Origin of the sequence: Hymenobacter sp. (assembly GCF_036388155.1) — a bacterium.
Lineage (GTDB): Bacteria > Bacteroidota > Bacteroidia > Cytophagales > Hymenobacteraceae > Hymenobacter.
Map to the genome: position 1 here is coordinate 1 of NZ_DASVSI010000155.1, position 48,544 is coordinate 48,544.

The following is a 48,544-nucleotide window of genomic DNA, read 5'->3' on the forward strand; positions in this document are numbered from 1 at the left end:
CCGCAGTAGTAATCAGTTACTCTCGCAGTAGAGATGCTTCGGCTGCGCTCAGCATGACGGTCTTAGTGTTATTTTTTCTTTATAATCTAAGCCGTTGCATTCCGCACGGGCGCAGGCTTTTTCAAATACGAAAACATGATGGGCACGAAAAAGAGCGTGGTCACGGTGGCCAGCATCAGTCCACCAATCACGGCGCGGCCCAACGGGGCGTTCTGCTCCCCGCCTTCGCCCATGCCCAACGACATAGGCAGCAGGCCAATTATCATGGCCAGGGCCGTCATCAGCACGGGGCGCAGGCGAGTGAAACCAGCGTCCAACGCCGCGTCGAGGGGGGAAAGGTCGGGCTCTTCTTCCCGGCGCTCGTTGGCGAACGTGACCAGCAGAATGCTGTTGGCTGTGGCCACCCCAATACACATGATGGCGCCCATCAGCGCGGGCACGCTCAGCGTGGTCTGGGTCACGAATAGCATCCACAGGATGCCCGCCAGCGCCCCCGGTAGGGCCATGATGATGATGAGCGGGTCAATCCAGCTCTGGAAATTGACGACCATGAGCAGGTACACCAGCACAATGGCGCCGGCCAAGCCCAGGCCCAGGCCCGCGAAGGAAGTGCGCATGGAGTCGGCCTGCCCGCGCAGGGCCAGCGTGGTGCCTTTGGGGAGGGTCTTTTCGGTTTCGGCCAGAATCTGGCGCACGTCCTTGGCCACGCCGCCCAGGTCGCGGCCGCTCACGCTGGCGTAGAGGTCCACGGTGCGCTGGATGTTGTAGTCCGACGCCACGGCCGTGGTTTGGGTGCGGCGCACGGTGGCGAAGTTGCTCAGCAGTTGCGCCTGGCCTTGGGTGGGGCTGGTCAGGCCGATGTTGCCGACTTCATCGAGCGTGGACAGGGCCCGGGGCGGCGTTTGCACGGCCACGGTATAGTTCACGCCGGTGGTGGGATTCAGCCACTGGTTGGGACTGGTTTGGGTGCTCGACGACAGGCTCACCAGCACGTTGTTGGCAATGTCGCGCTGGGCCAGGCCCGCTTGCTGAGCCCGCACCCGGTCGATGTCGACGCGCAGCTGCGGTTGGTCGAAGGCCTGGTAGATGAAGGCATCGACCACGCCCGGCACCTTGTTGATTTTGGCGCGCAACTCGCCGGCAATGCGCTGGTTGGCGGCCTTGTCGCGGCCAATGACTTGGATGTCGATAGGAGCGGGGAGACCGAAGTTCAGGGTTTGGTTCACGATGTCGGCCGGCTGGAAGAACACCGTCAGGTCGGGCTGCTCCTTGTGCAGGCGGCGGCGGATTTCGTTCATGTATTCCGCCGTGGGGCCGTGTTCCTCCTTCATGCTCACCAGGATTTCGCCGTCGCCGGCCCCGATGGTGGGGTTGTCGCTCAGCAGCAGGTTGATGGGAATCACGGGCAGCCCGATGTTGTCCAGCACCAGGTCCAGTTCCTCGGCCGGAATTACGCTGCGAATCACCTTCTCCACTTCCCGGAAGCGGACTTCCGTTTCCTCCACCCGCGTGCCGGTGGGCACCCGCACGTGCAGGCGCAGCAGGCCGGCGTCCACGGTGGGGAAGAAGTTCTGGCCGATGAGCGGGAACAGGCCCAGCGACCCCACGAACAGCACCGAGAAGGCCACCACCACCTTGGGCCGGTTGCCCAGCGCCCAGGCCAGGGCCCGGCCGTAGCCGGCCCGGAATTTTTCGAAGTGGTGCTCAAAACCCTTGTGCACCTTCCACACCCAGCTTCGAGTGATGCCTTCGGCCGACTTTCGTTCCTCGTCGGTTATTTCGTCTTCGGCCTCTTCTTCGGGCGAGCCGCTGGGGTGAGCTTTCTCGAATTGCTCGCGCCGAATACGCTCCAGGTCGCGCTCCACTTGGCTCACGGGCTGGCCGTTGCGCACGTGCTGGCTGGGCAGGTCTGGCTCTTCCTGGGCATGGTAAATAGGCAACTCCTTGCGCAGCAGGTACATCACCAGGGTGGGCACCAGCGTCCGGCTCAGAATGTAGGAAGCCAGCATAGCGAATATTACGGCCGTGGCCAGCGGCGCGAAAATGGCCGACGCCACCCCGCCCAGAAAAAACACCGGCACAAATACGATGCAAATGGCCAGCGTGGCCACCAAGGCCGGCGTGGCAATCTGCTGCGCACCGTCCAGAATGCTGCGTTTGAGCAGCTTCTTCATGCCCATGTTCCGGTGAATGTTCTCAATTTCCACCGTAGCATCGTCCACCAGAATGCCCACCGCGAGCGAGAGCCCGCCCAGGGTCATGATGTTCAGGGTTTGGCCCAGCATGTTCATCACAATGATGCTGACCAGAATGGACAACGGAATGCTGGTCGCGATGATGAGCGTGGACCGCCACGACCCCAAAAACAGCAGAATCATGAGCGCCGTGAGGGCCGCCGCGATGCAGGCTTCAATGATGACGCCTTTGATGCTGGCGCGTACAAAGAACGACTGGTCGAACAACAGCTTAATATCTAGGCCGGGCGGCGCGTTGGCTTGAATGTTGGGCAGCGCCTGCTTGATTTTGTCGATGACGTCGAGCGTGCTGGCCGCGCCGCTTTTCAGGATGGGGATGATGGCGGTGCGGCGGCCGTTCTGGCGCACAATGTTGGTTTGCACGGCCGCGCCTTCGTGCACAAACGCCACGTCGCGGATGTACACCGCTGTTCCGTCCACCGTCTTGATGGGCAAGTCGTTGAGCGTGGCAATGGCCTCGGGGCTGGAGTTGAGCTTTACGTCGTATTCCCGGTCGCCAATCTTGGCCGAGCCGGCCGGAATGATGACGTTCTGGGCTAGCAGGGCAGCCACCACGTCGTTGCCGCTCAGGCCCTTGCCGGCCAGCTTGTCGGGGTCGAGGTCCACCATAATCTGCTTGGGCTTGCCGCCATTCGGCAGCAGCACCGACGCGCCCTGCACCACCGCCAGGCCCGGCCGGATGAAGGCATTGGCCGCGTCAAACAAGTCCGACTCGCCCAGCGTCTCGCTGCTGAGCGAGGTTTGGGCAATGGGCACGTTGGAGGCCGAGTACCGGATGATGAGCGGTGGCGTGATGCCCGGCGGCAGCACCCGCAGCAGCGTCTGGGTGATGGCCGTGAGCTGGGCCACGCCGGCGTCGGGGTTGGTGCCGGGCTGGAAAAACACCTTAATCAGGCCCACGCCCTTCAGGCTTTGACTTTCCTGGTGCTCCACGTTGTTCACGGTGGTGGTAATGGCCCGCTCCACCGGGATGATGATGCGCTGGTTCATCTCCTCGGGCGAGATGCCGGAGTAGCCCCACACCACGCCCACCACCGGAATAGGAATCTCGGGAAAAATGTCCACCGCCATCCGCTGAATGGTGAGCCCTCCTCCCACCAAAATGAGCAAGGCCATCACCACGAAGGTGTACGGCCTTGCCAATGCTAGTCTAACTATCCACATGATAAACGCTCTGTAGGTACGCTACCGCACGGTCCTGCTCCGTTCCAAGCGGCCTAAACTCCCCAGGTATGGGAAAAGTTGGGAATATGTCCTCAAAGTAAGCCCGTGCAGAAACCCTGGCCGTGTTTCATCGACCGAAGAGGGCCATTTCATCGACCAAGATAAGGCATTCCCGGATGCCGCAACTAGACTAATTGAGACGCTTAAACAGCAGAATTCCGGCATCGATTGTTGTTAAAGACAGCGTCGTATCGGGGTAGATTGAGGTGGTCGGGGAAATCTGGACAGAATAGGGTCTTATCTTTCGAATGTCATGAAAGACAGCCCCCAACCCGCCAACCGTCGGCGTTATGACGCCGCCTTCCGCGCCGAAGCGTTGCGCCTGTCCAGCGAAAGCCGCTCGACCCAAGCGGCCGCTCGCGCGTTGAATATCAGCCCCAAGTTGCTCTACAAGTGGCAAAAGGAAGCGCTCACGCCCGTCGCGGCGGCCCGCGGGGCGGAGCTGGACCCGGCGACAGCGGCCGAGTTGCGTCAGCTGCGGGCCTTGGCGCGGCGGCAGGCGCAAGAGCTGGACATTTTAAAAAAAGCCATTGCCATCTTCTCAGCGACCGACCCCCCACGAGCCGCCATCGTTTTATCGAAGCGCAGCGGGGCCAGCACCCGGTGCGCCTGCTTTGCCAGGTGTTAGGCGTGCCAACCAGTGGGCACTACGCCTGGCAACAGGCTCAACAGCAAGTTGTAGCGCAAGGCGAGCCCGCTTGGGAAGCCGCGCTGGTGAACGTTTTCGGCCGCCATCAACGCCGCTATGGCACCCGCCGGCTGCCCTGCGCCGTAAGGGCCACCGCGTTGGTCGTCAGCGCCTGCGCGTGGCCATGCGCCGTCGGGGCCTGCACGCGCTCCAACCCAAGGCCTTTACGCCCCGCACGACTGACTCCGCCCACGAACTGCGTTGCGCCCCGAACCGACTGCTCAACCAGCCCAAGCCGACGCAGGCGAACCAAGTTTGGGCCAGCGACATCGCCTACTTACCGCTGGCCAACGGCGAATGGGCTTACCCGTGCGCGTACCAGGATATGGTCAGCAAGCAGGTAGTGGGCTGGCACGTAATGGCCACGATGCCCGAAAAGCTGATTGCTACCGCCTTGCAACGCGCTTTTTTGGCGCAATCGCCGACACCCGGCCTGGTAATCCACTCCGACCGCGGCGGGCAGTATTGCGGCAATGCCTACCGCCAACTGCTCCACGACCACCACGCCGTGCGCTCGCAGAGCCGACGTGGCGACGGCTACGACAATGCTCAAGCCGAGAGCCTGTGCTCACGCCTGAAAACAGAGGTGCTCGAACTCCGCGAGCGGCCCGTTTTTGCCGACCTGACCGACGCGCAGACGCGCGTCGCGGACTATGTTGACTACTATAATCACGAGCGCCTGCACTCCAGCATCAGTTATCAAACTCCTTATCACACTCACCAACAACTTCTTCAACTTAATGCCCTAAACTGTCCAGCGTAATTAGACCACCTCACCTTTACCCAAGTTGCGAAGTACCTTGGCCAGCCCCAGGGGGCGGCATGTCGGTAGACCATCCGGCAGTCAAGCACGGCAGAGCCCCAGGGGGGCGACATTCGTTCGCGCAAGTGTCGCCCCCCTGGGGCTTTATCAACCCAACCCGTTACGGCCTCTTCTACCCACATGCCGCCCCCCTGGGGCTCACCAAACTACTTCGCAACTTGGGCTAATTATGAAAAAGATACCAACAAAAAAACCGGCAGCAAGCCACTCCAGTTGGAACGGCCAGCCGCCGGGAATCAGGCGTCTCAAATGACAATGGCGCTGCTGGCTACTTCAGGTCTTGCGTCAGCTGGTTGATGATGTAGCCGTACTCGGGAGGGAAAAACTGGGGCTTCAGCGGGATACTTTCGCCGTTGACTTCCAGCGTGTAGTCCTCCGGGGCAATGTATATGGCCGCGTAGTCGCCCATGTCGGAATTACCGTGCGCTTTCAGCTCTGTGATAAGCGCTTCCAGCTCGGCCTGGCCCAGGTCGGCCTGCGTGCGGGCGTGGAGCTCGCGGCCGGTTTCGGGCTCGCGCTTGGTCAAAGAAAATGTGACTTGGGGCATGATGGCTGCGGGTGGGTGAAGGACTTATACGTTCCAGATGCGGCGGTAGTACGCGTCGTCCTCCGTCAGGTACTCGGCCAGGCGGGCGGCAATGGGCTGGCCGGTGTGGGCTTCGTAGTACGTGTAGCCGGGGCACGGATTTACTTCGAAGCAGTACACGTCCCCATTCGGCGCAAAGCGCAGGTCGATGCCCGAGAAGTCGAGCTCCAGGGCCTGCGACAACGCCACGCAGTTGGCGGCCACTTCGGGGTCAAGGTCGTAGGCGGTGAGCGTGGCCGCGGCGCCGGTTTGCTGCATGGCGTAGCGGTAGTCGGTGGCGTCGGCCGCAATGCGGATGGCCAATGTCAACTCACCAATGACGTGGACCCGCACGTCAAACCCCGGCACCTGCTCCTGAAACTGGGTGGGGCAGTGGCGAATGCGCCCCAGGTTGGCCAGGTCGGCGGCCGGGTCCCAGGCCTGCACAATGGAGCGCACCCCACTAATGGACTTGTAGATGACGCGGCCCGCGTGGTGCTCGCAAAACGTCGTGGCCGCGTCCGGGTCGTTGGTGATAAGCGTTTCCGGGGTCAGAAAACCGTGCCGTTGGATGAACTGCGCCTGGTAGGGCTTGGAGTTGTTCGAGGCCATGGCGGCCAGCCGGTTCACGGTGCGCGCCCCCGACCATTCGGCCCACAAGCTCAGGTGTTGGATGAGCTGCCGGGCGTGGGCCCGCAGCGGGTCGTGGGGGGCCAGGCGTTGGAATTCGGGCAGCACCTCGTCGTCGACCAGCCGCACGTACAAGCCGTGCATGTCGGCCAGCGGGTAGGGGCGCTGCTGGTAGGTGAGCGTGCCGCCCAGCACGCCCTCCGGCCCCAGCGTCAAGGTCAGGTCGGTTTCGGCAAAGTGCCGCTGGTTTACGGCCACGTAGGGCGCCCCCAGGCTATCCAACTCCTCCAGCAAGCGCTGCACGGGCGACTCGCTGGGTATTCCCCATATCAGGACCATCGGCGGGTAGTGGTAAAGTGGTGGAAACCGATAAGAAGTGGCGAACCAGCGCGTCGCCGTAGCAGTGCAGAGCGGCCAGCGTGGTCGCGCCCACCACCACATACTCCGCGCCCTGCCGCGTGAAGTGCAGCTCCAGCAGCCGCACGTCGGCTTGCCGGGCCAGCTCCCGGCAGGCTTCGGGGGCAATGCCGGCGGGCACCGTTCCCAACAATTCGTCGTCAAGCACCAGCACCCGGGCCTCCGGTGGCGCGGGCACTTGGTCGGGGGGCGGGGGCCAGCCGGCGGCGATGGACAGCCCCACCCGCGCCGCCAGCAGCTGCCATTCGGCGGGGGCCAAGGTGCGCCCGCCCAAGGCCACGGCGGTGGGCGGGTTATACAGCCGCTCGGCGGGCAGGGAGTGCAGTATGCTCAGGTACAGGGCATTCAGCTCCTGCATTACGTACTGGTACTGCTTGGCGTCGCGCTGCTGCCAGAGGACCGGGTCCAGGTAACACAGGCGGTTGATGAGCACCGTTACATCCTTGCCCGCCACGTGCTGGCCGTTTTGCAGCGTGAGGGCGAAGCTGGCCGGCGCGCGGCCCAAGGTGTGCCGCACGCCGCGGGCATACAGCAGCTCTTCGGCGCTCACCAGCCGGACTTCGGTGGCCGGCGCAAGCTGCCGCAGGCGTTGGCACAACCAGGCCGCCTCGGCGTCGTGCAGATGGCAAAGAATCAGAATCATACCCAAGCCGGGGCCGCCGTTAGCGGGCCGAGTTGTCGTAGTTCATCTTGTTCATCATGGCGTCGTTGGCCTCCTTGGTGAGCTGCTCGGCCACGTCCTGGCCGGCTTGCAGGTCGCCTTCGTTGGCCAGCGCCCCCTCGCTTAGGTCCGGTCGCATCTCGGGGCTGATGAACGTGGCCAGCGACTCCACGTAGGCCTCTAGGCTCGCCAGGCGGGTTTCTAAGTCATAGCCGCCCGCGCCCATGCCGCCCTGCCCCAGGCTGATGGGTTGGCGAATGGGCCCCGGAATGGGAATGGGTAGCTCCCGCGGCTTTTGCACGTTGTCGCGAATGTCCTTAATGCCCTTGCCTTCCGGGATTTCGTTCTTCTCCTTCACCTCCAGCTTCTCCTGCTTGCGTTCCTTTATCTCGACTTTCTCGGCTTTTAGCTCTTTTACTTCAATTTTCTCCAGCTTGCCGTCCTTCAGGTCTTTGATTTTAATCACGCCCACGAGGCGGTCGTACGCCCGCTTGCCCCCGATGATGCCGGCTCCGGAGTGCTGGTCCCAGCCCGGCACGCCAATGTTCTTGGCCGTGGCAATGAGGGCGGCCTTGATGCTGTTGTGGGTGGCCGCGGGCTTGGCTTGCTTCAGCAGGGCGCACACGCCAGCCGCGATGGGCGTGGCCGCCGAGGTGCCGCTGTCGGAATTGAAATAGCCCGTGAAGTGCGTGATGCTGCAGAAGTCCGGCTTGTGCGGGTCGAGCGCGGCGGGGCCCTGGCTGCTGTAGCCCACAAACTGCTCGTCCTTGTTCACGGCGCCCACGGTTATCACGCGGGGGTGGCCGTTGGCGCCCCAAATGCTCTGGCCCGGTCCGCTGGTGGTGCAGCGGTTGTCGGGGCAGGTGTCGCCGCAGTTGCCGGCTGCAAACAGCACAATGATGCCCTCGTCGATGGCTTCCACCACTTTGCGGGTGAACGGGTGGTTGGGGTTGCTCACGTAGTCGGCGGCCCCGGCGGCGTTGAAAATGCCCCAGCTGTTGGTCAGGATGTGGGGCGTGCCGTTGGCGTTGTGCTGGTCGATGGCCCACTGAAAGGCCGCCAAGGCATTGGAGAGCAGCCCGCCGTTGGAGTTGGGGTCCGAAATGCGCAGGTCGTAAATGCGGCAGTTGGGGGCCATGCCCAGCACGTCGGTCGAGCACATGTTGCCGTGGTAGCCCCACGACTTGCCGCGGGTGCCCCAGGTGGCCGTGGGCCAGCCCCCAATCACGTTGCCGATGGTGCGGGCCGGCGCCTCGCCCGTGGCCAGGGCCCGGCCCGTGGCCGTAATGCCGCCGTCGACCACGCCCACCACGATGCTTTCGCCGCGCTTGCCCTTGGCCCAAATTTGGTTCACGCCGAGGTAGTTGGCCACGTCGGCCATGGTGCCTTTGGGCGTGCTGGGGCTGCAGTCGCAGGGCGGAATGGGACAGGCGATGGGCTCAATGACGGGGTCCGACCAAATTTCGATGACATCGGGGTTGGCTTTGGCCGCGGCGAGCTGCCGGTCAGTGAGCGTGGTGCGCACCACCACGTGTTGGTTGTCTTCGCTGGCGGCCAGCATGGCCATGCGCTGCGTGTTGGAAGGCCGCACCGGGATGGGCACAAAGGTGGGGTCAATTTCAAAACCCTCAGCTAAGGCCACGGAGCTGGCCCGCAGCGTCGCGCCCATCATGGGCTCGGTGTTCGGCGCTTTCATTTCGATTAGAAAGCTCTGCCCGGAGGCTGAGGCCGCGTCTGGTGTTTTGGGGGAATTTGGCTTTTTCATAGGTTGGTAGGTGTGGGGTTGGGGGTGAATGTGGCACAATGAGCGGGGGCCAGCGGCGGCAAAAAGCCAAGTGGCCCGGGCGGCGGAAGCAGCGCCTGGAGCGGCGACTGCGGAAGTTGACCGGCGATGTAGCAGGGGAGTGTCGCCGCCTCAGCAGCCTCGACCCTGATAGAAATTGTGACGTTAATCCAACCCCAAGCCCACCCGCAGCTGAGGCAGAATGGTTGGGGCGACCAGGAGCAAACCAGCGGTTAGTAGACCAAATGTATTGATAAAATATATAAATTCAATTTATTGAATATTAATCTTTGAAATAAGCGGTTGAAAATGCCCATACCGTTGACTGTGTGGCATTATGAAGCCAGGATAGTAGCGTTATACTTCCAAGTAAACAGAAGACTCAAATGCGAAAAGCCGGTTGGCAGCGACAGAAGCAGTAGTGCCTCCGTCGCCGCCAACCGGCTTGCCTATTTTCACCTGTACCCAAGTCTAAACCAGGGTTAGCTACGCTGGTCTGTCAAGGAAGTAGCTTTCCTTAATTACCAAACCGTTTCAATTTTCAGAAATCAGTACCGAGGCACGCCAATTCGGAAACGCTAGAGCATCCATTGCCCGGCACCGACTGGTCAACGCCACAGGTTATTCTTCCGTGACCGCCGCTGGCGTGGCCCGCATGAGCGGCCCAAAGAAAATGCTGTTCAAAAACAGCTTGTTGGTGCCGTACCAGAAGGCCCGGAAGTTGGGGTTGTCGACCATGGAAATGATGCGTCCGGCGCCGACATCGGCCACGTCGACGGCAGCCGTGCCGCGCAGCTTAAGCTCGTTAGGCTTGGAGATGAAGCCGCTGGCCAGCGGCCGGGGCGTGTACATCAGCGGGTTGGCGTAGGGGCTGGCCGAGCGCTCCATGAACACCGTGTGGTCGCGGAACAGGAACACGTCAGGGTTGTCGTAGCCGTAGCCCAATGGATGCGTGAGGTCGAGGCGAGCGTGGAAGATGGCACCGGTGATTTCTTGGGCGCTGGCCGTGTTGCGCATTCCCACGTAGGGCCGTTGGGGCAGCGGGCCTGTGCGAGGCGCAGCCGGAGTCACCACGCCGGGCCGGCGCGAACGAGCCGTGGGCGCTGCCACCGGAGCCGGCGCTACCGTCGGTGCCGCGGCCGGGGTAGCGCCCGGTGCGGTGGCAGTTTCGGGGGCGGTGGGAGTGGGGCCGCTGGCTTTGAATTTGGCGGTCGAGAGCCCGTTATCGGCCAGCCACTTGGTGGCTTTGCCCAGGGCCAGCAGGGTGTTGCCACGCTGTACCCAGGCCCGCAGTTTCTCACGGGCGGAGGAGGAGATGCCATTGTAGCTGCCATCCGAAGCCACGATAACGGTGTAGCGGTCCAGGTTCACGCGGTCCAGGGTTTCGGGCGCCACCAAGCTGGGCGTCATGCCGAAGCGTTGGTCGAGCAGGTGCCACGACTCGCCCACGTCGGTGGGGCTCACGCCGGTGCCGGCCAGCAGCATGATTTCCGGCTTCTTCAGGTTCACGAAATTCACGCTGCCCAGCTTCAGACCGCGCGGCGACAGCCCGGTGCTGATGCCCACCACGTCGAGTCCGTTGGCGGCGGCCACACGCTGCATGAGGGCATAAACGGTGTCGGCCGGCACGGTTTGCACGCCCACCGGCACCAAAATGCTGCCGTAGTCCATCTGCCGCTCCCCGATGTAGAAGGGTTCGGTGGCCACCTTCACCACCAGCTTGCGGGCCAGCAGGGCGTTCAAAGCCCTCGGCGCATAATAGCCGTGCCAGCTAAAGGCGTAAGCGTACGACGTTTTATCGCCTGATACTTTGCCGACGGGAAAGCTCACGCTGTCGACGCGCTGGCCCAGCAGGCCGCCGGCTGGCGCTTTGGTCACGGTGGCCATGTCGAGGCCAAAAGCGCGGGGCAGGGTCCAGGCCGAGATGTCGTAGAAAATGCTGTCCTTGAAGGTGCTGCGTTCCTCAAACATGGCTTGAATGAGGCGGAACTGGGGCTGGTCGGTGGGCACCACGTAGGTGTCGGCGGGGGCGAAGGTGCGCCCGTCAAGCTTGAGGGCGCTTTTGGGCCGGTACACCGCAATCTGGTGCTGGCGGATGATGCGGGCCAACTCGTAGGAACGGGCCGGGTCTTGCGCGGCCCCAAACACATAGGCGCGCACGTTCTGGTCCTTGGCTTCGCGGGCCGCTTTCTGGTAAAACTCGCGCTGGTAGTTCAGCATGTTCACCCGCAAGGCCTGCACGGCTTCAATGGACGACAGCGTGGTGGTAACTTGGTTGCGGATGGTGAACGGGAAGCGCACCACGCCGTTCGGGCTTTCCTGGGCGTGGCCGCGCGAGCTGGCCTGCTCAAACAGGATGCCCACGGCTCCGTTCACGTCGGGGTAGGTCGAGCCCTTTCCGTAGTAAAAGTCGTCGTAATTCTCCTCCGTGAAATAGAGCGAGCCAATCTTATCCAGGGCTTTGGCGTGGTAAGCGCCGATTTTTTGGGTCAGCTCGAAGTTGCGCTCCGGCGTGAGCGGGTGCTTGCGCGAGGGCACGCCGGGCTGGAAAAAGAACGTCGAGTTGGTGCCCATCTCGTGGTGGTCAGTCAGCAGGTTGGGCTTCCAGTCGTGGAATTGCTTGAGGCGCCCGCGCGACTCGGGGTGCTGCAGCGGCAGCCAGTCGCGGTTCAGGTCGAACCAGTAGTGGTTGAAGCGGCCGCCGGGCCAAGCCTCGTTTTGCTCCACATTGGCGGGGTCGGTCACCAGGTTGGTGCTGCGGCGCGAATTCACCCAGCCCGAAAAGCGCGTCATGCCGTCGGGGTTGATGCTCGGGTCCACCAATATCACGGTGTTGCGCAGTACCTCGTCGATGGCCGGGCCCTGGGCGGCGGCCAGGTAATACACGGCCAGCAGCGAGGCGTTGGTGCCGCTGGGCTCGTTGCCGTGCACGCTGTAGCCCATCCAGAACACGGCCGGCATCTTGCTCACGTCCATCTGGCCCGATACAGCCGGGTCGGTGAGCTTGTGGTGGTCGGCCTTGATTTGAACGATGTTGCGTTGGTTTTCCGGCGAGGTAATGGTGAGCAGCAGCAGGGGCCGGTGCTCGTGCGTGCGGGCATATTCCGTGACGGTCACGCGGTCGGAAGCGGCGTCCACGGCCCGCATGTACATCACCAACTGGTCGTGGCTGGCGTGCCATTCGCCCACCTCAAAACCCAGCACCGAAGCGGGCGTCGGAATGGCCGGGTTGTAGGTCACCGTTTGCGGGAGGTAGTAGGCCAGGTTGGACTTGGTTTGGGCGTGACCGGAAATAGCTGCCAGTAAAGTCAGCAGCATGGCGTAGTATTTCAGCATGTTGGCGGGTAAGTGTGGAGTGCCCGAATGCAGCAGCAGGAATAAACGGGCCGCTGCATTCTTTCTGCAACTTAGCACTATTCAGAGCAGAATGTTCACGAAAACCACGGCGTGCCCCTTGCCCTTAGAAACCATACCAGTAGCAGAAGTAAATGGCGCTTTACGAAGTGGGCTAATTGTGCGAAGGCGCTCGGCAATTGCTAAATCGCGCAACGACCTGCAAGCGGCAGGCCGTGAGATTCAGAGCTTTTACGAAAAAAAAGATTAATTGCAAACCACTGTACCGCGTTTGTCGCAAAAACACTAGCTTGCAATCCGCTTAACATTAAGGTAATATGGGAGTCCAGACGCTTAAGTATCCAGCCATCCAAAACTACGTTGCGGGCAAATCGCTAGACGAAGCCAGCCCGGCGACGATGGAAGTGTTCAGCCCCCTCACCGGAGCCGTGATTTCTGCCGTCCCCTTGAGCAACGCCGCCGCTCTGGACGCCACTGTGCAGGCCGCGAAAGCCGCCTTTCCCGACTGGTCGACCACGCCCATCAAAGAGCGGGTGCAAATCTTCTACCGCTACAAAACCTTGCTGGAGCGCGACATGAAAGCCCTGGCCGACCTAGTGCGCGAAGAGAACGGCAAGACCCTGGACGAAGCCCGCGCCGAAGTCGAAAAAGCCATCGAGCTGACCGAGTTTGCCTGCTCCATGCCGCAGCTCATCCAGGGCGAATTTCTGGAAGTGAGCAAGGGCGTGGAAGCTCGGGCCGAGCGCAAGCCGCTGGGCGTGGTGGCCAGCATCGCCCCGTTCAACTTCCCCAACATGGTGCCCCATTGGACCATCCCAAACGCCATCGTGCTGGGCAACACCATGATTCTGAAGCCCTCGGAGCAAGTGCCCCTGAGCGCCATAAAAATCGCCGAACTACTGAAGGAAGCCGGCCTGCCCGACGGCGTGCTGAACGTGGTGAACGGCGACCGCGAAATCGTGGAAGCCATCTGCGACCACCCCGATATCCAGGCCGTGAGCTTCGTGGGTTCGACCAAAATTGCCAAAGTCGTTTACATCCGCGCCACCAGCAACCTGAAGCGCTGCGTGGCCCTGGGCGGTGCCAAAAACCACCTCATGGTACTGCCCGACGCCCACCCCGAAATGACGGCCTCGAATGTGGCCGCCAGCATGTCGGGCTGCGCGGGGCAGCGCTGCATGGCCGGCTCCACCATGGTCGGTGTGGGCCCGGTTGATGGCATTGTGGCCAAAATCGTGGAAGAGGCGCGCAAGATTGTTGCCGGCCAGAACCTCGGCTCCGTCATCAGCAAAGAAGCCAAGGAGCGCATTGAAAAGCACATTACTGAGGCCGAAGCCGCTGGTGCCAAAGTCTTGCTCGACGGCCGCAACGCCGTGGTGCCCGGCCACGAAGACGGCTACTACGTGGGCGCCACCGTCATCGACTACGTGACGCCCGACATGCGCATCGCCCAGGAAGAAGTCTTCGGCCCGGTGCTCGCCATCATGCGCACCAACACCCTGGACGAGGCCCTGGCCATCGAAAACGCCAACCCCTACGGCAACGCGGCGGCCGTCTTCACCAGCAGCGGCAGCAGCGCCCGCTACGTCATGGACCACGCCAACGCCGGCATGATAGGCGTAAACATCGGCGTGCCTGTGCCTCGCGAGCCCTTCTCCTTTGGCGGCTGGAATGAGTCGAAATTTGGCGCCTGCGACATCACCGGCAAAAGCTCGATTGAATTCTGGACGCAACTCAAGAAGACCACCACGAAGTGGAACCCTGAGTCCCGCGTGAACTGGATGAGCTAGGAGACAGTCAGTAAGAAAGCCGTCATGCCGAGCGCAGCCGAGGCATCTCGCGTGTGGCAGTAATTCCAATCGTTCAACGAGGCGAGCGAGATGCCTCGGCTGCGCTCGGCATGACGTTCAAATATGAGTTTCTACGTTTACATTCTCACCAACCCAACCCGAACAGTACTATACACTGGCGTTACTAACAATCTAGAATGCCGACTTTATGAGCATAGCAAGGGACTGGGCCAAGCGGGAAATTTCAGTGGCCGCTATCAATGCAATCTGCTAGTCTATTTCGAAACTAGTCCCGATGCGAAGCAGGCAATTGCCAGGGAAAAGCAAATCAAAAACTGGGCTCGCCCCAAAAAAGAATTTCTTATTAACACGCTTACTCCTAGCTGGCACCCAATAGATTTACAAAACTGGAGCGGTCAGTGATGCCCTTGATGACAGCGAGCAATCTGCCTCGGCTATGCTCAGCATGACGTTCAAACAGAACCAACGATATGGAAACCACCTTCGACCTCGACAAAGACCAAATCCTGCACGACAACCTTGACCACACGCTCTTTTCGTGGTCGAAGCAAACGGGCCTGAACCCCATCAACGCGGAGCGGGCTGAAGGTGTGTACCTGTGGGACCGGGACGGCAAGCGCTACATCGACTTCTCGTCGCAGCTGATGAACGTGAACATCGGACACGGCGACCAGCGTGTGACCGAAGCCGTGGCCGCCCAAATGCGCGAGCTGAGCTACGTGTACCCCGGCATGATTACCAAGGCCCGCGGCGACTTGGGTAAGAAGCTGGCCGAAATCACCGCCCCGAACCTCACTAAAGCCTTCTTCACGTTGGGCGGGGCCGAGGCAATTGAAAATGCCATCAAGCTGGCGCGGGTGTACACCGGCCGCCACAAGATTGTAACGCTGTACCAGTCGTTTCACGGGGCCAGCTACGGCGCCATGAGCGCCGGCGGCGACCCTCGCCGCTTTGCCGTGGATAGTCAGGCCATGCCCAACGTGGTGCACGTCGAGAACCCGTACTTCTACCGCTGCCCCTGGTACTCCGAGACACCCGAGCAGTGTGCCCAGCGCGCCGCCGACGCTATGGAGCGCATCATCGGTTACGAAAACCCTGGCAGCGTGGCGGCCATTATTATGGAAGGGGAGTCGGGCACGTCGGGCTGCATCAAGTACCCGCCTGGCTACTGGGCGCGCATCCGCGAAATCTGCGACAAACACGGCATCCTGCTGGTGGCCGACGAAGTGATGAGTGGCTTCGGCCGCACCGGCAAGTGGTTTGGCTCCGACCACCACGGCGTGAAAGTCGACATCATGTGCATGGCCAAGGGCATCACCGCCGGCTACCTGCCGCTGGGCGCCGTGATGGTGGACGAAAAAATCGCCAAGTCATTCGACGACAAGCCCCTGCCATTGGGCCTGACTTACTCGGCGCACCCGGTGTCCTGTGCCGCCGCCGTGGCCGTGCTCGACATTTACGAGGAAGACAACCTGCTCCAAAACACGGTGGAAATGGGCAAGTACATGGACGCCCGCATTTGCGACCTTATGGGCGAGCACCCTAGCATCGGCGACTGGCGCAACACCGGCCTCTTCGGCTGCCTGGAGCTCGTGAAGAACCGTGACACCAAAGAGCCCATGGCCCCCTGGAACGCCACCAACGACCAAATGGCCGTGATGAACCAAGTAGCTGCCAAAATCCGCGAGTTGGGCATGTACACCTTCGTGCGCTGGAGCTACATTTTCATCTGCCCGCCGCTGAACATCACGAAGGACGAAATCGATGAGGGACTGGCCATCATTTCGGAGGCCATCAGCATCGCCGATAAGCACGTGTACTAAACAGTAGCGCGGACTTTTAGTCCGCGACAGACGCAAATCGAACCGCTACTAATTGTGTAGGGACGCGGACTGAAAGTCCGCGCTACTTTCTTTATATGCCTATTCTTCTCAAAAACGGCCGCGTCGTCACCGCCGACTCGGACGCCATCTGTGATATCCTGATTGAGGGCGAAGCCATCGCGTCCATCGGCCGCAATTTGTCGGCGGAAGGAGCGGAGGTGATTGACTGCACCGGCAAAATTGTGGTGCCCGGCGGCATCGACCCGCACGTGCATTTGGAAATGCCTTTTATGGGCACGTTCAGCTCCGATACTTATGAAACCGGTACCCGCGCCGCGCTGCATGGCGGAACTACTATGGTCATCGATTTCATTCTGCAAAAGCAGGGGAATTCATTGCGCGCCGCCTTTGAAGAATGGAGGGGCCGCGCCACCGGCAACGCCGTGGGCGACTACAGCTTCCACATGGCCGTGACGGATTTCAACCCTAGCACCAAGGAGGAAATCAAGGAGATGATTGCCGAGGGCATTACCTCCTTCAAAACCTTCATGGCCTACAAAGGCGCGCTCATGATTGACGACGCGGAAATGGTGGGCCTGATGCAGGAAGTGAAGCAGCACGGCGGCCTCGTGACGGCCCACGCTACCAACGGCGACATGATTGATACGCTCATTGCCCAGCACCGGGCTCAGGGTAAGCTCACGCCGCTTTACCACTACCTCTCCCAGCCGGAAGTGACCGAAGCCGAAGCCTCTGGCCGCTTCGCTGACATTGCCAACTACACGGGCGTGAATGCCTACATCGTGCACCTCACCTGCGAGGGCGCGCTCAACCAAGTGCGCCGAGCCACCGAGCGCAACCAGCGCGTGCTGGTCGAGACCTGCATTCAATACTTGCTGCTGGACGCCTCGCTGTACGAGGACGAGGCCAACGGGGCCAAAGTGGTAATGTCGCCGCCGCTGCGCCAGAAGAAAGACCAAGCCACGCTGTGGGCCGGTCTCAACCAAGGGCTGGTGAACGTGGTGGGCACCGACCATTGCCCCTTCATGTGGGAGCAGAAGCTGATGGGCAAGGACGACTTTTCGAAGATTCCCAACGGCCACCCCGCCATCGAGCACCGCATGGAGCTGTTGTTTTCGGAGGGCGTGAACAAGGGCAAAATCACGCTCCAAAAATTCGTGGAGGTGACGTCGACCAACGCGGCCAAAATCTTCGGCATGTTCCCTCGCAAAGGCACCATCGGCATTGGCGCCGACGCGGATTTGGCGGTATTTGACCCAAATAAACAGCACACCATTTCGGCCAACACCCACCACATGAACGTCGACTATTCGGCCTACGAAGGCTGGGAGCTGACCGGCAAGATTGACACGGTGCTGCTGCGCGGAAAAGTGGCCGTGGACGCCGGCGAAACCAAAGTCGCCAAAGGCTACGGCCAGTTCATCAAGCGCGGCAAAACGAATTACTAACGTCTGTCATTGCGAGTGAAGCGAAGCAATCCGTCCTGTTCTCAGCGACCAGTCTAATAATATAATAAGCCCTTTTTCTCGCTGAGTAAGTTAAATTCAGCACATCTTAAAGCTTCGCGCTGAGACCGGGACGGATTGCTTCGTCGTGCCTCCTCGCAATGACAAATTTTAACTTCCACCACCCCAACCGCATGTCCAGAATTATCAAATCCGGCTTGATTCAGATGAGCCTGCCGATGACCGAAGGCGAAGGCACGATTGCCGAAATCAAGGAGGCCATGGTGCAGAAGCACATTCCGCTGATTGAGGAGGCCGGCCGCCAGGGCGTGCAAATCCTGTGCTTGCAGGAAATCTTCAACACCCCGTATTTCTGTCCCGGCCAAGACAAAGACTGGTACGCCTCGGCCGAATCGGTGCCCGGCCCCACCACCGACCGCATGGCCGAATACGCCAAGAAGTATAACATGGTGATGATTGTGCCGGTGTACGAGCGCGAAGCCGCCGGCTTCCTCTACAACACCGCCGCCGTGATTGACGCCGACGGCACCTACCTCGGCAAGTACCGCAAAAACCACATTCCCCACACCTCCGGCTTCTGGGAGAAGTTCTTCTTCAAGCCCGGCAACCTGGGCTACCCGGTGTTCCAGACCAAGTACGCCAAAGTAGGCGTGTACATCTGCTACGACCGCCACTTCCCCGACGGCGCCCGCATCCTAGGCCTCAACGGGGCCGAAATCGTGTACAACCCCTCGGCCACCGTGGCCGGCCTCTCGCAGTACCTCTGGAAACTGGAGCAGCCCGCGCACGCCGCAGCCAACGGCTATTTCATGGGTTGCATCAACCGTGTTGGCACCGAGAAACCCTGGAACCTGGGCAAGTTCTACGGCACCAGCTACTTCGTGGACCCGCGCGGCCAAATCTTCGCTCAAGCCAGCGAAGACAACGACGAACTGCTGGTTTCGGAATTCGACCTCGACATGATTGACGAGGTGCGTTCCACCTGGCAGTTCTTCCGCGACCGTCGCCCGGAGACCTACGAGAAGCTGGTGGAGCTGTAGCTCCTGTTTTTCAGGTCTCCATCAGAACGGTCATGCTGAGCGCAGCCGAAGCATCTCTACCGTGATGGTAATAAATACTTCAGCGGTAGAGATGCTTCGGCTGCGCTCAGCATGACGGGCTTTCTTTTTCTAAAAGTTAGAACACCCTGCCCAACATGGCTGAATATTCCACCCCCACGACTGAGCAAGAATTCCAGCTGAACTTTGCGCAGCTCAAGCCGCACATGAACCGGACGGAGGCGCTGTACGAAAGCTCGCGCTGCCTGTTCTGCTTCGACGCGCCCTGCATCAAAGCCTGCCCGTCGGGCATTGACATTCCGCAGTTTATTCGGCAGATTAATTCGGGGAACGAAACCGGGGCCGCCCGCACCATTTACGAGGCCAATTACTTCGGAAATGCCTGCGGCAAAGTTTGCCCAACCGAGGTGCTGTGCGAAGGCGCATGCGTGTACAACCTGCAGGATGTGAAGCCCATCGAAATTGGTCGCCTCCAGAGTTATGCCACCACCAAGGTGATTGAGAGTGGCAAAAAGCTCTTTGGCCCTGGAGCAGCCAATGGCAAAAGCGTGGCCGTAATTGGTGCTGGGCCGGCGGGTATTTCGGCCGCCTGCGAGTTGCGGGCGCTGGGCTACGGCGTCGATGTTTTTGAAGCGAAAGCACAGCCTTCGGGCCTCACCGTGTACGGCGTGGCCCCTTATAAAATCACCAACGAGGAAACGCTGGCGGAGATGGACTATCTGCAAGCGCAGTTCGGGTACAACGTGCATTTCAACTCGCCCATTTCCTCCCGCGAAGAATTGGTGGCATTGGAAGAGGAATACGACGCCATTTTCCTCGGCATCGGCCTGGGCAAAACCAACGCGTTGGGCTTGCCCGGCGAAGACAAGATTAATTGCATCGGAGCGGTGGAATTCATTGCCGAACTGCGCCAGCACCACCACGAAGTGGCCGTGGGCCGCAAGGTGATTGTGCTGGGCGGTGGCAACACTGCCATGGACGCCGCCTCCGAATCGGCCCGCCTTGGGGCGGAAAACGTGGTGCTGGCCTACCGCCGCGGCAAGGAGGCAATGGGCGCCTACGAGTTCGAATACGACCTGGCCAAAGGAGTAGGGGTGAAGGGGTTGTTCAACGTGGCTCCGGTGGAAATACTGGGCAATGGCTACGTGTCGGGCGTGAAATTCATTCGCACCGAAACGAAGGATGGCAAAGTGTCGGAAGTGGCCGGCTCCGAGTTTGTGGAGCCTTGCGATATGGTCATCAAAGCCACGGGACAAGCCAAAAAAGCCGACTTCCTAAGCCTAATTCCGGGCCTGAAGCTAGACGGCAAAGGCCGCATCATCGCCGATGCCCATACCGGTCAAACCACCAACCCCAAATACTTCGCATCCGGCGATGCCTGGAACGGCGGCGCCGAAGTAGTGAACGCCGCCGCCGAAGCCAAACTGACGGCGCGCGGCATCCACGCTTATTTGAGCAAGTAGCGCGGACTTTTAGTCCGCGAGGACTGCCGCAGCCCAGTCTAACAAAACGACTTTCATCTAAACGCGGACTAAAAGTCCGCGCTACTGATATGCCTGACTTATCTATCAACTTCGCCGGCATCAAATCGCCGAACCCGTTTTGGCTGGCTTCGGCGCCGCCTACCAATTCCGGCTATCAGGTAATGAAAGCCTTCGACGCCGGCTGGGGCGGCGCGGTGTGGAAGACGTTGGGCGTGCCGGTCGTGAACGTGTCGAGCCGCTACGGCGGGGTGAACTACCGCGACAAGCGGCTAGTGGGCTTTAACAACATCGAGCTGATTTCGGACCGGCCGCTGGCCGACAACCTGCGCGAGATTGAGGAGGTGAAGAAGCGCTTTCCTAACCACGCCGTCATTGCCTCGCTCATGGTGCAGAGCCGTCAGGAGTGGCACGACATCGTGCGCCAGAGCCAGGACGCGGGCGCCGACGGCTTTGAGCTAAACTTCGGCTGCCCGCACGGTATGTGCGAGCGCGGCATGGGCTCGGCGGTAGGGCAGGAGCCCAAGATTCTGCAGATGATAGTAGAGTGGGTGATGGAAGTGGCCCAAAAGCCCGTCATCGTGAAGCTCACGCCGAATATCTCCGACATCACCGAGCCCGCCATGGCGGCCCGCGGCGGCGGTGCCGATGCCATTTCGCTTATTAACACCATACAGAGCATTGTTGGTGTTGACATTGACCAGTTTGCGCCGTACCCCATCGTGGACGGCAAGGGTACCAACGGCGGCTACTGCGGCCCGGCCGTGAAGCCCATCGCCCTGAACATGGTGAAAAACTGCGCCCAGCACCCCGACGTGCGGCTGCCCATCTCGGGCATTGGCGGCATAGAGAACTGGCGCGACGCAGTGGAGCACATTCTGCTGGGCGCGAGCAGCGTGCAGGTGTGCACGGCGGCCATGCACTTTGGCTTCGGCATCATTCGCGAAATGACGTCCGGCTTAGAGCAATATATGGTCGAGAAGGGCTTCAACACCATCTACGACTTCGTGGGCAAGGCCCTCCCAAATGTGGTGCCTTGGGAACAACTCAATATGAAGTACAAGGTGACGGCCAACATCCACGAGGAGAAGTGTATCGGCTGCCAGCTGTGCTACACCGCCTGCGAAGACGGCGCCCACCAAGCCATCAAACTCAACGCTGTCACGCGCGTGCCCGAAATCATTGAGGAAAACTGCGTGGGCTGCAACTTGTGCTCGCTGGTGTGCCCGGTGGAGCAGTGCATCACCATGGAACGCACCGATGCCGGGACCGAGCACGTGACCTGGAAAGAGCGCACCGAAGCCGGTGACATTCCGGTGGCCTTCAACGACGAAAAGGCTGGCGGCCGCCACCATTGGGTGCCCGAACCGGCCGCGGCCCTGGGCAAGGAGCGCCACAAAACGCTGCCCGGCAAAGCCCGCGTGCTAAACGGTGAAACCGTTGCTCCTGCCGAGGTATAGATAGGACAGCGAAGGGCCAAAGCAAGGGGGCAAACCTGCGTTTTCAAGGTGCGTAAACACATAACAGGATGCTTGTTATCCTTGGTAGCAGGCAATTATTCTGGCGCATTCTTTGTTAAATCAGAAACATTCACTTGTTAATGATGCGTCTCGGCGCATTCGGCCATGAAAACGAAATCCTTGTTAGTTGCCTTTGGTTTTTGCGTGCTTTTGTTGAGCGGCTGCGTCGCCAGTGTTGGCGCCGGAACGGACTACGGCTATTACCCGCCGGTGGCCCAGCCCTACTACGGCCCCGTGCGGCCATACCCCTATCATTACTACCCGCGTCGCCCGATTGTGGTGGTGCCGCGCCCGTATTACCGCCAGCCTTATCGGGCGCCCCACCGCGCGTACCGGCACGATGGCGGCGCCAGCTACCGCCGCCCAGACGGCGGGTATCGGAGCAACTATGGCCAGGGCACCCAGCAGCGGCCCAGCCGTGCCCGCGTTCAGTAATTACCTTTGGAATTAATGCCCAAAAGAAAAGCTGCTTCCCCATTGAGGGGAGCAGCTTTTCTTTTGTTGAATACTGCATCGGATGTTGAAGTACCCCCTTGCATAATTGGTTTCGTGGCTCAATCAGACCACATCCTGTGCCGTTAGTTCTGGCGCGTGTACGGTGCCTGCTCGCTCGCGCAGTGGCCGGCCGTTACGTTGATGGCGCTTGGCTTGGATTTCGGCCACGATAGCCAAAGCAATTTCCTCGGGCGTTTCGCTGCCCAGGTCTAGTCCGATGGGGCTGTGAAGCCGGCTGTTGAGCAATTCAGCCGATTCCTCCGTGGTCAAGCCCAACTCTTCTTCGGCCAACAGCCGCGCGGCTTTGTTGCGCGGGCCCAGCAAGCCGATGTAGGGAGCAGGGCCAGGAATATGCAGGGCCAATGCCGCTAAGTCGTAGGCGTAGTTGTGGCTCAGAAGCACGGCGTATGCGTCGCCAGGACTCTCCTGGGCAATGGCTGCCACGGGCACTATGCGTACTTCAGCTGCTTCAGGGAAACGGGCCGCGGTAGCCAGATTGGGCCGGCCATCGAGCACGGTGACGTGCCAGCCCAGCGACGCTGCCAAGCGCACCAGCGGTTGCGCGTCGTTGCCGGCCCCGTAAATAATGAGCCGCAGGGGTGGGGTGAGCAGTTCGAGCAAGGCCCGCACGGGGCCAGCATCGGTGGCAATGTCCAGTATCTGCGAACTGCCCTGCGCAAGGGTTGCCCGGGCGGCCTCGGCCAGTGGAAAAGCCAAGGCGGGGGCACCCCGCACGGCCCCAGCTGCCGTGAGCAGCACGCGCTGGCCCACGCCCGCGCGCATGCCCGCGGCGGCATCGGTGCTGAACACCGTGGCCAGCACCGCGGGCTCGGGGTAGCTGGCAAAGCTGCGCAACAGTTCGATGGGATTATCGGGAGCGGCAAAGTCCAAGGGCTCTAGTAGGATGCGAACCACGCCCTGGCAGCCGGGACCCAGACCGTGGCGTGGGTCGTCCTCGTCGCGGGTGTCATAAGTCACCAGCGCGGGCTCGCCCCGGAAAATGGCTTGGCGGGCGCGTTGGCGGGCGTCGCCTTCCAAGCAACCGCCGCTGATGGCGCCCGTCAACTGCCCATCGTCGGTGACCAGCATGCGGGCGCCGGGCCGGCGGTAAGCCGAGCCCAGCACTTCCACCACCGTAGCCAAAGCGCAGGGCCGGCCAGCGGCGCGGTGCTGGTCATAAGCGAAGAGCAGGCGTTGGAGTTCGGTCATGTAGGCAGAAGATACGAATACAAAAGGCCGTCAATGCTCAGCGCAGCCGAAGCATCTCGCTCGGGTCACTAAACCTGTCGATTGGTTTACTACCATACGCGAGATGCTTCGGCTGCGCTCAGCATGACGTTTTTTCTCTTAAGTATGTCAAGTCAAAGCAGTTTATCCAGGCTCACGGGCAGGTTGCGCACGCGCTTGCCGGTGGCGTTAAACACGGCGTTGGCAATGGCGGCGGCTACGCCCAGAAAACCTACTTCCCCAATGCCTTTCACGCCCAAGGGGTTCACCTTGTCGTCGTCCTCTTCCACAAAAATCACGTCGATGTCGTGAATGTCGGCGCTTACCGGGATGTGGTATTCGGAGAGGTTGTGGTTCATATAGCGGCCGAAGCCGTGGTCCATCACGCTGTGTTCCATCAGGGCCATGCTGATGCCCCACACCACGGAACCAAGTACTTGGCTGCGGGCAGTTTTGGGGTTGAGGATGCGGCCCGCGGCCACGGCGTTAACCACGCGGGTAACATGGATGCTGCCCAAGTCCTCGTCCACGCACACTTCCACGAACACGGCGTTGTGGGCGTGCAGCGAGTTTTTGAGTTGGGTAACGGGGTTGGGCTGGGTGGAGGTTTCGGCTTCTACTTTCTCCTCGCCGGTAGCCTGCAGCACGTCTCGGATGACGACCGACTGGGTGATGTCCTCGTTCAACCGAATCTGGCCATCCACGAACTGCACGTCTTCAAAGGATGCACCTTTTAATGGCGAATTGGCCATTTTCTGAGCCAGCTTCAGTACTTTCTCGCCCACGGCCCGGCACGCGGCCTGCACGGCCGTGCCCACCGAAGCTGCCGTCCAGGAGCCGCCTTGTACGGGTGCTTCCGGCAGGGTGGTGTCGCCGAGCACGAACGTGACGGCCCCAATGGGCAGGCCCAGGGTTTCGGCCGCAATCTGCGTCATGATGGTGTAGGTGCCGGTGCCAATGTCGTTGGTGGCACTGCTCACCGTCAGGCGGCCGTCGGCCGTGAGGCTGGCGCGGGCAGCAGCTTTCTGCTGGGCGGCATCCCACACGCCGGTGGCCACGCCGTAGCCGATGAGCATGTGCCCGTCGCGCATGGAGCGGGGCTTGGGGTTGCGCTTGCTCCACCCAAACTTGGCCGCGCCCTGGTGGTAGCATTCGCGCAGCTTCTTGCTGGTAAAGTCCCGCTTGAGGTTCTGGTCGCGGTCGGCGTAGTTCCGCAGGCGGAATTCCAGCGGGTCGATGCCGGCTTTGTAGGCCAGCTCGTCCATGGCCGACTCCAGCGCAAACGTGCTGCTGGCCGCGCCCGGCGCGCGCATGTCGATGGGCGTATGCACGTCAATCTGAGCCAACTGATAATCCAGCTTTACGTTGTCGCATTGATAGGTCATGCCCGACCAGTTCACCACGTTTTCGGTGAAGTCCTCGAAGCGCGACGTTTCGCCCAGCGCGGCGTGGTGCAGGGCCGTGAGGGCGCCGGTTTCGTCGGCTCCCAGCTTGAGGTATTGCAGCGTGTGAGGCCGGTGGCCGAAGCTGAACATCTGCTGCCGGGTGAGGGACACGCGCACCGAGCGTTTGAGCTCTAGCGCCGCCAGCACCGCCATAAACAGCTGGTGCTGCGGCCGTAGCCCCGAGCCAAACCCGCCGCCGGTGTACTTCGAAATCACGTGGGCCTCGTCCTTGCTCAGCCCAAATACCTTGGCGATGTACTGCTGGCTGTTGTAGGCCCCCTGGGTTTTGTCGTACACGCGCAGCTTCTTGCCGTCGCCGAGAAATTCCACCGTCGTGGCGAACATCTCCATCGGGTTGTTGTGCTGCGCCAGGTGGATGTACTCGGCCTCGTGCTGGAATGGCGCTTTGCGGTATTCCTCCTTGGGGTTGCCGCGGGGCGGGGGCGGGGGCACCCAGCCGGTTTTGCCCCGGCCCGGCTTGTAGCCGTCGTCCCGCTTCTTTTCGAGGTCGGTTTCGTGGTCGACCTGCTCGTAGCTTATCTCCAAAATGGAAGCGCCGTAGCGAGCCAACTCGAACGTCTCGGCAACCACCAGGGCCACGGGCTGCATGTTGAACAGGATGTCGTCGCCGTGCAGCGGCCGGAAGGGCGAGCCGCCGGGGGCCACGTCGTCCTTGTAGTTGCGGTCGAAGAACGCCAGGTTGGGCACGTTTTCGTGCGAGTACACCTGCACCACACCCGGCAGCGCCAGCACCGCCGCCGCGTTGATGTTGGTGATGCGGCCCCTGGTAATGGGGCTGTTCACCACCACGCCGTACAGCAGGTCGGGTACATTGAATTCGGCGGCGTACTTGGCCGCGCCGGTCACCTTGGCCGGGCCATCGACGCGGCTTACGGGCTTGCCGATGTATTCCGTGCCCAGGTGGATGCTGGGCGGGGTTGCGATGGTCTGGCTCATGGGTTGGTGTTCAGAAAAGCGTTGGAGTCCAGTGCATAGGTCATTTCGGTGGCTTGCTTCAGGGCCCGGACCACGGCGCGCTTAGCCAACTCAATCTTGAAGTGGTTGTGGGCATGGCCCCAAGCCCCCTGCACAATGCGGCCCGCCGCTTGGCGGAAAGTATCGGCCGAGGCGGGCTTGCCAATTAGTAGGGCTTCGGCTTCGCGCACGCGCCAGGGTTTGTGGGCCACCCCGCCCAGCGCAATGCGCGCATCGGTAATGGTGTCACCATCAAGCTCCAGGGCTGCGGCTACCGATACCAGCGCGAAGGCGTAGCTGGTGCGGTCGCGCAGCTTGAGGTAGGTGAAATTCTTCGCAAAGCCCTTGTTGGGTAAGTCAATGGCCGTAATCAGTTCGCCCGGCTCCAGGGTGTTGTCGCGCTCGGGATGGTCGCCGGGCAAGCGGTGAAAGTCGTCGAACTTGATGACCCGCTCGCCGTTGGGGCCGCTCACGCGCACGGTGGCTTCCAGGGCTGCCAGGGCAATGCACATGTCCGAGGGGTGCGTGGCGATGCAGCTTTCGCTGGCCCCCAGAATGGCGTGAATCCGGTTGTAGCCCCCAATGGCCGAACAGCCCGAGCCGGGCTCGCGCTTGTTGCAGGGCGTGCTGAGGTCGTAGAAATAGTAGCAGCGGGTGCGCTGCAGCAGGTTGCCGCCGTCGGTGGCCATGTTGCGCAGTTGGGCCGAGGCCCCCGCCAAAATGGCCTGGCTGAGCAGCGGGTAGCGTTCGGCCACGGCGGGATGGTAGGCGGTGTCGGCGTTGGTAGCCAGCGCGCCCAGGCGCAAGCCCCCGTCGGGCAGGTTCTCGATTTGGGCTAGGGGCAGGTGCTTGAGGCCAATGAGGTGCGTGGGCCGGGCCACGTTCTCCTTCATCAGGTCAATGAGGTTGGTGCCGCCGCCGATGTAAGCCGCGTCGTCGTGTGCCGTTTTTTCGCGCACGGCCGCTTCAACAGCCGTGGCGCTGGAGTAGGTGAAACTGTTCATCGGCCTAGGCTTTTTGGGCGCTGATGACTTCCATTACGGCCGTCAGGATATTAGAATACGCGCCACAGCGGCACAAATTGCCGCTCATCAGCTCCCGCACTTCGGCTTCGGTGTGGGCGTGCCCTTCGTTTATCAGGCCCTGAGCCGAGCAGATTTGGCCCGGCGTGCAGTAGCCGCACTGAAAAGCGTCGTGGTCGATGAAAGCCTGCTGCAGCGGGTGCAGGTTCTCTTCCGTCCCTAGTCCCTCAATGGTGGTGATGTCGGAGCCCTCGTGCATCACCGCCAGCGAAAGGCAGGAGTTGATGCGCTTGCCATCCACCAGCACCGTGCAGGCCCCGCACTGGCCGTGGTCGCAGCCTTTTTTGGTGCCGGTCAGGTCCAGGTACTCGCGCAGGGCGTCGAGCAGGGTGGTCCAGGGCGCAATTTGGAGGGTGTGGTCTTCGCCGTTGATGTGCAACCTGACGGGCTGCGTAGGCGCCAGAGGAACGGTGATGCGCCCCAGGGGCGCTTGGGTTAGTTGACTCATAAGCAGCGAGAAAGGAAGGGGCAGGGCGGCAGCTTGCTCTGTGAATTTTTCTATACGTGCCCGAAGAGCACCAGTGTTGCCAAAGCCATATTTTTTGTCGCCGACTCCCAAGACCGCCACACAAAAGCCTCAAGCATAGCGCAGCGCAGGTGGCTGAAGGATAGGCGCCAACGAAAGTCATTCAAAAAATGTTGCATCCGTTCGGCGAGAGCTTATGGTTATTTGACCGGAAAAATCTAGCGTTGACCTAATTAGTCTTTCCAAGTGAGAAAAGTGCACTAGATTCGTGGTCATAAAAAACACTAGGACATTTTACTTAGTGATTTATCCAGGTTTCGATTGCACATGAACATTCAGCAGAATTTCCGCTATTACCTTGCTTTTGTGTTGGCCGTTCTCTTGGCCGTGGGTGTCCGGAACCAAGCGGCTCCCTTGGGCATGAGCGCCGCCGTGACCGAGGCCCCTGCCCCTGCGCCCGCCCCGGCCGCTAAAACCGCTAATGCCCCCGTTTTGGCTTCCCTGCGCTGAGGCGCCTTCTGCAGGCCCCGTTTCCGTGCCGGCCCGCCCCCGAAGTTCCGGCTTCGTGGGGCGGGCCGGCGGCTTTTTCGGCCGTGGGCACTACCTTCCCGCCCCATGAGAATTCTATTAGTTGAAGACGAGCCTTCGGTGGCGGCCTTCCTGCACCAGGGCCTCACCGAGCAAGAGTACACCGTGGACCTTGCCGCCGACGGCCTGCTGGGCCTGAGCCGTGCCCAAACCACCCGCTACGACTGCCTGATATTGGACCAGATGCTGCCCGGCCTGAGCGGCCTGGAAGTGTGCCGCCAGGTGCGCGCCCACGACCCCGGCGTGCCCATCCTGATGCTCACCGCCTTGGGCGAGACGGACGACAAAATTCGCGGCCTCGACGCCGGCGCCGACGACTACCTCGTCAAGCCCTTTGCCTTCGAAGAACTGCTGGCCCGCCTGCGCGCCCTGGTGCGCCGGCGCACCGAAGCCCCGGCGCCCAAAGCCGTGCTGCACCTGGCCGACCTCGTGCTCGACCCCGGCGCCAAGCGCGTGGAACGAGCCGGCCAGGTGGTGCAACTCACCGCCCGCGAGTTTTCGCTGCTGGAATACTTGCTGCGCAACCAGGGCCGCGTGGTGTCGCGCGCCGACTTGCTCACCCACGTCTGGGACATGAGCTTTGACACCGGGTCGAACGTAATAGACGTGTACATCAACTTTTTGCGCAAGAAAGTTGACAAAGGATTTGAGCCCAAGCTCATCCATACGCTCGTGGGCATGGGCTACATGATGAAGAGCGAATGATTTTTGAGGTGTAGGTGTACTGATGTGCAGGCGTGCTAATGAACGGGTGTAGGGTTGAGTAAAGAGGTTGGCAGGATGGCGAAATTGCGCTGCCGGACCCGGTGGCGCAGTGCGTGGCATCACCAAATTACGCAGCACATCAGCACATTTACTCATCAACAATTATCAATGTCCATTCGCCTTCGCCTTGCCATTCAGTTTGGGTCCATTCTGGCCGTGACCCTGCTGCTGTTTGCCTTGGCCATCTATTTTGCCACCCTGCAGTCGCGCCGCGAGCTGTTCACCCAGAGCCTGTTCAAGCGGACGATGGTGGTGGGCCACGCCTACGCCGACGGCCAGCAAGACAGCATCAGCGCGGGGCAGCAGGCCTCGTATCGGCGCTACTTGCGCCAGCTCTACCGCACCCTGCCCGACGAGGAAGGCCGGGTCTACAACGCCGCCAACCAACTGGTGTTCCGGGAAGGGCAGGGGCCCACCAAACCCGTGCCCATTGCGTGGCTGCAGGAAGTGCGCCGCTCTGGGCGGGCCGTGCTGGAGCCCGAGTTCAACTACCACGAAACCGTGGGGCTGCTCTACCACGACGCCCGCTTGGGCCCGCTGGTGGTGGTGGCCTCGTCGGTGGACGAAGACAGCCGCCAGCAGCTGCAGGAGTTGCGGCACCTGCTGGCGGTGGGCCTGCTCACGGCCTTTGTGGTGATGGGCGTTGGCAACTGGGTGTTTGCCGGGCAGGCGCTGCGCCCGCTGCGGCGCATGGTGCAGGAAGTAGACGGCATCACCGCCACCGACCTGAGCCAGCGCCTCACCCAAGCCGCGGGCTCCACCGACGAGATTGGCCGCCTGGCTCAGCGTTTTAACCGCCTGCTCGACCGCCTGGAGGCCGCTTTTGCCGGGCAGCGCACGTTCGTGCGCGACGCCTCGCACGAGCTGCGCACGCCGCTCACGGCACTCATTGGCGAGCTGGAAGTGGCCCTGTTGCAAGCCGAGCGCTCCCCCACGGAGTACCGCCGGGTGTTGCAATCCACGCTCGACTCGTCGCGGCAGCTCAACGAGCTGACCAACGGCTTGCTGCAGATTGCCCGGGCTTCCGACGACCCCTCCCAGGTGTCGATGACCGAGGTGCGCCTCGATGAGCTGTTGCTGCAAGCCCACGAGCAGCTCCTGCGCCGCCATCCCACGTGCCGAGTCGACCTGGATTTTGGCGATGCCGACGAGCCTAACACCGCGCCCTTTGCGGTGCGCGGCAACGAAGCGCTGCTGCTCTCGGCCATGCTGAACGTGCTCGACAACGCCTGCAAGTTTTCGGCGGGCACGGGCGGAACCGTCACCGCCACTTTGGCCCGGGCCAGCCGGCGCCTGGTGCTGCTCGTTTCAGACGAAGGGCCCGGTTTGTCAGCCGCCGACTTGCAGCAAGTCTTCGTTCCGTTTTTCCGGGCGGCGTCGGCGCGGGCCGTGCCGGGGCACGGCATTGGCCTCCCGCTGGCGGCCCGCATCATGGCCCTGCACGGCGGCACGGTGCGCGTGGAGAGCGAGCCCGGTCAGGGCACGCAAGTATGGCTCGAATGGCCCCTGCTGAAGCCCTAAAAGCACCCTCAGCGTTTTAATTCTTTTTTAATTTTTCTTTAATTCCGTCTTAATAAAGAACCCGTAACCTTGTAAGATATTACCCATTTTTGTTGCTTACGCACTAATTCGGTGCTTAAGTGTACCACGCTATTCCACTCTATGCCTCATATTATCTCGAGCCCCTCGCGCACGGGCTCACCTATCGCACCCTCCAACGGCGCGGCTTCGCCGCCACCCAAAGCGTCGCCGTTCAGCACCATTGCCCAAGATGCGCCGGCGGGCCTGGTGGTATTTTTGGTGGCCCTGCCACTTTGTTTAGGCATCTCATTGGCCTCGGGGGCCCCGCTGCTGGCGGGCCTCATCACGGGCATTGTGGGCGGCGTGCTGGTTAGCTGGCTGAGCGGCTCCGCGCTGAGCGTGAGCGGCCCGGCGGCTGGCCTCACGGTCATCGTGCTCACGGCTATTGCCACGCTGGGCTCTTTTCAGGCCATGCTGGCCGCCACGGTGGTGGCGGGCGTCATCCAGGTGCTGATGGGGTTGGTAAAAGCGGGCGTTATCGGGATGTACTTTCCGGCCGCGGTTATCCGGGGCATGCTGGCTGCTATTGGTTTGATTCTGATTTTGAAGCAGATACCGCACTTTATGGGGGCTGATTCGGACTACTTCGAAGACATGGACTTCCTGCAGTTCAACGGCCAGAACACCTTCACGGCCATTGGCATTGCCCTCAAGGGCATCAGCCCGGGTTCGGTATTGATAGGGGTTGTGTCCCTCGCGCTGCTGCTGCTATGGGATACCAAGCTAATCCGCCAGTTTGGCTGGGCTCGTAAAGTGCCCGCGGCCCTGCTGGTGGTGTTGACGGCCATCGGCCTCAACCAGCTGTTGCGCAACGTGGCCCCCGACATGCAGGTGCGCCCCGAACATTTGGTGAAATTGCCGGTTGTATCGTCTATTGGCCAGTTGTTTTCCTTGATGACTTTCCCCGATTGGTCGGCTTTCACGCGCCCAGCTACTTATGGCGTGGGACTCACAGTTGCTTTGGTGGCCTCGCTCGAGAGCCTGCTCAGCGTGGAGGCCGTGGACAAGCTCGACCCCCACAAGCGCCGGACGCCCCCCAACCGCGAACTGATGGCCCAGGGCGCTGGCAACATCGTGAGCGGCCTGCTCGGCGGCTTGCCCATGACGGCCGTTATCGTTCGTTCGTCGGCCAACATCGGCGCGGGCGGACAGTCTAAAATGTCGGCGTTCATACACGGCCTGCTGCTTTTGGCCAGCCTGCTGTTCCTGGGCTCGGTGCTGAATCTGATTCCCCTGTCGGCGCTGGCTGCCGTGTTGCTGGTGGTGGGCTTCAAGCTCACCAGGCCGGCCCTTTACTTTACGCAGTGGAAACTGGGTTACGCACAGTTTATTCCCTTCATCGTGACCATTGTGGCGGTGCTGTTCACCGACTTGCTCAAGGGCGTAGGCGTGGGCCTGGCCGTGGGCTTCTTCTTCATCCTGAAAGCCAATGCCGAGCAGGCGTTTTTCCTCAACCACGACACGCCGGACCTGCAGCCGGGCACCTTGCACCTGCGCTTGTCCGAGCACGTCTCCTTCCTGAACAAGGCCAGCATCGTGAACGCGTTGGAGAAGCTGCCCGCGGGTAGCCGCGTCATCCTCGATGGCAGCCAGTCGGCCGACATCGACCACGACGTGCTGGAAGTCATTGAGTCGTTCCGGTTGGTGGCGGCCGAGCGCAACATTGAGTTGGAGCTCCGCGGCATTCGCCAGGTAGAAGTAGCCGGCCACTAGTCTCGCCCGTATTTCACTTTTTTCTTTCTCATTCACGTAATCCCTCGTCGTGTCTTCTCCCTCCAACAGCGCCAAGAAGCCTAAGTCCTCGGTTGGTGTTCAGCAACTCCTCGAAAACAACCGCCAGTGGGCAACCGAAATGACTTCGGAAAACCCTGATTTTTTTGTAGAGTCAGCCAAGGGCCAGGACCCGCAGTACCTGTACATTGGATGCGCCGACTCGCGCGTGCCCGCTTCCGGCATTATGGGCACGATTCCGGGCGAAATGTTCGTGCATCGCAACATTGCCAACCTGGTGGTGAACACCGACTTGAACCTGCTCAGCGTGCTACAGTACGCCGTGGAAGTGTTGAAAGTGAAAGACATTATGGTAGTGGGCCACTACGGGTGCGGCGGCGTGGCCGCCGCCGCCGCCGACAAGCAGTATGGTCTGATTGACAACTGGCTGACGCACATCCGCAACGTCGTCCACTTGCACGATACCGAGCTTTCAAGCATCAAGGATGAAAAGAAGCGCGCTCGAAAACTGGTGGAACTCAACGTGCTGGAGCAGGTGCGCAACCTGGCCAAAACCGACATCATCCAGAACGCCATGCGCGGCGAACACCCGCCCCGCCTGCACGGATTGGTGTACGAGTTGGCCGATGGCACCCTCAAAGACCTGAAGATTGATGGCGCAGCCCTTGCCCGGGAAATGAAGAGCATCTACGGCACCGAACCTCACTAGAAATTGAAAACCGGCAGGGGGACAGCACAGGACCCCGCAAAAAAAACAACGGCTCGGCCACAGCCGGCCGGCGGTAGCGGTAGGACTGTGCAGTTCTGAGCGAAACGGGCCTCCTTCAACGCAATGGCGAAGCCGCTAGTGGTGAGCTGGCAGGATGTCGTTTCCTCACGAAAAAAGCCCCGGTGCAGCGTGCACCGGGGCTTTTGTTTTATCAGCTCAAAAAGCTATTTGGCCGATTGAATCTCCTGCACGGCCTTGTCGACGGCTTGCTGCGACTCGGTGCCGCGCCCGCGGTTGGCTTGGGTTTTGGCCGCTTCCTGCAGCAGGCCGGCGCCCATTTGGTCGGCGCCGTAGGTCTTGTACTTGATGGCAAAGGCCTTCACCCGCTCCACGCCTTCGGCAAAAGCTTTGGGGTCGTCGAGGCGGCCCATCATGGTAGTCAAGGCCGGGGCCATGTTGAACTGCGCTTGCGGGCGAGCAGCGTCGAACTTGTCGCGCACGTAGGCCCACTCGTTCGGGCCGCCGGCTTTGGCGTACACGTCCACCACAGCTTGGGCCAGGGCTGCATGCTCGTCTTTCTCAAAGGCTTTGGCTTTCGCCAGGGCCTGGGCGGGCTGCACAGCGGCATAGCCACGCAGGGCTGCACCCTGCACGTTGTACGACTGGTTGTTGAGCTGCTTGCTGAAAAGCTTTTCGTCCTTCTTGTCTTTCAGCTGAGCCAGCGAATTGAGCAGCTGCGTCATTACGGCAGGCTCTTTTTCGGTGGCCGCGCGCTTACGCAGGGCAGGGCCCGCCGCTTTGGCCACGGCTTTGTCATCCAGCTTCAGGGCAGCTACCGCAGCCCCGCGGATGCCATAAAACTTGTCGTTGAGGGCGGCTAACAGCACGCCACGGGCAGCGGCGTTGGAGGTCTGCTCTTTGGCAGTAGCGGCCACGGCCTCGCGGCGGTCCACAAACAGCGGAGCGTGGCTGAACTGATACACAGCAGCGACCACCGGCTTATTGTCGGTTTTCTGCCACAGCATTTTTTTGTTGGCGTCCACGTTTACCAGCTCCGGCTTGGCCGAAAGGGGCATGGTGAACGTCTGAGTGGCCTCAGTCATCATTACGGGCTGGCGCTGCACCTTGCCGCCCACGTAGTAGTCGATGGTGAAGGGCAACTGGAACGTCTGGCCCGGCTGGGTCTGCTTCACGGTTACAGACTGCACCTTTTTGGCTGCGTCCCAAGCGTAGTCGATGGTGACAACGGGGTGACCGGGAGCGTAGTACCACTGGTTCCAGAACCAGTTCAGGTCTTTGCCCGACACGGCCTCGAAGGCCAAGCGCATCTGGTGCGCCTCGCCGTTGCCAAGGGCGTTGTCTTTCAAATATTTCTGCAGGCTGGCGAAGAAAACCTCATCGCCCAGGTAGGTGCGGAGCATGTCCATCACGGCGCCGCCTTTCTGGTAGCTCACCAGGTCGAACACGTCCTCCTGGCTGTCGTAGTGGAAGCGCACCAGGTTTTTAGCCGCGTCGCGGGGGCTGTTGAGGTAGCTGCGCAGGTAGCGGTAGTAGTGCGCATCGGCGGCGTCCTTACCGTACTTGTGTTCGGCGTAGAGGCCTTCCGAAAAGTCGGCCATGGTCTCGTTCACGGTGATGTTCGACCACGATTCGGCCGTCACGTAGTCGCCGAACCACTGGTGAAACAGCTCGTGGGCAATGACCGACTCGTTGCTAAACTCGCGGTCGAGCAGTTCTCGGTCCGTCATCTGCACTTGCTCGCCGTGCAGGGTGGCGGTGGTGTTTTCCATGGCGCCGCTCACGTAGTCGCGGGCCACAATCTGGGCGTATTTGTTCCACGGATACTCCACGCCGAGGCGGTTGGAATAGAACTCCAGCATGTCGGGCGTGTTACCGAAAATCTGCTTGGCGAAGGGGGCGTACTTGGGCTCGAGGTAGTAGCTCACTTCCTTGCCGCGCCAGGTGTCTTTGTAGATTTTGAAGTCACCCACGGCCATCATGAACAGGTAGGGCGCGTGGGGCAGGTCCATCTTCCAGGTGTCGGTGCGCAAGCCAGGGCCGGCGGGCTTCTGGCTTACGAGCGCGCCATTGCTCAGCGTGACGTACTTGCTGGGCACGGTCATGCTAATTTCCTGGGTGGTTTTCTGGTTGGGGCGGTCGATGGTGGGGAACCAGGCCGACGAGGCTTCGGTCTCGCCCTGCGTCCAGATTTGCACGGGCTTGCCGGCCACGGCGCTGTCGGGGTTGATGAAATACAAGCCCTTGGCGTCGGTGATGGCGGCGCTGCCCTTCACTTTCAGCTCGTCCGGCTTCGAGACGTAGTCGATGTAAATGGTGTATTGCTCGCCGGGCTTGAAGGTTTTGCCCAGGTTGATGCGCAAGTTGGCGGCATCGGTGTAGCTGTACTTGAGGGGCGTTTGCTGCTCGCCGTTCATCAGGGCTACGGCCTTGATGTCCATGCCCTTGGCGTCAAGTCGCAGCGAGTCGGTGGGGTAGGCGTGGGGCTTGAGCATAATCCACGTCTTGCCGTAGAGGTAACGCTTGGCGTAGTCAAACCGCACGTCGAGCTTGGTGTGCACCAAGTCGTTGACTTTGGTGGCTGAGGCGCGATAAGGAGATTCTGCCTTGGCGACCGGGGTGGAGGGAGCCTGAGCGTAAGCCGGTGCACCGGCCACCAAGCCCAGGAGGCCCAGCGCAAAAAGATGCTTCATGAAAAAGGAAAACGGATGAAAAAGAAAAACTTGGGCCAGTCCCTAGCCCCGCGAAAGCAGACTGCTGGTTCGCCTTGCGAAAGTAACAAGCGAATGCAGGACCGCGGGGGCGGGCTAGGCCGTCCTTGGTGGCGCTGGGCAGCTCCAGTTGACCGCGGCGGAAGCTCAGTTCGGGAGCGCTAGGCCCGCGTGCGGTCCAGCACCCACCGGCGCAGGGGCTCTTCCAGCCATCGGTAGCCGGCTTCGGAAATAAGCACCGTTGCCAAAAACCGCCACCCAAGATGCCCAGCCGGGCCAACCCAGGCGTTCCACCAGATGCTGAACAGGCCCACGTGGAACAAATAGAAAAAGTACGAGCTGCGTCCCAGCGCTTGCATTAGCTTGGTGGCCAGGGCCGCCCGGAGCCAGCTGCGCTCGGCGAGCAGCCCGGCCAGCAGCAGCAGCACGCCTATAGGGAACATTAGGTTGTTGAGAGCGATGGCGCCGAGGTGGAGCCGCCCGTCGTAAAAGTTGCTCGGCGAGCGCAGCCAGGCCAGTAGTCCCACCGTCAGGACCATGAGCAGAAGCCCGGCCAGCGTGCGCCAGGGCCACTGAGAGCGGAGAACCACCCCGGTGGGGCGGGCGGCCCACCAGCGAGCCAGCCCAACGCCCAGCGTGAACTCAGCCACCCTGCCAAAAAAGGTGTAATTGAACAGGTGATAATACGAGCCAAAAAGCCCGTGTAACTCCGCCCGGCCCATGCAGAGATACGTCAGGGACAAGCCTAAGCCCACCGTGGCGGCCACAAAGCCTGCTGCGCCGCGGAGGCCCCACCGCTGCCAGGCCAGCAGGAGCACCGGGGCCGAAAAGTAAAAGCATTCCTCCACGGTCAGCGACCACCCCTGGGGGATGCCCACGTACTTGAGCGTGCTGGAAAAGCCGCGCAGCAGCGTTTGGCTTAAGAAAAACAGCAGCGCACGGTTGGCTGCTTGGCCCGCTGGAACGGGCCAGTAGCGGTAGGCCAGCAGCACGCCATTCAACAAGAGGTAGACCGGGTAAATGCGGGCTACGCGCCGCCAGAGGTAGCGCCGCCACCACGCGGCGGTAACCTGCACCGTGCCCAGGTACCGGGTTGCGATAACAAAGCCGCTGAGCACGAAGAAGATGCCCACACCTACATAAAATTGGCTGAAAATGTTTTGGATTCCTTCGGCCACCGGGGGCCGGAAATGCAGGAAGAAAACCAGGTAGGCCGCAATGGCCCGCAAGCCAGTGAGAGCCGGGTAGTAAGGCCGTGCGGTGGGTGGCGCAGCGGGGGCGGGAGCTGGCATAATGCCGCAAACTACTGCTTGCCGCGGGCTAGTTGGCCGCTGGTAAGCATGCAGCAAGCGCTGCCGGGAGCCATCTCAACCCCTCGGCTGCTTGCTAAGCCGTTCACAGACTGACACTACTGCTGTAGCAAACCTTCACAACCCTGCTTTTTACCGTGGGGCCGCGAGTGGTTGAGCAGGCGCGCCGACAAGGCCTATGTAGTTTTGCTCTCTCATTCCGAAGTGGTTTTCATGTTCCGATTACTATCCGTAAGCTGTTTGGTGGCTATCCAGGGGCTTGCGCAAGCACCACAGGCCTTGGCTCAAACACCGGCCGACAGCAGCCGCAGCCTGCGCGAAGTCACCGTATACGCCTCCCGCCTCAGCCAGCCCCTGAACCAAACCGGGCGCGCCGTGACGGTCATTTCCGGCGCCAGCATTACGCGCTATCCGGTGAATTCGCTCGACGATTTGCTGCGCTGCCTGCCCGCATTGGAAGTGCAGAGCCGCGGCCCCTTCGGCGCGCAAGCCGACGTGAGCCTGCGCGGCAGCACCTTCACCCAGGTGCTTTTCCTGCTGGACGGCATGCGACTGAACGACCCGCTGACGGGCCACTTTGGGGCCTACTTGCCCATCACGCCGGCCGAGATTGAGCAGATTGAAATCATCCGTGGGGCTGGGGCGGCTCTCTACGGGCCCGATGCCGTGGGCGGCGTCATCAACATCGTTACCAAAACCTTTGCCGCCACCGAGCGCCGCGACGAGGCCGAACTCACCAGCACTACCATGCGCGGTGAGTGGAACCTATGGCACACCAACACGGGCGGCTTTCTGGCTAAAAACGGCTTGCGCGTGGGGGGTGGCATCTTGCTGAACACCACTGACGGCCAGCTGCGCGGTGCGCCAAGCAGCCAGCGCAGCGATGCCAATCTTAAAACGTATTCCCTTTCGGCCGCTTACGACATCACGTCCAAACTGAGTTTGGCTGCCCGCGCCAGCCTCGACCGGCGCGACTACAACGCCCAGTTTTTCTACACCACTAACGCCGGCGACCTGGCCCGCGAAACCACCAACAAAAACTGGTACCAAGGCCAGCTCAGCTACCAGCACAACGAGCGCGCCCGCACCGAAGCGCAAGTGTCGACCAGCCGCGGCACCGACTATTACCTCTACACGCCCACGTCGGTGGCCAGCGACCACCTCACGCACTACACCAACGTGTTGCTGAGCCACCAGCAGCAGGTTGGAGACAAAGTGCGCGCCACGCTGGGCGGCCAAGCCGACCGCCGTGCGGTGGAAAGCAACGACCGCGGCAATCACGCGCAGTGGCACTACGCCGCCTTCGGCGTGGTGGCCGTGACGCCAAGTGCCGGCCTAGCCCTAACCGGGGGCCTGCGCGTCGACCACGACCAAGCCTACGGCACCGAACTAGTGCCCCAACTCAATGCGAGCCAGCAAATAGGAGAGGCCCTCACCGTGCGGGGCGCCATCGGCCGGGCCATTCGCGCCCCCGATTTCACGGAGCGCTACAATGCTAATGGCCGGCCTGGCATTGTGCCCAATGGCTTCAACGTGGGCAATGCCGCCCTGCAAGCGGAGCGGACCACGAACTACGAAATGGGGGCTGACTACCGCCCATTTCCGGGCTTTACTGCCAAGCTGACTGGTTTCCTGCGGAAGGGCAACAACCAGATTGACTACGTGCCGACGCCCGGTGCGCAGGTCATCGAAGCCAGCGGCCTCACCAATCTCAACGCCGCCAGCACCTACCGCTTTGCCCAAAACCTGTTCGATGTCACCACCCGTGGCCTTGAAGCCGAGCTGACGTATGCCCACCAGTTCACGCCCAAAACCCGTTTTGATGGCAGCCTGGGCTACACTTTGGTGAAGGTGACCAATGCCGAAAGCATTGCCTCGCAGTACCTGGCCAACATTGCCCGCCACGTGGTGTCCGGCACGGTCGGCATCACGTCAAACCGCGTCAATGCGAGCTTCAGCGGGCTGTGGAAGCAGCGCGATGCCAACGCCGTAGCGGCCATCAGCCGGGTGCAGCGGCCGGAATACGCCGTGTTCAATGCCCGGCTGGAAGCCGCAATCTTGCCGCAGCGCCTGTGGCTCACGGGGCAGGTGCAGAACCTGTTCAACGAAAAATATTCGGACTTGCTGGGTGCCCAAATGCCCACGCGCTGGCTGATGGGCGGCGTGCGGCTGGCCCTGCGGAAATAGAGCCGCGTAAATGCTCCTAGCTACCGATTTGGAAAAATCGGGCGAGTGTGCCGTACCTTTGCGGCATCAATTCTTTCTCCCAAAGGATTGTTTTTATACAGAGGCGCTGAGAGACAGGCTCTAAGATGCGCCGGCAACCATCCGCAACCGCGGGCAAGGTGCCAATTCCTGACCATATAAAAACAAGTTGCCGTGGACGCTGCCAACAACCTTCTCGTTTCTCCCGCCTCGTTTCAGGCCCGCGCCGTAGCCGTGCGCCCGGCCGGCATGGGCTGTTGTTGTTGTCTGGCTTAAGCACCGACGTCTCCGTCTGATTTCGCGGGGGTGAGTTGGTGAAGGTCCGCTTAGCGGGCCTTGCACCCTTTTCCTGCTTGTGGGTATTCCAAACGTAACGCTACCAGCGTTGGCAGAAACGCGTGCACGCGGCTGCCTCGTCCGCGGCACTTATCCCACACTTCATCAGCGGGTTTCAATCAATTTCGAACTATCCGGGCGCCGTTTTCGCGGCTGCTTTGTTCTCTAACTCAGTTTCTTCTAATTCTCTCCAGTTTATGGCCTCTTTGCAAAAGCCCATTGGCATCTATTTCGAGCACCCCGAATGGTTTAAGCCGCTCTTCGCAGAGTTGGACCGTCGCGGGCTGCCCTACGAGAAGATTGATGCCGCGCACCACCTCTTCAACCCCGCCGAAAAGGAAAGCCGCTACAGCCTCGTGGTGAACCGCATGAGTTCCTCGGCCTACTTGCGCGGGCACGGCCAGGGTATATTCCACACCGCGGGCTATGCCACTCACCTCGAGCGCATTGGCACGCGCATCATCAACGGTTCGGCGGCCACGGCCATCGAGACCAACAAGGCCCGCCAGCTCTCTTTGTTCGAGTCACTGGGCCTGAAGTACCCCAAGTCGTTTGTGATTAATCACGCCTCGCGCGCAATCGACGCGGTCAAGGAGCTTCGCTTCCCCATCGTAGTGAAAGTAAACATTGGCGGCAGCGGCGCGGGCATCATTCGCTTCGACACGCCGGAAGGCTTGCAAGCGGCTGTGGAAGCCAACCAGATTGACCTCGGCATCGACCAAACCGCGCTGGTACAGGAGTACGTAACGCCCCGCGGCGGCAACATCCACCGCGTGGAGACGCTGGACGGCAAGTTCCTGTACGCCATGAAAGTGTACACCACTGGCGAGAGCTTCAACCTGTGCCCGGCCGAAATCTGCCAGATTCCGGAGGAGCAGTCGGCCGAGTTCTGCTTGACCGAAGCGCCCAAGAAAGGCATCCAGGTAGAGGCCTTCACGCCTCCCGCTGAGGTGGTTGCCGCTGTTGAGCGCATCGTGGCTGCCGCCAAAATTGACGTGGGTGGCATCGAGTACCTCATCGACGACCGCACCGGCGATGTGCTCTTCTACGACATCAATGCCCTGTCCAACTTCGTGGCCGATGCCGTGAACGTGGTAGGTTTTGACCCCTACGCCCGTTTCGTGGACTACCTGGAAGCGCAACTGCCCGCTTCCGCCACCGCATCTGTGCAGTCCGAACTGGCCACTGCTTAATCCAAAATAATAACAACTGAACGTCATGCTGAGCGCAGCCGAAGCATCTCGCCCGCTTCGTTGCAGCGAAGTGAAGTACTCACGCAGTAGAGATGCTTCGGCTGCGCTCAGCATGACGTTCTTTTAGGCTTACTTAACATGAAATTCGGATATTGGATGCCCATTTTCGGGGGCTGGCTGCGTAACGTGGAAGACGAGCAAATGCCCACCGACTGGAACTACGTGAAGCAGCTGGCGCAACGCAGCGAAGCCCTCGGCTACGACCTTACGCTGATTGCAGAGCTGTATTTGAACGACATCAAGGGCACGGAAGCCCCGTCGCTCGAAGCGTGGAGCACGGCCGCGGCCTTGGCTGCTGTGACCGAGCAACTGGAAATAATGGTGGCCGTACGCCCCACTTTTCACAACCCCGCGCTGCTCGCCAAGCAGGCCGCCAACATTGACTTAATTGCGCCCGGTCGCTTGTCGCTGAATGTGGTATCGAGCTGGTGGCGCGACGAGGCCACTAAATACGGCCTGCACTTCGAGCAGCACGACGACCGGTACGCCCGCACCCGCGAATGGCTGGACGTGGTGACCAATGTGTGGAAGCAGGACCATTTCAGCTACGAGGGTAAGTACTACCAAGTGGCCGACAACATTCTGCAGCCCAAGCCCGCCAAAGCGCCGTTCCTCTATGCCGGGGGCGAGTCGGAAGCGGCAAAAGACCTCATCTCGACGCAGTGCGACGGCTACGTGATGCACGGCGACTCACCCGAGCAAATCGGGGCCCGCATTGCCGACATGCGCCGCCGCCGCGAGCAGAAAGGCTTGCCGCCCATGAAGTTCGGCGTGGCCGGTTACACCATTGTGCGCGACAACGAGCAGGACGTGAAGAAGGAGTTGGACCGCATCACCAACGTGAAATCGTCGGCGGCTGGCTACGACAACTACCAGCAGTGGCTGGCCGGCACGCAACTGGAGCAGCAAGTGTCGCTGCACGACTACTCAGTGTCGAACCGCGGCCTGCGCACGGGCCTCACCGGTACCCCCGCGCAGCTACAGGACCGCATCGGTGCCTTCGAGGCGGTAGGTGTGGACTTCTTCCTACTACAGGCCAGCCCACAGTTGGAAGAAATGGAGCGGTTCTCCGAATCGGTTATTCAAGTGCTGGCTTAGTTGGGCTTTTAGCTGCCATGCAGTTCCCCATGCCGTCATGCTGAGCGCAGCGAAGCATCTCTACTGCTGTACTAACTATGATTAGTTGCTCAGTAGAGATGCTTCGGCTGCGCTCAGCATGACGGTCTTTTTTGTCTGCGCTATTAGCGCCTTTACACACTTTCATGTTAAAAAAATCACTCGAGCTGCTTCGGGCCGAAGCAGCCGAAACGGGCGCTAACACCCTCAAGCGAAGCCTGAACGGCGTTAGTCTCATTGCCATCGGCATTGGCGTAATCATTGGCGCGGGCTTGTTTTCCCTGACGGGCATTGCGGCGGCTAACAATGCTGGCCCCGCTGTTACGCTTTCCTTCGTGGTAGCGGCCGTGGGCTGCGCGTTTTCGGCGCTGTGCTACGCGGAGTTTGCCGCGCTGGTGCCGGTGTCGGGCAGTGCCTACACGTATTCTTACGCCACCATGGGCGAGTTGTTCGCCTGGATTATTGGTTGGGACTTGGTGCTGGAATATTCGGTGGGCGCGGCCACGGTGGCCATTAGCTGGTCGCAGTACCTCGTCAAGTTTCTCGGCAAGTACAATCTGCACATTCCGGCGCAGCTGGTGATGTCGCCCTTCGAAACGGCCAAGCTGGCTGATGGCTCCACGGTGTCGGGATTTGTGAACGTGCCGGCCATGCTCATTGTGCTGGCCATCACGGCCATTGTCACGCGCGGTACCAAAGGCTCGGCGTGGTTCAACGCCTTGGTGGTAGCTCTGAAAGTGGCCGTGGTGCTGGTGTTCATCGCGCTGGGTTGGCAGTACATCGACCCTGCCAACTACCAACCCTACATCCCGACCAACACGGGCACGTTCGGCGAGTTTGGCTTGAGCGGAATCCTGCGCGGGGCCGGCGTCATTTTCTTCGTGTTCATCGGTTTCGACATCGTGGCTACTATGGCCCAGGAAACCAAAAACCCGCAGCGCAACATGCCCATTGGCATTCTGGGCTCCTTGGCGGTGTGCACCGTGCTGTTTGTGCTGTTCGGGCACGTGCTCACGGGCCTGGCCAACTACACGGAGTTTAAAAACAGCGCCGCGCCGGTCGCCATTGCCATCGAGAAAACTCCGTATGCCTGGCTCAGTTCGGCCGTGATTCTGGCCATTCTCATCGGCTACACGTCCGTGATTCTGGTGGACTTGCTGGGCCAGTCGCGGGTGTTCTTCTCGATGTCGAAAGACGGGCTGCTTCCGCCGGTGTTCTCCCGGCTGCACCCCAAGTTCAACACGCCGTTTCAGTCCAGCCTGTTGCTGGGTTTGTTCATTGCGCTGTTTGCTGGCTTTGTGCCCATTGCTGTGGTTGGTGAAATGACCAGCATTGGCACCCTGCTGGCGTTTGTGATGGTGTGCTTGGGCGTGCTCATCATGCGCCGCACCAACCCCGACGCCCCGCGCAGCTTCCGCACGCCGTGGGTGCCGGTGGTACCCATTCTTGGCATTCTGGTATGCGTCGTGATGATGGCCTCGCTGCCCTGGGAAACCTGGTTGCGCCTGCTAGTGTGGTTGGCCTTGGGCATGGCCATTTACTATGGCTACGGCAAAAAGCACAGCAAGCTCCGGCTGGCGCAAGCAGTAGCCGGGTCTGGAGGGGGAAACGAGCGACTGTAGCCGGAAGCTTTTAGGTTTCTAACATTACCTTGGTCACTCATTGCCCCTTTTGTTTTGATGGAACCCGTCCCGCCGCCAGCCGCAACTCTTGCTTCCAATCTTGACCATCAACCAATTGTGGATTGGCAAGTCCCAGCTGCGCAGCTGCATCCGCGGCCGGCTTATCCAACCTTGGGTGAAAGCTGGGCCATAGTCGGGTGGTATCTGCTGGCCACGCTGGTGGCGGGTGGCGCTAGCTACTTGTTGCTGGCGGCAACTACTGCGCTGCCGCGGGTACAACAGCTTTTGCTGGCGGCAGCGGCGGCCAACGTGGCTCTGCTGGCTTTTTTGCGTTGGAAGGCCGGGACCCGCAGGCAGTCCTGGGAGTTTTTAGGGCAGGCCCGGGCTTGGCACTTTGCGGCGCTGCCCGCAGTGGTTGTGGCCGGGCAACTGCTGCTTTCTCTGCTGCATTATCTCCACTTGCCGGACACCACGGGGGCTAAGTTTCAGGAATTGAGCAATTCGCTGGTGGCGGCACTGCTGCTGGGGGCCGTAGCGGCTCCGGTGCTCGAAGAACTGCTTTTTCGGGGGCTGGTGCTGAACGGACTGCTGCGCAATTGCCCGCCGTGGGCGGCCATTGGTCAATCGGCTCTGTTGTTTGGCCTCATTCATTTTAACCCGGCTCAGAGCATGAGCGCGGGGATGTTGGGCCTGCTGCTGGGCTGGCTCTATTACCGCACCCGCTCGTTGGGGCTGTGCGTCGTGCTACACGCCGTGAACAATGGACTCGGCTTGGCGGCCATGCATTTAGCCACGCCTGCCATTCAAAAAGCCGAGTCTATGGCCGACGTTTTCGGCTCGTCCGGCCAATATATTGGCTCCCTGCTGGTGTCGGCAGTGGTGCTGGCCGGTTACCTGTGGGGCGTGCAGCGCACCACGCAAATAGAGCCTGCTACGTTGTGACCGGATTGTGGCAAGGCAAGGTCCGTTTCCCAAAACGTTCTTTTCGCAGGCCACTTTGGGACCAATATGACGGCAATAAAAAAGCGACGGCTGGAATTCCAGCCGTCGCTTTTCTTACGAAACCCCGAACCTAGCGGTTGGTGCGGGTGGTTTCGTCGTAGTCGGTATCGGTGGTGCGGGTTTGGTTGGCGCCCAATTGCTCCACTTGCACGTCGGTGCTGCGCACGGTGCCGCGCACGGTTTCGTCGCGCTCAGTCACTTCTTTGCCGATGTTGACTTCGCCCACCACGCGGGCTTCCTTGGCCACCACGGCGCGCTCCGCCGATTCGGTCACGCTGATTTCCCCTTCCTTGAAGGCAGCAAAATCGGCTTCGGTGGCGGGGCGGTTCACGTCGCGGCGCTGAATGTTCACGTGCTCTTCGCGCAGGCGCACGTGCTCCTCAATGGGCCGCTCGATGATGCGGCTGCGGATGCGGGCGCCGCCGGTTTGCTCCACCCGCTTGCCTACTTGCAGGTTTTCTTCGATGATGGGCAGCGCGCCGGTAGTCTGGCCGCTGGTGGCAGCGGTGCCGGCAGTGGCCGTCTGGGTGCCGCTGGCAGCACGGGCTTGGGCGTATTCGGCATGCACGTCGATGGCGCCGTTGTCGTCGAGAAGGTCGCGGGCACGCTCGGCCTCTTCGGCTGTGGCGGCGTGTACCGTCACCACCGAGCGGCCGCCACGGGTGGCCGTGGTGTAAGCGCGGGCGTCGTCGTTGTCGTTGCCGCCAAACAGGTTGCTGAAGAAGTTGCCGATGCTGTCGTTGGCACCGGGGTCGGTATCGGTGGTGTGGCTGCTGCCGGTGCTGCTGGACTCATTGGCAACGAGGTGCTGGGCCCGCTGGGCGTCTTGCGCGGCTACGTCAACATTGCTTTGGATAAAGCCGGCGGACATGAGTTTCTGAACTGCTTGCTGCGCTTCTGAAGCGCTATTGAACAAGCCTATTACGGTTTGAGCCATTGGTGAAAAATGAAAATGTGGAAAGAAAGGAAAAGGAAAAGTTGAGTACTTAAGAAGCAGCGTCGGGCGGGGCAGGAGAACCTTCGATGCGCTCGTAGCGGACTTCTTCGCGCCGCAGGGTCACCTCCTGGGGATTGTTCTGGGTAAGGGTGCGCTTCCGCACGTGCAGCTCTTCCACGAGCACGAGCTGGGTGGTCACCACCACTTCTTCGCGCAGCACCGGGATTATCATGGTGTCGCCTTCGTGGCGCACCTCGGGCGGGGTTTCCACCACCTGGTTGATGGGCACCCGCTCCACGTGCACGTGCTCTTCTTGGGTGGGCACGTCCACGGTCTGGGTTTCGTGGTGCACGGTTTTGCGCACAATGACGCGGCCGGTTTCCACCACTTGCTTTTCAATGCGCGCGGTTTCTTCAATCACCGGAATGGTGGTGACGGCCTCGGGCTGCGGGAGCGGAGTGAGTGTCGGGTCAATGGGCTGCATGCGTCGGGTTACGTCGCTTGGGTGAGTGTGTTTCAATTCCACGGCGCAGTTTTTTGCCAAAACCGGGTAGGCTGAACCATTTAAGCAGCTCCTTGACTCCCGTTTAATCTGAACGATGGGACCGCTGCCGACCCGCTCGATTTTTCTGTGTGCCAAGCGGTTTTTATGCTTACAGTCGCGCTATGGCCAGCGGCCAGCGGCGGTGCTCGCCTGGCCCAAACGACTCAGTATTCAAGTCATTATTTATTTTAAAAGAATTTTGCTATAATACCACAACCGTCGTTGGCGGGCTACCCCGGTTGAACCCCGTGTGCCGGCGCGGCACACTTCCTCACTGGCACGGCGCCGCCCCCCGGCGCCGGCCGGCCCGCCCCAAGCCGCGCACTTCGCCTTACTTGCCGGTATGAATGAACTAGCTGCTCGCTGGCACCGCCTTACCGCCCCGCTCGTGCCCAATACCGCCCAGCGCGAGGCCGCCTTTCAAGCCCTGGCCGCCGCCTACCGGTCCCCCACGCGCCACTACCACACCCTGCACCACATCGAAAACCTGCTGAACCGCGTGGCGCAAATAGAACTACGCGACCCCACGGTGGTGGAGCTGGCCGTCTGGTTTCACGATGCCGTATACAACGCCCTGAAGTCGGACAACGAAGCCCGCAGCGCCGCCCAGGCCCTGGCTTTTCTGAAGGATTCCACGCTGAAACCCGCCCGGCAGCAGCGCGTCGCCTTCCTCATCGAGCGCACCGCCGACCACACCCAGCCCCAACCGCCCGACGACGCCGACTTGCTCTACTTTCTGGATGCGGATTTGAGCATTCTCGGCGCGGCCGAAGAAGTGTACTGGAATTATGCCCGCCAGGTGCGGCAGGAGTACCGCCTCGTGCCCGATTTGTTATACCGCCCCGGGCGCCGCAAGGTGCTGGCCAAGATGCTGGCCGCGCCCGTGCTCTACCACACGCCGGCGCTGCGGGCCGAGCTTGACGCAACGGCCCGCCAAAACCTGCGCGCCGAGCTCGCGGCGTGGGAGCAAGGCGGGTTGCCGGATTTTCTCGGTTGAGGGACCGCAACGCGGGAGGCTGAACCGTTTGAGCTCGGCAATTCGCGAGTTCGTCGGGGGTATGGCATTCGTTCAGCCAGAGAAAGACAACTTTGAAAAATGCTTGCCAGACTTTTGAAAATTCAATAAGCCCGCGTGCCCAGTTTGATTTTCTCGATGAAGACGCAGCAGTATCCCAATCTGATTCCCTCGTACGAGCACGAGCGGCTCGAAGCGTTGCAGCCCTACCAAGTATTGGGCACGCCGGGCCAGGCATTGTTCAACGACTTTGTGAGCGTAGTGGCCAAGCTGCTCGACGTGCCCATTGCCCTGGTGTCCTTGGTACGTGCCCACGACGTGGTGTTCGTCGGCAACGCCGGCCTGCCCGAAGCATCGGTCGTGAACCGAGAAGACAGTATGTGTTCGGTGGCCATTTTGCAGGATGGCCTCACCGTGTTCGAGGACGTCGCCACCGAGCCGTGCACATTGGTCAACCCTCTCGTGGCCTAGCAAATGCACCTGGGTTTCTACGCCGGCCAGGCCATGCGCACCCCCCAAAGGCCTGGCCATCGGCAGCCTCTGCGTGCTCGACCGCCGCCCCCGCCAGCTCAGCGCTGCCGAAGGCCAGCTGCTCACCGACCTGGCCAGCGTGGCCCAGGACCTGCTCCACCTGCAGGCCGCCCAAGCCGCCGATGCCACGCTCGTTCCCAAGCTGCGCGCCCGCCTCGACGGCCCCTTGCAGCAGTCCTTCACCCGCCTCAGCACCCTGGCCGAACTCAACCAGTGGGCCGGCCCCGCCGATACCGAGGAAGCCAGCCGCTACACCGAGTCGCGGCTAGACGAAGCGCGCTACCTGGCCCAAACCCTGCACTGGGAGCTGCAAGCGGCGCTGCATCAAGTTCAAAAAGAAATGGTTACTCGCCCAGTAGCGTGAGTAACAATGAGCGGCGGCCGCCGTGTTCGCGGTGCTCGCCCAGGTAGATACCCTGCCAGGTGCCCAGCGCCAGCCGCCCGTTCGCAACCGGAATGCTGACGCTGCTGCCCAGCAACGCGGCTTTTAGGTGGGCGGGCATGTCGTCGGGCCCTTCGGAGTTGTGGCGGAAATAGGGCGCATTTTCGGGAACCAAGCGCTGAAAGTATTGCTCGAAATCGTGGCGCACCGTTGGGTCCGCGTTTTCGTTGAGGCACAGGCTGGCCGAGGTGTGCTGAATGAACACGTGCAGCAGGCCTGCCTGCATCTGCGGCAGTTTCGGCAATTCTTGCAGCACGTAGTCGGTGATGAGATGAAAGCCCCGGCGCATGGCCGGAAGCTGGAAATGCTTTTGGTAAATCATAAGCGGGAACAAGTCTCGGAGCGCTGCCAAAGGTCTTGCTATAGCCTTTCAGATGTAATACTCCGAGAAGCGCAAGCGAAGCATAAATTGTGGCATGAAATCACAGGAATGGGTACGGGTATTTTGCCAGCTATTGATAGGTATGGGCGTAGTGGGTAAAAGTGGATTGCGTGCCCAGACCCGTCTTGAAATGTTGCGTTCTGTGAAGGCACCGGGGGTGGTGCCCGTACAAGACAGTCTCTTTATGGACGAAGCCGAGATATCTAATTTACATTGGATTGAGTACCTGCATTTCCTTCGCAAAGATTCTTCGCAAGCTTTTTACCAATCCCAGATGCCCGATACCACAGCCTTATCACATTGGCTGCGGACGCGTACCTCGAAGGACAGCATTGATAACTTGTACGGCAGGTATTATTTGCGCTACCCTGGGTTTCGCCATTTCCCAGTGGTAGGCATCACACATCAACAAGCTATAAATTATTGCCACTGGCGCACTGCGACCGTTAAAAAGGTCTCTCTGGAATCGGCGAATT

The 48,544-nt window shown here is 61.0% G+C and carries 38 protein-coding genes, 1 pseudogene and 1 riboswitch; of the genes and pseudogenes, 24 read left to right on the top strand and 15 right to left on the bottom strand.

Translation table 11 applies throughout. The annotated features are described in order from the left end of the window. Positions 1–86 precede the first annotated feature (86 nt). Complete coding sequence (locus VF629_RS22270; RefSeq protein ID WP_331060712.1) at positions 87–3,419, bottom strand: efflux RND transporter permease subunit; 3,333 nt, start codon at positions 3,417–3,419, stop codon at positions 87–89. Between the two features lie 313 nt (positions 3,420–3,732). Between VF629_RS22270 and VF629_RS22275 the strand changes: the two genes are divergently transcribed. Together VF629_RS22275 and VF629_RS22280 are read left to right on the top strand one after the other, a co-directional pair. Continuing rightward, positions 3,733–4,107: a transposase gene (locus VF629_RS22275; protein ID WP_331060713.1), complete on the top strand. Its 375-nt coding sequence runs from the start codon at positions 3,733–3,735 to the stop codon at positions 4,105–4,107. A gap of 70 nt (positions 4,108–4,177) precedes the next feature. Further along, entirely contained in the window at positions 4,178–4,930 is a 753-nt protein-coding gene (locus VF629_RS22280; protein ID WP_331060714.1) for an IS3 family transposase, read from the top strand. Between the two features lie 328 nt (positions 4,931–5,258). Here the strand turns inward: VF629_RS22280 and VF629_RS22285 are convergent, their stop codons facing one another. From VF629_RS22285 to VF629_RS22305, 5 genes are all read right to left on the bottom strand, one after another. Then, entirely contained in the window at positions 5,259–5,537 is a 279-nt protein-coding gene (locus tag VF629_RS22285) for a hypothetical protein (RefSeq protein WP_331060715.1), read from the bottom strand. A 24-nt stretch (positions 5,538–5,561) separates the two neighbouring features. Then, positions 5,562–6,524 (bottom strand): hypothetical protein, encoded by a 963-nt coding sequence (locus tag VF629_RS22290; RefSeq protein WP_331060716.1) that lies wholly within the window; start codon positions 6,522–6,524, stop codon positions 5,562–5,564. Beyond that, the gene (locus VF629_RS22295; RefSeq protein WP_331060717.1) at positions 6,460–7,245 is read right to left on the bottom strand and encodes a hypothetical protein; all 786 of its coding nucleotides are present in this window, start codon (positions 7,243–7,245) and stop codon (positions 6,460–6,462) included. Before VF629_RS22295 ends, VF629_RS22290 begins: the two co-directional genes overlap by 65 nt. 19 nt (positions 7,246–7,264) lie before the next feature. Next, positions 7,265–9,028 (bottom strand): S8/S53 family peptidase, encoded by a 1,764-nt coding sequence (locus VF629_RS22300; protein WP_331060718.1) that lies wholly within the window; start codon positions 9,026–9,028, stop codon positions 7,265–7,267. Positions 9,029–9,667: 639 nt separating this feature from the next. Continuing rightward, on the bottom strand, positions 9,668–12,382 hold the full coding sequence (locus tag VF629_RS22305; protein WP_331060719.1) for a M14 family metallopeptidase: 2,715 nt from the start codon (positions 12,380–12,382) through the stop codon (positions 9,668–9,670). Between the two features lie 335 nt (positions 12,383–12,717). Between VF629_RS22305 and VF629_RS22310 the strand changes: the two genes are divergently transcribed. The 8 genes from VF629_RS22310 (at position 12,718) to VF629_RS22345 (ending at position 22,015) form a co-directional block, all read left to right on the top strand. Then, complete coding sequence (locus tag VF629_RS22310) at positions 12,718–14,190, top strand: CoA-acylating methylmalonate-semialdehyde dehydrogenase (protein WP_331060720.1); 1,473 nt, start codon at positions 12,718–12,720, stop codon at positions 14,188–14,190. Between the two features lie 123 nt (positions 14,191–14,313). Continuing rightward, positions 14,314–14,613, top strand: a complete 300-nt coding sequence (locus VF629_RS22315) for a GIY-YIG nuclease family protein (protein ID WP_331060721.1) — start codon at positions 14,314–14,316, stop codon at positions 14,611–14,613. A 68-nt stretch (positions 14,614–14,681) separates the two neighbouring features. After that, complete coding sequence (locus tag VF629_RS22320) at positions 14,682–16,034, top strand: aminotransferase class III-fold pyridoxal phosphate-dependent enzyme (RefSeq protein ID WP_331060722.1); 1,353 nt, start codon at positions 14,682–14,684, stop codon at positions 16,032–16,034. Between the two features lie 95 nt (positions 16,035–16,129). Continuing rightward, entirely contained in the window at positions 16,130–17,503 is a 1,374-nt protein-coding gene (hydA, locus tag VF629_RS22325) for a dihydropyrimidinase (RefSeq protein ID WP_331060723.1), read from the top strand. Between the two features lie 191 nt (positions 17,504–17,694). After that, on the top strand, positions 17,695–18,561 hold the full coding sequence (locus VF629_RS22330) for a nitrilase-related carbon-nitrogen hydrolase (protein ID WP_331060724.1): 867 nt from the start codon (positions 17,695–17,697) through the stop codon (positions 18,559–18,561). A gap of 155 nt (positions 18,562–18,716) precedes the next feature. Next, on the top strand, positions 18,717–20,042 hold the full coding sequence (locus VF629_RS22335) for an FAD-dependent oxidoreductase (RefSeq protein ID WP_331060725.1): 1,326 nt from the start codon (positions 18,717–18,719) through the stop codon (positions 20,040–20,042). An 89-nt stretch (positions 20,043–20,131) separates the two neighbouring features. Next, positions 20,132–21,520 carry an NAD-dependent dihydropyrimidine dehydrogenase subunit PreA gene (gene preA, locus VF629_RS22340; RefSeq protein WP_331060726.1) on the top strand — a complete coding sequence of 463 codons (1,389 nt, stop codon included), beginning with the start codon at positions 20,132–20,134 and terminating at the stop codon, positions 21,518–21,520. 165 nt (positions 21,521–21,685) lie between these two features. Next, entirely contained in the window at positions 21,686–22,015 is a 330-nt protein-coding gene (locus tag VF629_RS22345) for a hypothetical protein (RefSeq protein ID WP_331060727.1), read from the top strand. A 123-nt stretch (positions 22,016–22,138) separates the two neighbouring features. On the opposite strand, the gene VF629_RS22350 is transcribed toward VF629_RS22345, so the two are convergent. The 4 genes from VF629_RS22350 to VF629_RS22365 all read right to left on the bottom strand — a co-directional run bounded on the left by VF629_RS22350 (position 22,139) and on the right by VF629_RS22365 (position 27,252). Beyond that, complete coding sequence (locus VF629_RS22350; RefSeq protein ID WP_331060728.1) at positions 22,139–23,284, bottom strand: XdhC family protein; 1,146 nt, start codon at positions 23,282–23,284, stop codon at positions 22,139–22,141. Between the two features lie 152 nt (positions 23,285–23,436). Next, the gene (locus tag VF629_RS22355; RefSeq protein WP_331060729.1) at positions 23,437–25,704 is read right to left on the bottom strand and encodes a xanthine dehydrogenase family protein molybdopterin-binding subunit; all 2,268 of its coding nucleotides are present in this window, start codon (positions 25,702–25,704) and stop codon (positions 23,437–23,439) included. Further along, entirely contained in the window at positions 25,701–26,726 is a 1,026-nt protein-coding gene (locus tag VF629_RS22360; RefSeq protein ID WP_331060730.1) for a xanthine dehydrogenase family protein subunit M, read from the bottom strand. Before VF629_RS22360 ends, VF629_RS22355 begins: the two co-directional genes overlap by 4 nt. Before the next feature lie 4 nt (positions 26,727–26,730). Then, positions 26,731–27,252, bottom strand: coding sequence for a (2Fe-2S)-binding protein (locus VF629_RS22365; RefSeq protein ID WP_331060731.1), 522 nt, complete (start codon positions 27,250–27,252; stop codon positions 26,731–26,733). A gap of 384 nt (positions 27,253–27,636) precedes the next feature. Here VF629_RS22365 and VF629_RS22370 point away from each other — a divergent pair, with 384 nt between their 5' ends. The 5 genes from VF629_RS22370 (at position 27,637) to VF629_RS22390 (ending at position 32,644) form a co-directional block, all read left to right on the top strand. Then, positions 27,637–27,780 carry a hypothetical protein gene (locus VF629_RS22370; protein ID WP_331060732.1) on the top strand — a complete coding sequence of 48 codons (144 nt, stop codon included), beginning with the start codon at positions 27,637–27,639 and terminating at the stop codon, positions 27,778–27,780. A gap of 105 nt (positions 27,781–27,885) precedes the next feature. Further along, the gene (locus tag VF629_RS22375; RefSeq protein WP_331060733.1) at positions 27,886–28,563 is read left to right on the top strand and encodes a response regulator transcription factor; all 678 of its coding nucleotides are present in this window, start codon (positions 27,886–27,888) and stop codon (positions 28,561–28,563) included. Positions 28,564–28,731: 168 nt separating this feature from the next. After that, on the top strand, positions 28,732–30,144 hold the full coding sequence (locus VF629_RS22380; RefSeq protein ID WP_331060734.1) for a HAMP domain-containing sensor histidine kinase: 1,413 nt from the start codon (positions 28,732–28,734) through the stop codon (positions 30,142–30,144). Positions 30,145–30,285: 141 nt separating this feature from the next. Then, a complete protein-coding gene (locus VF629_RS22385) occupies positions 30,286–31,917 on the top strand; it encodes a SulP family inorganic anion transporter (protein WP_331060735.1) in 1,632 nt (543 codons plus the stop codon). Between the two features lie 49 nt (positions 31,918–31,966). Beyond that, positions 31,967–32,644, top strand: coding sequence for a carbonic anhydrase (locus tag VF629_RS22390; protein WP_331060736.1), 678 nt, complete (start codon positions 31,967–31,969; stop codon positions 32,642–32,644). Positions 32,645–32,868: 224 nt separating this feature from the next. On the opposite strand, the gene VF629_RS22395 is transcribed toward VF629_RS22390, so the two are convergent. Together VF629_RS22395 and VF629_RS22400 are read right to left on the bottom strand one after the other, a co-directional pair. Then, a complete protein-coding gene (locus tag VF629_RS22395; protein WP_331060737.1) occupies positions 32,869–35,355 on the bottom strand; it encodes a M1 family aminopeptidase in 2,487 nt (828 codons plus the stop codon). Positions 35,356–35,534: 179 nt separating this feature from the next. Beyond that, a complete protein-coding gene (locus tag VF629_RS22400; RefSeq protein WP_331060738.1) occupies positions 35,535–36,665 on the bottom strand; it encodes an acyltransferase in 1,131 nt (376 codons plus the stop codon). A 297-nt stretch (positions 36,666–36,962) separates the two neighbouring features. On the opposite strand from VF629_RS22400, the gene VF629_RS22405 reads away from it, so the two are divergent. The 5 genes from VF629_RS22405 to VF629_RS22425 all read left to right on the top strand — a co-directional run bounded on the left by VF629_RS22405 (position 36,963) and on the right by VF629_RS22425 (position 44,157). Next, the gene (locus tag VF629_RS22405; RefSeq protein WP_331060739.1) at positions 36,963–38,870 is read left to right on the top strand and encodes a TonB-dependent receptor; all 1,908 of its coding nucleotides are present in this window, start codon (positions 36,963–36,965) and stop codon (positions 38,868–38,870) included. 90 nt (positions 38,871–38,960) lie between these two features. Further along, positions 38,961–39,053, top strand: a riboswitch (SAM riboswitch). Positions 39,054–39,421: 368 nt separating this feature from the next. Beyond that, positions 39,422–40,417 (top strand): hypothetical protein, encoded by a 996-nt coding sequence (locus VF629_RS22410; RefSeq protein WP_331060740.1) that lies wholly within the window; start codon positions 39,422–39,424, stop codon positions 40,415–40,417. Positions 40,418–40,555: 138 nt separating this feature from the next. Next, positions 40,556–41,575, top strand: coding sequence for an LLM class flavin-dependent oxidoreductase (locus VF629_RS22415; RefSeq protein ID WP_331060741.1), 1,020 nt, complete (start codon positions 40,556–40,558; stop codon positions 41,573–41,575). A gap of 164 nt (positions 41,576–41,739) precedes the next feature. After that, complete coding sequence (locus tag VF629_RS22420; RefSeq protein ID WP_331060742.1) at positions 41,740–43,215, top strand: amino acid permease; 1,476 nt, start codon at positions 41,740–41,742, stop codon at positions 43,213–43,215. 117 nt (positions 43,216–43,332) lie between these two features. After that, complete coding sequence (locus VF629_RS22425) at positions 43,333–44,157, top strand: CPBP family intramembrane glutamic endopeptidase (RefSeq protein WP_331060743.1); 825 nt, start codon at positions 43,333–43,335, stop codon at positions 44,155–44,157. Positions 44,158–44,287: 130 nt separating this feature from the next. Here the strand turns inward: VF629_RS22425 and VF629_RS22430 are convergent, their stop codons facing one another. Together VF629_RS22430 and VF629_RS22435 are read right to left on the bottom strand one after the other, a co-directional pair. Further along, the gene (locus VF629_RS22430; RefSeq protein WP_331060744.1) at positions 44,288–45,154 is read right to left on the bottom strand and encodes a YsnF/AvaK domain-containing protein; all 867 of its coding nucleotides are present in this window, start codon (positions 45,152–45,154) and stop codon (positions 44,288–44,290) included. Positions 45,155–45,203: 49 nt separating this feature from the next. Next, a complete protein-coding gene (locus VF629_RS22435) occupies positions 45,204–45,674 on the bottom strand; it encodes a YsnF/AvaK domain-containing protein (RefSeq protein ID WP_331060745.1) in 471 nt (156 codons plus the stop codon). A gap of 367 nt (positions 45,675–46,041) precedes the next feature. Between VF629_RS22435 and VF629_RS22440 the strand changes: the two genes are divergently transcribed. From VF629_RS22440 to VF629_RS22450, 3 genes are all read left to right on the top strand, one after another. Continuing rightward, positions 46,042–46,695, top strand: a complete 654-nt coding sequence (locus tag VF629_RS22440) for a hypothetical protein (RefSeq protein ID WP_331060746.1) — start codon at positions 46,042–46,044, stop codon at positions 46,693–46,695. Between the two features lie 135 nt (positions 46,696–46,830). Continuing rightward, a complete protein-coding gene (locus VF629_RS22445; protein ID WP_331060747.1) occupies positions 46,831–47,184 on the top strand; it encodes a hypothetical protein in 354 nt (117 codons plus the stop codon). Between the two features lie 73 nt (positions 47,185–47,257). Beyond that, entirely contained in the window at positions 47,258–47,608 is a 351-nt protein-coding gene (locus VF629_RS22450; RefSeq protein WP_331060748.1) for a hypothetical protein, read from the top strand. Here VF629_RS22450 and VF629_RS22455 read toward each other — a convergent pair. Continuing rightward, complete coding sequence (locus tag VF629_RS22455) at positions 47,589–48,008, bottom strand: secondary thiamine-phosphate synthase enzyme YjbQ (protein ID WP_331060749.1); 420 nt, start codon at positions 48,006–48,008, stop codon at positions 47,589–47,591. The two genes, VF629_RS22450 and VF629_RS22455, sit on opposite strands and share 20 nt — an antisense overlap. 94 nt (positions 48,009–48,102) lie before the next feature. Between VF629_RS22455 and VF629_RS22460 the strand changes: the two are divergent. Beyond that, positions 48,103–48,544 (top strand): annotated as a pseudogene (locus VF629_RS22460) (hypothetical protein); the annotation flags it as partial.

What these genes read in the sequence shown, in the direction of transcription:
- VF629_RS22270 (WP_331060712.1), bottom strand. Translation starts at nt 3,419, where the DNA reads ATGTGGATAGTTAGACTAGCATTGGCAAGGCCGTACACCTTCGTGGTG.
- VF629_RS22275 (WP_331060713.1), top strand. Translation starts at nt 3,733, where the DNA reads ATGAAAGACAGCCCCCAACCCGCCAACCGTCGGCGTTATGACGCCGCC.
- VF629_RS22285 (WP_331060715.1), bottom strand. Translation starts at nt 5,537, where the DNA reads ATGCCCCAAGTCACATTTTCTTTGACCAAGCGCGAGCCCGAAACCGGC.
- VF629_RS22290 (WP_331060716.1), bottom strand. Translation starts at nt 6,524, where the DNA reads ATGGTCCTGATATGGGGAATACCCAGCGAGTCGCCCGTGCAGCGCTTG.
- VF629_RS22295 (WP_331060717.1), bottom strand. Translation starts at nt 7,245, where the DNA reads ATGATTCTGATTCTTTGCCATCTGCACGACGCCGAGGCGGCCTGGTTG.
- VF629_RS22300 (WP_331060718.1), bottom strand. Translation starts at nt 9,028, where the DNA reads ATGAAAAAGCCAAATTCCCCCAAAACACCAGACGCGGCCTCAGCCTCC.
- VF629_RS22305 (WP_331060719.1), bottom strand. Translation starts at nt 12,382, where the DNA reads ATGCTGAAATACTACGCCATGCTGCTGACTTTACTGGCAGCTATTTCC.
- VF629_RS22310 (WP_331060720.1), top strand. Translation starts at nt 12,718, where the DNA reads ATGGGAGTCCAGACGCTTAAGTATCCAGCCATCCAAAACTACGTTGCG.
- VF629_RS22315 (WP_331060721.1), top strand. Translation starts at nt 14,314, where the DNA reads ATGAGTTTCTACGTTTACATTCTCACCAACCCAACCCGAACAGTACTA.
- VF629_RS22320 (WP_331060722.1), top strand. Translation starts at nt 14,682, where the DNA reads ATGGAAACCACCTTCGACCTCGACAAAGACCAAATCCTGCACGACAAC.
- hydA (WP_331060723.1), top strand. Translation starts at nt 16,130, where the DNA reads ATGCCTATTCTTCTCAAAAACGGCCGCGTCGTCACCGCCGACTCGGAC.
- VF629_RS22330 (WP_331060724.1), top strand. Translation starts at nt 17,695, where the DNA reads ATGTCCAGAATTATCAAATCCGGCTTGATTCAGATGAGCCTGCCGATG.
- VF629_RS22335 (WP_331060725.1), top strand. Translation starts at nt 18,717, where the DNA reads ATGGCTGAATATTCCACCCCCACGACTGAGCAAGAATTCCAGCTGAAC.
- preA (WP_331060726.1), top strand. Translation starts at nt 20,132, where the DNA reads ATGCCTGACTTATCTATCAACTTCGCCGGCATCAAATCGCCGAACCCG.
- VF629_RS22345 (WP_331060727.1), top strand. Translation starts at nt 21,686, where the DNA reads ATGAAAACGAAATCCTTGTTAGTTGCCTTTGGTTTTTGCGTGCTTTTG.
- VF629_RS22350 (WP_331060728.1), bottom strand. Translation starts at nt 23,284, where the DNA reads ATGACCGAACTCCAACGCCTGCTCTTCGCTTATGACCAGCACCGCGCC.
- VF629_RS22355 (WP_331060729.1), bottom strand. Translation starts at nt 25,704, where the DNA reads ATGAGCCAGACCATCGCAACCCCGCCCAGCATCCACCTGGGCACGGAA.
- VF629_RS22360 (WP_331060730.1), bottom strand. Translation starts at nt 26,726, where the DNA reads ATGAACAGTTTCACCTACTCCAGCGCCACGGCTGTTGAAGCGGCCGTG.
- VF629_RS22365 (WP_331060731.1), bottom strand. Translation starts at nt 27,252, where the DNA reads ATGAGTCAACTAACCCAAGCGCCCCTGGGGCGCATCACCGTTCCTCTG.
- VF629_RS22375 (WP_331060733.1), top strand. Translation starts at nt 27,886, where the DNA reads ATGAGAATTCTATTAGTTGAAGACGAGCCTTCGGTGGCGGCCTTCCTG.
- VF629_RS22380 (WP_331060734.1), top strand. Translation starts at nt 28,732, where the DNA reads ATGTCCATTCGCCTTCGCCTTGCCATTCAGTTTGGGTCCATTCTGGCC.
- VF629_RS22385 (WP_331060735.1), top strand. Translation starts at nt 30,286, where the DNA reads ATGCCTCATATTATCTCGAGCCCCTCGCGCACGGGCTCACCTATCGCA.
- VF629_RS22395 (WP_331060737.1), bottom strand. Translation starts at nt 35,355, where the DNA reads ATGAAGCATCTTTTTGCGCTGGGCCTCCTGGGCTTGGTGGCCGGTGCA.
- VF629_RS22400 (WP_331060738.1), bottom strand. Translation starts at nt 36,665, where the DNA reads ATGCCAGCTCCCGCCCCCGCTGCGCCACCCACCGCACGGCCTTACTAC.
- VF629_RS22410 (WP_331060740.1), top strand. Translation starts at nt 39,422, where the DNA reads ATGGCCTCTTTGCAAAAGCCCATTGGCATCTATTTCGAGCACCCCGAA.
- VF629_RS22415 (WP_331060741.1), top strand. Translation starts at nt 40,556, where the DNA reads ATGAAATTCGGATATTGGATGCCCATTTTCGGGGGCTGGCTGCGTAAC.
- VF629_RS22420 (WP_331060742.1), top strand. Translation starts at nt 41,740, where the DNA reads ATGTTAAAAAAATCACTCGAGCTGCTTCGGGCCGAAGCAGCCGAAACG.
- VF629_RS22430 (WP_331060744.1), bottom strand. Translation starts at nt 45,154, where the DNA reads ATGGCTCAAACCGTAATAGGCTTGTTCAATAGCGCTTCAGAAGCGCAG.
- VF629_RS22440 (WP_331060746.1), top strand. Translation starts at nt 46,042, where the DNA reads ATGAATGAACTAGCTGCTCGCTGGCACCGCCTTACCGCCCCGCTCGTG.
- VF629_RS22455 (WP_331060749.1), bottom strand. Translation starts at nt 48,008, where the DNA reads ATGATTTACCAAAAGCATTTCCAGCTTCCGGCCATGCGCCGGGGCTTT.